The sequence below is a fragment of the Actinacidiphila sp. bgisy167 genome, assembly GCF_057707665.1.
Genome location: NZ_JBYIQP010000051.1, coordinates 1 through 47634 on the forward strand (window position 1 = coordinate 1; position 47634 = coordinate 47634).

Consider the following 47634-nt stretch of genomic DNA (forward strand, 5'->3'; position numbering starts at 1 on the left):
GACTGAGACCGGGGCCCCGGCCCGGGAGTGCCGGACGCCGGGAGGGGGGACCCGGCGCCCGGGGCACTCACCCGCCGTGCGGCTGCCCCGCCGCACGATCCGGCTGCCCCCGAACCGCCGGCTCACACACCCGGCGGCGGCGTTTTCGCGGTGACCGACCGGGCAGCCGCCCCGTATGACGCGATTCGGCTACACGATGCTGACCGAGCAGGCCGGCCCGAAGGACCTGGTGGCCCATGTGGTCCGGGCGGAGGAGGCCGGTTTTGACTTCTCGGTGATGTCCGACCACTACTTCCCCTGGCTGGACGAGCAGGGCCACGCGCCGTATGCCTGGAGCGTTCTCGGCGCGGCAGCCCAGGCCACCACGCGGATCCCGCTGATGACGTACGTGACCTGCCCGACCATGCGTTACCACCCCGCCGTCGTCGCGCAGAAGGCAGCGACGCTGCAACTGCTGTCCGACGGCCGGTTCCGCCTCGGGCTCGGCTCGGGCGAGAACCTCAACGAGCACGTGGTGGGCGGCGGATGGCCCTCCGTCGATGTACGCCACGAGATGCTCGCCGAGGCTGTCGAGATCATCCGGGCCCTCTTCGAGGGCGGCTACGTCAACCGCCGCGGCGGGCACTTCGGCGTGGAGTCGGCCAAGCTGTGGGATCTGCCCGACCGGCCGCCGCCGATCGGGATCGCGGCGTCCGGTGCGCGGTCCTGCGAACTGGCGGGCCGCCTCGCCGACCTGCTGATCGCCACGGACCCGGACGCCGGCCTGCTGGGCGCCTTCGACGAGCACGGCGGCGCGGGGAAACCCCGGGTCGGGCAGCTGCCCGTCTGCTACGACACCGACCGGGACGCCGCGGTGCGCCGGGCACACGAGCAGTTCCGCTGGTTCGGTGGCGGCTGGAAGGTCAACTCCGAACTGCCCGGGACCGCGGCCTTCGCCGCGGCGAGCGCCCCGGTACGACCCGAGGACGTCGCGCGGGCCATCCCCTGCGGGGACGACCCGGATGCCTTCGTGGCGGCGGTCCGCCCGTACGCGGAAGCGGGTTTCACCGAGATCGCCCTGGTACAGGTCGGCGGCGATACCCAGGCGGCCTTCCTGGACTGGGCCGAGAAGACGCTGCTGCCCGCTCTGCGCGAACTCTGACGCACGGCCCGCACCCGAGGCCAGGCAGGTCCTGGCCCGCTCGGGCGGCGTCCCGCCCGAGCGGCCCGGCGCTACCCACCGTGGTCGACCGCGTCAGGACTTCCCGCGGCCGGTGACGAAGTCGCGGGCCCGGTCCACCAGCCCGGTCCCAGGTGCCAGCAGCTTGTTGAGGGGCGGGGTGTCGGGGGCACCGGGGTGGGGCCGGGTGGGGGCGACCTTCTTCGCCGCGCGCACCTTCTCGCCCAGCTCCAGGAGCCGCTCGGGCGAGCAGGCCTGCGCCAGGGCCGGGAAGAGCTGCTGCTCCTCGTCCCGGACGTGCGCGGTGACGTCCGTGATCAGCTTGCCCACCAGCTGGTCGAAACGGGCGTCGTCGATGGGGACGTCCTCCAGGTCCTTGAGGGCCTGCTCGACCTCGGCGTGCTCCTGGATCTCCTTGTCCGCCAGGGCGTCCCCTCCGGGCAGGTGCTCGCGGACCGCCGGGTAGAGGTACATCTCCTCGGCCACCGCGTGCCGGACCAGTTCGATGGTGACCTCGTCCAGCACGGTCCTGCGTTCCTTGTCGGTCGCGGGCAGTGCCCGCAGGCGTGCGAAGTGCTCCTCCACCTCCCGGTGGTCGGCCGTGAGCTCCGCGATGACATTTCCACCGTGTCCCATAACAGGCCTCCTTCTGTCGCGGTATGTGGTGGACGTCTCCCTTCGAGGCGGCTTCCCCTCACCGCGCGGGACACGCCCCCGGGCCTTCCCGTCGTCCCCCGGCTGCCCCTCGCCTACCCGCCGTCGCGATGGGCATCGCGCTACGCATGAGCCGGTGACACCGGGGCACGCGCCCTCAAGGATGGAAAAAGCATGAAAGATCCGCATCAAAGGGGAAGCACGATGACGAAGAAGCAGCACCCGTCGCACGGCGAGGGTCCCAGCCGGCACAAGGGCGAGGACCAGCACGGCTGGGCCACGGACGTGGACGCCGAGACGCAGCAGGACAACCCCAGCGGCCACCGCTCCTTCCACCCGGACGCCTACGCACCCGGCGGGAAGAACCGCGAGCCGTCCGCCGAGGACATCGAGGCGTCGAAGGCCGGCACACCGGTGCAGGACGTGTCGCGCAGCGGCGAGGAGCGGGCCGGCGCCTCCGGCAAGAGGCAGATCGAGGACACCGGCGAGCGCGGTCCCTCCGGCCGGCCCAGCGGCGCCAAGGACACGTCCGAGTTCAGCGGAGTCGACCCGCAGGAACCGCCGACCGAGCATCGCGGCCGCTGACCCCCGTGGCCGCCCCCGGCGTTTCCCCGAGGAAGGCGCGGGCAGCCGCAGTTCATGGACCATTCGCACGCGCCGGTCCTGGAGGCACTCGCCGCCTACCACGCCACCGGGCAGACACCGTTCACCCCGCCGGGCCACAAACAGGGCCGCGGCGCCGACCCCCGCGTCCTGGAGGCGCTCGGGGAGTCGGTGTTCCGCTCCGACATCCTGGCCACCAGCGGACTGGACGACCGCACGTCCTCGCACGAAGTGCTGGAGAAGGCCCAGGAGCTCATGGCGGACGCCGTGGGAGCGGAGCGCACGTTCTTCTCCACCTGCGGCAGTTCGCTGTCGGTCAAGTCGGCCATGCTCTCGGTCGCGGGGCCGCACGAACAGCTCGTCGTCGGCCGGGACGCCCACAAGTCCGTCATCTCCGGGCTGATCCTTGCGGGGCAGGAGCCGATCTGGGTGCGCCCCCAGTGGGACCCGGACCTCCACCTCGCCCACCCGCCCTCGCCCCGGGCGGTCGCCGCGGCCCTGCGCGCCCACCCCGAAGCCAAGGGCGCCCTGGTCACCAGCCCCACCCCGTACGGCACCTGCGCGGATTTGCACGCGATCACCCAGGAGTGCCACCGGCAGGGCCGACCCCTCGTCGTGGACGAGGCATGGGGAGCGCACCTGCCCTTCCACCCCGCGCTGCCGACCTGGGCCATGGACGCCGGGGCGGACGTGTGCGTCACCTCCGTGCACAAGATGGGCTCCGCGCTCGAACAGACCTCGGTCTTCCACCTCCAGGGCGACCTGGTCGACCCCGCGGTGCTCAAGGCCCGCGAGGACCTGCTGGGCACCACCAGCCCGTCGGTGCTGCTGTACGCGGCGCTGGACGGCTGGCGCCGGCAGATGGTGGAGCAGGGGCATGCGCTGTACGACCGGGCCCTCGCCCTGGCCGCGGATCTGCGCCGCGAGATCGGGCAGCTCGACGGCTACCACGTGCACGGCCGCGACGACTTCTGCGGCCCGAACCGCGCCGCGGACCTGGACCCCCTCCAGGTGATCGTCGACATCACGGCCCTGGGGATCACGGGATACCGCGCCGCGGACTGGCTGCGGGCCCACCACGGTGTGAACCTGCACGTCAGCGACCATCGCCGGATCAGCGCCCAGCTCACCCACGCCGACAACGACGACACCGCCAAGGTGCTCGTCGCCGCCCTGGCCGACCTCGCCGACCACGCCGACGACCTGCGGCCGGCGCCGGCCGTGGACATCCCGAGCCCGCGGGAACTCGTCCTGGAGCAGGTCGTCCTGCCCCGTGACGCCTTCTTCGGCCCGACCGAGCAGGTGCCCTTCGCCGAGGCCGAAGGGAGGGTCGCCGCGGAGATGCTGACGCCGTACCCGCCGGGGATCCCCGCCGCGCTGCCCGGTGAACGCCTCGACCAGGAGGTACTGGACTATCTGCGCACCGGGGTCGAGGCCGGAATGGTCGTTCCCGACGCCACCGACCAGCAGGTGCGCTCCCTACGCGTCGCCATCGAGAAGTGACGGAGGAACAGCTGCCATGACCCCCCGCGACGAGAACCCGGCCACCCGGCACCCGCAGCCGGACTTCCCCGCCCAGGAGCAGCCCCACCCGGGATGGACCGGCCCGATGGACCCGCCGCCCGACCACGGCGAGACCTCGTACGAGGGCACGGGCCAGCTGGCGGGCAGGGCCGCGGTGATCACCGGCGGCGACTCCGGGATCGGCCGCGCCGTCGCGCTCGCCTTCGCCCGCGAGGGCGCGGACGTGCTCATCACCCATCTCCCGGAGGAGCGGGAGGACGCGGACACCACCGTGGGGCTCGTGGTGGACGCCGGACGCAAGGGAGTCGCCCTCTCCTGCGACCTCCGTGAGGAGGACCAGTGCCGCGAGGTGATCGATCTGGCGCTGGCCCAGTTCGGGCGGCTCGACATCCTCGTCAACAACGCCGCGTACCAGATGTCCCAGCCGGACGGGATCGCCGCCGTCACCACGGAGCAGTTCGACCGGGTGCTCAAGACGAACCTGTACGCGATGTTCTGGCTGTCGAAGCTGGCGCTGGAGCACCTGCCGGCCGGCGGCTCCATCATCAACACCAGCTCCGTCCAGGCCTACAAGCCCAGTCCGCACCTGCTGGACTACGCGATGACCAAGGCGGCCATCGTGAACTTCACCCAGTCGCTGGCGCAGATGGTCGCCGCCAAGGGTATCCGCGTCAACGCGGTGGCGCCGGGCCCGGTGTGGACGCCGCTCATCCCCGCGACCATGCCCGACACCACGGAGTTCGGCAAGCAGTCCCCGCTCGGGCGCCCCGCCCAGCCGGCCGAGATGGCCCCGGCCTACGTGTTCCTCGCCTCCCAGCGTGCCAGTTACATCACGGCGGAGGTCGTCAACGCCACGGGCGGCACGCCCCTGCCGTGAGAGGCACTGGGCCCGGCCACAGGGCCGTCGCCAACGGCATATGAGGCGGCGGGCCCGCGGCGCCGGCGTCCGGCGCCAGGCGTCCGGGCCGCTGAGGCCCGCGATGTGAGGCCGGGTACGCGGCCGTCCCCGCTGCCGCGCGGCCCGGGTCCGGGGCGGGCCGGGACGGCACACTGTCCAGCGCCGCCTGGAGCCAGGGCGCGCAGCGAGCGGGGCCGCCGCCGCGCGATTGCCACGGCGGCAGCGCCCGTGGGCACGCAAGAGCGTCGTCAACCCATAGGTTAGGTGTCGTTGTGGTCGACGTAGCGGTCGCTGCCGATCCGGAAGAAACCGAGGTCGAGCAGGCGCACGGCCGTCGCCAGCACACGGTCCCTGGCCGCAGGCAGTCCGGGTGCGTCGATGCCGGCTGTGCCGCGAGGGCGCCACAGGACGGACGCGCCGCCGATGACAGCGCACTCCTCCGGCGGACCGGACCGGGCGGAGGAGTGCCCCGTCGTCGGCGGCGCGTGCCGCCGTCAGTCCTCCGGCGGCGGTAGGAGGCGCAGCCGGCAGCGCACCTTTCCGCCCGGCAACTCCATCAGCATGCTGCTGCCGCTCGCCGCACGGCTCTCGATCCAGGCCCGGACGCGTGAGACCTGCTCCAAAGGCCCGTCCAGGGTCACGTCCACCACGCCGGCGGGCGCCGGCGTGCGGAAGTCCCTGCGCACCCGTCCCGAGGCGGGCTTCGCCGGGCCGCCGTGACCGCAGCGCCATACCGTCGGCCCGGCGCCGCGCCACTCGACGAGGTCGGGATCGGTCACGCTGACCTTGTGAGGGTCGATACCGGCCCGCCGCAGGAACTTGATGAAGTCCCGCATGCCGTAGGCGACGCCGAGGATCTCCCCGTCCACGCGCAGGCGGCGGCCGCCGGTCTGCGTCGGCGGGTAGACGATCACCCGGCAGCCGGCCGGCACGGGACGTTCACTCCCCTGCGGCGCGCTGGGCCCGCGAGCGGGCGAAGTGCAGCAGGTCGGAGACAGTGAGCGCGGTGAGGGTGCCGGCCGCTAGCCGGGTCGCGGCGGGGGCGAAGACCAGCCCCGCCGCGAATCCGGTGGCGAACCACAGGCTCGTGCAGAACGGGCAGGTGAGGAGTTCACCCACCGCCTTGCGGGCACCGCTTCCGCGCACCTCCTCCTCCAGCTCGGCAGGACCCGTCGTGCCTTTGAAGCGGCTGAAGGGCGCGCGCAGCGGGCTGGTGACCGCGTCCTTGGTGACCAGACGCGACAGGCGGTGCGTCGCGCCCGCGCAGAGAGCCACATCCCACGGCGTGGGTTCGGCCACCTTCCTGCCGGTGAGCCGGGCCGCGCCCGCGATGGCGCACACCGCGCCGCCGTAGCCCGCCATCAGCCCGCCGAAGGCGCCGAGCGGCCGGTCGGCGCCACCCGCGTACTCCTGCGCGGTCTCGGTCGCGGCCGTCGTGACCTCCTCGCGAACGGGCATGGTGGCACCTGCCTTCCTCGCGGTGTTCAGCCGCGGTCGAGAGCGCGTTGCAGCTCGGCCTTGTTCATGTGGGAGCGGCCGTCGACGTTGCGGCGCTTGGCCTCGGCGTAGAGCTGGTCGTAGGTGGGGCCTCGGGAGCCCTTTCCGGAGCGCTGGCCGCCCCTCCTGCCCGAGGACATGTCCTCGAGGGAGCTGCGGCTGGCGGTCTTGGACTCGCCCGCGCGGGCGCGTTCCTTGTTGACCGTACGGGCGGCGATCTCCTTGGCCCGCCTCTCGCTCTCGCCCCGGTCCTCGGCGCTCTCCTTGATGTGCTCGTACTGCCGCTCACGCTTGCGGTTCGACCCAGCGGGCACGGTGATCACTCCCTTGAAGTCCTTCGCGTCTGCGCCATCACTCCCCGGGACTGCCGCCACCGACCGCCGTCGCCGCGGAAACTTTCCGGCCGACGACGGCCGGCGGAACTCCCCAGTGGCACCCCACGCCTTGCCCCTCCGGCGGCGGCAAAACATTTCCCCGCCGATCGCGGCCGTTCCAGCGCTCGAACGACATGCGGTCAGTTCTTATCATTTCTTCCAAGTGCCGATGAAGCTCCCAGGAGGCACGACATGGGACAGCCTCAGGAACGCAAGCCCTTCGAAGCGTGTCACCCGGCTTCACATCCCGCGCCGCGGCGGGCGGCGCCGAGAGGGCTGCTCCCGTATGGGGCCGGTGCCATACCGGGGGAAGCGCTCTTCGCGCCGCTGCCGGTCGGCCGTACCTCTCCGTTCGTCCCGCATGTGGTGAGGGATGCGCACCGGCGGTGAGATGGTGCTGAGCGTTTCGCCGTACCTGCCCCGGGCAGGCGCGCCCTGTCCGATCGAGCCACGGCAGCGAGGAGTGGAGCCATGGCCAGGAAGCGGGAGAAGGAAACCGGGGAATCCGCAGCCAAGGCACCGGGCGCGGGAAGCGGCAAGGAGGACCGCGCGCACGAGCGGGTGGTCCGCGGCACCGCCGCGGGAGCCGAAGGCTATTCCGCCGAACACGGCACGCTGGCGGGCAATCCCATCGAGGGACTGGAGACCCACCGACCCGAGCGGCACGAGGACGAGCCCTGACGCGCAGCGGGATGCGGCACCGGCCGCGAACGGTGACGGAGCAGCAGCCGCCCGCGCCCGTGTGCGGGTCGCGTCCCTGGCGCGGCCCCGCCGGGGTCAGGGCGGGAGATGTCGCCCCCTGCCGCCTGACACGGTGAAGGCGCACGGGACTGGAGTCCATGCATCGGGGTAACCGACGCTCAGGAGCCGCCCGGCACCCGTCACCGCACTGATCGGCACGGGCGGGACGCGACACAACGGCACTTCGGGAACGCACGTGCGCCTTCACCACAGCAGGCCCACCGACCCGGGCTACGCCCGCCAACCCCACTGGGATTCCGGTATCTCGACACCCAGGGGACGCCTTTGCGTGACCGTGCGGAACTCGACCGGATCAAGGCACTGGTGATACCGCCCGCCTGGAGCGACGTATGGATCTGCACGCGGGCCAACGGACACCTCCAAGCGGTCGGGACCGACGCCGCGGGCCGCCGTCAGTACCTCTACCCCCCGCAGTTCCGCGCCGAGCAGGAGCAGGCGAAGCACGACCACGTCCTCGACGTCGCGGAGCGCCTCCCCCTGGTCCGGGAAGCCGTGGAAGCCCATCTGTGCGACCGGGGACTCACCAGGGACCGTGTGCTGGCGACGGCCGTGCGCCTGCTCGACCTCGGCTTCTTCCGGATCGGCAGCGACCGCTACGTCGACCTCAACGACACCTATGGGTTGACGACCCTCTTGCGTGCCCACGGGCGCTGCCGCCGTGGCGAAGTGGTGTTCACCTACCCCGCGAAGCATGGCAAGGAGCGGGTCCAGGGGGTGGTGGACTCGCCGACGTACCGCAGCCTGGCCGCGCTCTTGCGACGGCGCGGAGGCGGCGACCGGCTGCTCGCCTACTGGGAGCGTCCCGCGTGGCGGGAGGTGAGCGGCGCGGACGTCAACGCGTACCTGAAGGAGCTGGCGGGGACGGAGGCGACCGCCAAGGACTTCCGCACCTGGCACGCGACCGTCATGGCGGCGGTCGCCCTCGCGGTGTCCCATGGTGTGGTGCGCAGCGAGTCGGGCCGCCGCCGCGCGATAGCCAGGGCGGCCAGAGAGGTGTCCGGATACCTCGGCAACACCCCTGCCGTGTGCCGCGCCTCGTACATCAACCCCCGGGTCGTCGAGCTCTACGAGGAGGGGGTGACCATCGTTTCGGCCCTGCCCGAGCTGGGCGACCAGGGCGTGTACGGGATCCCCGCCACGCACGGACCCGCGGAGCGGGCCGTCCTGCGCATGCTGCGTACCGGACGCCCACCGAACGAATGACCCGGCGCCCGCATGCGCTCGAGTGGGATCCGCCGACTCCCGTCGTCCGCCACCACCCGGCGAAAGGGAGGGGCCGGCGGCGGCCGGTGAACGGACGGTCCGGGGCTGAGGCTGATCGAGGCAGCGAGGTCGCCTTGCCGTCGCTCACCGGCCCTCGGCACCCCCCGCGACAGGAGGGGGCGGGGAGGACATCGCGCCCCCCACCACGACTCGCCCGCACACGGCAGCGCCGCACGCCGCCCGGGGCGGGCCCGGACGGCGTGCGGCGCGGTCAGGGAACCGCCTCGGTCTCAGGAGTGCTTCCCGATCTCCCGGCTGACCTCGGCGGGGGAGTCGAACTCCTGGTCCGGAAGGGTCTCCAGGGCGTCGATGATGTCGCGGTCCGCCTTGTTGCTGCTCGCGCGGTCGATGATGTCCTGCTTCGAGGCGGGGTAGTCCACGCCACCCAGGGCCTTCTGCATCTCGATGGGGTTCACGTTCATGGAACCATGGGTATCCGGGGGCTCCCGGCGGGGCCGTCGCTCGTCGCGGAGTTCATCCCATTGGGCCAACGTAGCGCTTGCCCCGCCCTCCGCGGGCGTGCCGGGGACGCGGGCGGGTACGCGCCCGGACGAGTGAGTCCCGCTCCGCCGCCCCGGTGCGGCGCCGCGGGGGATGCCAGGACGGAGGGCCGTTCATGAACGACGCCGACGTCGCGCCCGAGGCCGCCGCTGACACTGCCGGTCCCGCCGCCGAAGCCGCCGCCATGGAGACGGGGACGACCGGGAGCCGTGCGTCCGCAGGGACGGGGGGCTCGTCGCGCCTGCCCACCGACCACACACAGGCCATCCTGCAGACCACCAAGCGCGTGGCGGCCGTGCTGAAGGCGGCCGGGCTGCCGTTCGCGCTGACCGGAAGCGTCGCCGCCTACGCGCACGGCGTTCCCGGCAGCCTGCAGCACGACACGGACTTCTGCGTCCGCCGTCAAGACGCCGGGGCGGTGCTGCGGGCCCTGGCCGACGACGGCGTCCAGGCCGTTCCGGCACCGGAGGACTGGCTGGTCAAGGCCCGAGCCGACGGTGAGGACATCGACCTGATCTTCGAACTCGGGCGCCGCCCGGTGACCACCGAACTTCTGGCGAACGCACCGGTGCTGGCCGTGGACTCCGTGCGGATGCCCGTGCTCCCGCCGACCGATCTGCTGAGCAGCCTCCTCGGCGCCCTCACCGAGCAGCACTGCGACTTCGCCGCGCTGCTGCCCCTGGCCAGGACGCTGCGCGAGCGCATCGACTGGGACGGCGTCCGCTGCCGGTACCAGACGGAGCCGATGCCTGACGCCTTCCTCTACCTGCTCGAGCGACTCGGCGTCATCGCGCCGCGCGGAGCGCCGTCATGACCGCCGCCGACGACTACCTCGTCGAGCGGCTGCGCCGCCGCCTCGCCGGCGACGAGGTGGCCGAACTCGGTATTCGCGTCGAGGAGCGGGGCGGGGGCGTGGTGCTGTCCGGCGCGGTGCCCGACGCGCCGGCGCGTGACGCCGTCGTGCGGATCGCCGAGGAGGAATCCGGCGGCTCCTTTGTCGTCTGCGACCTGCGGATCACCAGTGCCGCCGCCCCGGACCACGCCGAGGAACTGCCGTGATCCGCGTGGCGGCGGTCGGTGACATCCACCTGGGCCGGGAGAGCGGCGGCACGCTCCGGCCGGCCTTCGACACGCTGCCCGGCTGTGCCGACGTCCTGCTGCTCGCCGGTGACCTCACCCGCCACGGCACCGTGGAGGAGGCCGAGGTCGTCGCGTGCGAGGTCGCAGGGCTGCCCGTGCCCGTGGTGGCCGTGCTGGGCAACCACGACTACCACAGCGGACAGCAGGGCGAGATCGCGGCCGCGTTGGCCGGGGCGGGGGTCACCGTCCTGGAGGGCGAGGGGACCCTCGTCGACTGCGGTGGCGCGCGACTGGCGGTCGCGGGCACCAAGGGCTTCGGCGGTGGCTTCGCCGGGCGGAGCGCCGGTGAGTTCGGGGAACCCGAGATGAAGGCGTTCGTGGCCCTGACGCGCCGCAGCGCGACGGGGCTGCGGGCCGCGCTGGAGCGACTGCCGCGGGACGAGCGCACCGTACGGGTGGCGCTCACGCACTTCTCGCCCGTGGCCGACACCCTCGCCGGGGAACCCCCGGAGATCCATCCGTTCCTCGGCAGCTACCTCCTGGCCGAGGCGATCGACGGCGGCGGAGCCGACCTGGCCGTGCACGGCCACGCGCACCGGGGCGTCGAGCGTGGCATGACGGCGGGCGGCGTACGGGTCCGCAACGTCGCCCAGCCCGTGATCGACCGTGCCTTCGCCGTGTACCGGTTGCACGCCGGGTAGCAGACCCGAGGAGGGACCCCGCGCATCGCGAGAAGGTGACGTGAGATGACCGGAACGACCCGGGAGCGGGACACCGCCAAGGACAAGGCCACGGTCGAGGCCCTGCTCGACCACGAGGGCCGCACCTACGCCGAGGACGCCGGCATCAGGTTGCGGAACACCCCTCAGCCCCTTTACCAGGTGCTGGTCGCGGCGTGCCTGCTCGGCGCCCGCATCAAGGCGTCCGTGGCCACGGCGGCGGCACACGAGTTGTTCGCCGCCGGGATGCGCGACCCCCGCAGGATGCGCGACGCCACCTGGCAGCAGCGGGTCGACGCCCTCGGCAGGGGTCACTACCGGCGCTATGACGAGCGCACGGCGACGCAGCTCGGGGACGGCGCGCAGCTGATCCTGGACCGCTACGGAGGCGACCTGCGCCGCCTGCGCGACCAGGCGGACGGCGACCCGGACGCGATACGCCGCGCCCTGCGCGAGGTGCCCGGACTCGGGCCCGTCGGAGTGGAGATCTTCCTGCGGGAGGTGCAGGCGGTCTGGCCGGAGACGCGTCCGGTCTTCGACGGGAAGGCACTCAAGGGCGCGGAACGGCTCGGGCTGCCGACGCGGCCCGAGGAACTGGCCGACCTGGTGCCGGAGGCCGCCTACGCGGTCCTCGCGGACGCTCTGGTGCGTGCCGCGCTGGACCGCCACGTGGCCGACGAGGTCGCCGGAGCGCGCGCCTGAGGGCATGTGTGCGGGGGGACGGCGGAGCGTGAACCGCGGGGTTCGGCACGTCTGAAGCCCGTGCCTCGTCCAGCGGCCGGATTGTTCAGCTCCATATTTCTGGGAAGCACCTATATGAGGTGAAAAAAATGGCTGAAACTGGTCGTCATTCATCCTCGGCCGTGATGGAAGCCGTGGCGCACCCCCTGGACACGATGAAGTCCACGGCGCAGCGGCTGCCCGGGGCCGGGGTGGTCAAAGAGACGTTCGACAGTGTGCTGGACACGGTGGGCGTGGTCTCGCCGCGCAAGCGGCGGGTGGCAGCCTACGCGGGCGCCGGACTCCTGGGTGCCGCCGGAGTCGTCGAGTGGCCGGTGGCGGCGGCGGGAGCCGCCGCGGTCTGGTTGACGCAGCAGCGGTCCGGTGCGCGGCGCGAGCAGGCGTCGGCCCGGGAAGCGACCGGGGAGAAGCCGGTCCTTGAGGCGCCGGAGGGCGCGGAGAGCGAGGACACGGCGGTCCCGCCGGAGACCCGGATCCCGGCCGCGCCGCACGCGCAGGGGCACATGGCGGCGGCCCCGACCCGGGAGGCGCCCATGGCCGAGAAGGGGCCGGACGCGATGACGAGGCCCGACGAACTGCCGGTTCCCGAGGGCGGACCGAGCAAGGCCAAGATCAAGGCCAAGGAACACAAGAAGGCGAAGGCCTCCGCCACATGAGGCCGGCGCACGGACTGGGGCTGCTGATCGGACTGCCCGCGGCAGGGCTGCGGCTCGCCGCCTCCGCGCCCACCGGCGTGGCGCGGCAGGCGGCGTCCTTGGCGGACGCCGGTGTGCGCGCCGCGGACGCCGGTGCGCGCTCGGCGTGGCGCGGCGCCGCCGCCGCCTCACGAGGGGCGTTGCGGCTGGGTCGGGTCACGCAGCACGCGGTCGGGTCCGGGGCCTGCTGGGTGGGCGGACGCCGCATGCACCTCCCGCTGCGGCCGCGCTCCGGCGCCGCCCTCGACCGGCGCCAGGTGGAGGCAGCCGCCCGCAAGGTGGCCGCGGCACTGACGGAGCACCCCGATGTGCTGGGGGCCTACTGGGACGGCGGCCTGGAGTCATTGGTCGTACAGCTCGCCGAGGACGCGGTGGCCGCCAAGGTGGCGGCGCGGGCGGCCGAGCTTGCCGACCGCCACCGACTCGAGCAGCCGCAGGCCGCGGCGCTGGACCACGACCACCCGGGGCAGGCACCAGGAGCCCGCGTGCACGCCGCGGCCCTGTGCTGCGACGTCGCGGGCATCGCCACCGCGGCGACCGCGCGGATACTGCGGCTGAGAAGCTCCCCGCGCGTGATCACTGCGGCCGTCACCGCGCTGCGGGAGGACTCGCGACCGCGGTCGTGGCTCCGGCGGAGGCTCGGGGAGCCGAACGCCGACGTCGTCCTCTCGGCCGCCTACGCGGCAGCGCACGGATTCGGGCAGTCCCCGACCGCCCTGGTGCTGGACGCGGCACTGCGGACCGCCCAGCTCGTCGAGTCGATCGCCCGCTCCGCACTGTTCGACGAGGTCCACGACCGCCTGTGCGCACCGGACCGGCACAGTCTGCCGACACCCCGGGTGCGCCGCCCCCGCCTGAACGTCAGGCCCGCGGACCAGTACGCCGACCAGGCCGTCACGGGGGGTCTGCTGGGGGCGGTGGCGACCCTGGCCTTCACGCGCGACAGCGCCGAGGCGGCCGAGGCGGTTCTGGCCGCCTCACCGCGTGCCGCCCGCTACGGGCCCACCGCGTTCACCGCCGCCTTGGGCACCGGTCTGGCCCGACGCAGGGTGCTCGTGCGCGACGTGGAACGGATCCGGCAGCTGGAACTCGTCGACAGCGTCGTGCTGCACCACTCGGTGCTCAGCGGACGCAGGCGCACTCTGCTGGAAGCGGTGCCCGGCGCCGACACCTCCTGGGACCACGAGCGGCTCTGGCACGCCGCCGCGGCCACTCTGCGGGCCCAGGACGAGCAGCCGGACCGGCGCGATGGGCCGCCGGACGGCGACGGGGTGCGCCTGCGGCCCGTCGCCGGCAGCGCGCCCGGCACCCGCACCGGGCGGATGACCGTCCTCGACGCGGACAACCACGAGGTGGGCAGCGTCTTCGTGGGCCGGGAGGTCGATCCGCTGGCGGAGGCGGTGCTCGACGCCGCCCGGCGCGCGGGCCTGCACGTGGTCGTCGCCGACGACGGCACCCTGGGCGAGTTCGGGGCGCTCGCCGACCAACTGATCTCCGCCGACGAGTCGTTGACGGATCTCGTGCGCCGACTGCGCGGCTCCGGGCGGACGGTGCTCACCGTCGCACGGCCGGCCGCCGGGACACGACCCGAGGACGACCTGCCGACGGGCCTGATGAGCAGCGACGTGGCCGTGACAGTCGTCGACCCGGGCAGCGCCGTCCTGTGGGCCGCCGACGCCCTGGTCCTGGACGACCTCTCCGGTGTCTGGCGGCTGCTGGCGGCCGTACCCGGCTTCCGAGCCGCCGCCCGGCGCGCCAAGATCCTGGCCGAGGCCGGGGCGGCCCTGTCGGAGCTGATGGTGCTCACCCGCGGCTCGCGGGGGCGGCGCGCCGCCTGGAAGGCGGGGCTGCGACTGAGCCCGGTCAACGCGGCGGCCGCGGCGGCCCTCGTCGACGGCCTCGGCGGCGCCCGGCGCGTACTGCGACGCGACGTGCCCCGGTCGCGCCCGCGGGTGCCCTGGCACGCCCTGGAACCCCATGAGGTCCTCGACCGGCTGCGGAGGGCGGAACGCGACCTCCACGACGAGTCGACCCGCGCGTGGTCGGCGGCCGAGCGCGTGGGCCGGACGATGGCCGCGTCGCCCGCCGCCGCCCCCCTGCGGCTGACGGGGCGGCTTCTGGTCGCCGTCCGGGCCGAACTGGACGACCCCCTCACGCCCGTGCTCGCCGTGGGAGCCACCGCCTCCGCGCTGCTGGGTTCGGCGGTGGACGCCTTCCTGGTCACCGGCGCCATGGGCATCAACGCACTCGTGGGCGGCATCCAGCGCCTGCGTGCCGAACAGGCCCTCGCCTCCCTCGCCGTGAGCCAGCGGCAGCAGGCGCGCCGGGTCGTCGACCCCGACACCGGAGACACCCGCACCGTCGAGGCCGGACGGCTCAGCCCAGGGGAGGTGATCGAGCTGCACACCGGCGACGTCGTCCCGGCCGACGCGCGCCTGCTCGAAGCCGAGGACCTGGAGGTCGACGAGTCCTCCCTGACGGGGGAGTCCCTGCCCACCCTCAAGCAGGTGGAGCCCACGCCCAGGGTGCCGGTCCCCGACCGGCACTGCATGGTCTTCCAGGGCGCCACCGTGGTGGCGGGGCAGGGGCGCGCCGTCGTGGTCGACACGGGTGACGACACCGAGGCGGGCCGTGCGGCCCACCTGGCCGGCCGGATGCCGCCGGCGCCGGGCGTGCAGGCCCGGCTCCGTGAACTGACCTCGTCCGTGCTGCCCCTCACCCTGGCGGGCGGCGCCGCGGTCACCGGTCTGTCGCTGCTGCGCGGCACCCCCGTACGGCAGGCCGTGTCCGGAGGGCTCGCCGTCGCCGTGGCGGCCGTCCCCGAAGGGCTGCCGCTCACCGCGACCGTCGCCCAGCTCGCCGCCGCGCGCAGGCTGACCGACCACGGCGTGCTCGTGCGCACCCCGCGCACCCTGGAGGCACTCGGGCGGATGGACACCGTGTGCTTCGACAAGACCGGCACCCTCACCGCGAACCGGCTGCGTGTGGTCCGCACCGCAGCTCCCGACGGCGGCGTCCACGGGGCCGACTCCCCGCAGGGCCAGGCGATCCTGCGGCAGGCGGCGCGGACCTGCCCCCCGATGGGCGACAACCACGGCGTCCACGCCCACGCCACCGACGGGGCCGTGCTCGACGCGGCGGGCGACGACCCGCACTGGACGCCCGGCGACACCCAGCCCTTCCAGGCCTCCCGCGGCTACGCCGCGGCCACCGGGCACGACGCTGAGGGCAACCCGCTGCTGGTGGTCAAGGGAGCCCCTGAGGTGGTGCTGCCGCTCTGCCACGACGGCGACGGCACCACCAACGAGACGACCCAGGCACTGGCGGCCGAGGGGCTGCGCGTCCTGGCCGTGGCGGAACACCACCTCGACCCGGGGGAGTTCGACGGGGCGCTCGAACAGCCCCTGGATCACTACCGGTTGGAGCTCACCGGCTTCATCGCCCTGGCCGACACGCCCCGTTCCGACGCGGCGCCGCTGATCTCCGGACTGCGGCAGGCGGGTGTGCGGCCGGTGATGCTCACCGGCGACCACCCCGAGACCGCCAGGGCGGTCGCCGTCGCACTCGGCTGGCCCGAGGACGTCTCCGTCGTCACCGGCGACGAGCTCGCCACCCGCGACCGCGCCGGCCGGGCGTCGCTCGTACGCGACTGCGACGTCGTCGCCCGTGTGGCGCCCGAACAGAAACTCCAGGTGATCGAGGCCCTCAGGGAGTCCGGGCGGGTCGTCGGCATGGTGGGTGACGGCTCCAACGACGCGGCCGCCATCAGGGCGGCGGACGTCGGCGTCGGCATCGCCGTCCGGGGCTCGGCCGCCGCGCGCAACGCCGCGGACCTCGTCATCGTCAACGACGAGCTCTCGGCGCTGACGGAAGCGGTCGCCGAGGGACGCGCCCTGTGGCGCAGCGTCGCCGACGCCCTGACCGTCATGATCGGCGGCAATGCCGGCGAGATCGGTTTCTCCCTGCTGGGGACGCTGGTATCCGGTGCGTCACCGCTGTCGACCCGGCAGCTCCTGCTGGTCAACCTGCTCACCGACATGTTCCCCGCGATGGCGGTCGCCGTGACCCCGCAGGGCGGCGACGCCGCGGACGCGGCCGCCGCACAGGGCGAGGGCGGAGCAGAGCGGCAGGGGACGGCCAGGACCGGCACCGCCCCGCTGGGGCTGGGGACCTTGGGCGCGCCGCTGGCCCGGCAGATCCGCCACCGCGGCATCCTCACCGCCTTGGGCGCCACGACCGCCTGGCTGGTCGGCACAGCCACCCCGGGAAGTGCCCGGCGCACCAGCACCATGGCGCTGTGCGGGGTGGTGGGCGCTCAGCTCACCCAGACCGTGACCGGCCGCCGGCACAGCCCTCTGGTCTGGTTCACCGTGCTCGGCTCGGCGGCGGCGCTCATCGCGGTGATCCAGACCCCCGGGGTGAGCCAGTTCTTCGGCTGCACCCCGCTCGGCCCCGTCGCCTGGACCGGAGTGACCGCCGCCGTGGCCGTCGCGGCTCTCGCCCCCCGGGCGGAGTGACACCGACGACGGAGACGACGGACGGGGTGCCGACCGCGACGTGCGGCCGGCACCCCGGCATGGTGCTCCGATACGACCGGCCTCAGGTCACCACCGGTACCAGCGGCGGCGCCCGCCGCCCTCCGCTGCCCGGAACACGAAGCCGAGCAGCCACGCCACCAGCACGATCAGCGCGATCCACCACAGGGCCTTGAGGGCGAAGCCCGCCCCGAAAAGGATCAGGGCCAGCAGCAGGACAAGCAGCAAGGGAACCATTTCTTACCTCCTGACCCCGCGTGTGCCCTGCTGACGCTCCACCATGCCCGGCGGATCGAGGCGGCGGCCCGCCGGTGCGGCGCCCCATGGACGCCCGCGCACGCCGAAGGGCGCCGCCTGCCCGGCGGCGCCCGACCATGCGGTGCCCGTGTGGCCTACGTCGACAGCAGGCGGTTGAAGAAGGACCGGTAGCGCCGGAGAGCCGTGCGCAGGTCCTCGGTGTTCACCTGCTCGCCGCGGGTCCACTGGCCTTCGAGGTCCTGCTTGTGCTGGGCGAAGGTCGACGCCAGTTTCTGCATGACGTCGGCGACCAACTCGTCGGCGGCGTGCACGGCGTCGCGCGGGTCGTCGACGAAATCGCTCTGGATCCGCTGCCAACGGGCCCGGAAGCCCTCCTGGTCCTCGGAACGCAGCAGCTGCGGGGCCTCGTCCGCGGTGGTGTCCCCCGCGGGCTCGGTGGTGTCCCGTGCGGGGGCTTCGGCCGCCGCTTCGTCCGGGGGCGGTTCGCCGCGTGTGCCGGTGCTCTCCCCGGGGAATTCCGGCGGCCTGGAGCCCGTGTCGGGGCGGGCCGTGTCGGTGCGCTCCTGCGGTGCTCCGGTGGGGGCGTGGGTCTCTGCGAGGTCTTCGGTGGCCAGCCCGCTTCCGCGGGAGACACGCTCGCGTTCCATGGTTTCCGCCTTTCCAGGCTGGGTCGATGGGGTGGGCCCGTTGTCAGGCCCGGGCGTGGCGCCGCCCGCCGCCGTCGGTGAGCAGCTCGTCGAACAGGGCGCGGTAATGGACCATCGCGCCGCGCAGTTGCTCGGTCGTGGCCTCGTGCCGGGTGCTGAGGTCGTTGACCTCGTGGGCCGCCCGGTAGTGCTCCAGGGTCTGGCCGTGCTCCACCGACAGGTCCTTGACCTGCTGGTCGAAGTCCTCGGTCGGGTAGCCGCGCTCGCGCATCAGGGAGGCCACCAGGCTGTCGGCGTCGTGAACGGCGTCCTCGGGCCTGTCGACGAACTCCTCCTGGACGCTGTTCCACTCCCGCGCGTAGCGGTCGCGGACGCCGCTCGGCAGCGGCTTGATGTCCAGTGCGTCGTGGCGCTTGGCGCGGGCGGCCAGGTCCTGCTCGGCGTCCTTGCGACTGCCGGCGTCCTCGACGGCACGGTCGTACTCCGGGCCGAACCGCTGCTTCAGGCGCTGGTGGCGTACGAAGAGGGTGGCCGCCACCGCGATCAGGGCGAGGACCACGACTACGGGGATGATGATCGCCAGAAGTGTCCCTGTTGACATGGGGTCGACTCCCTAGCACTCGCGGGAAACCCCCCTCGGCAGGACGCCTGCCCGGGCCCATGGGTCCGAAACGCCGCGATCGCCGGCGTGCGGCGAAGGGCTCGGCGGCCGCGTCAGTTCGGGCCGCGTACCGCGCGCAGGTGCTCGGCGACCGGAGTGAGTGCCCTGCGGATGGCCTTCTGGGCCTCCTCGGGGAGCAGGTCGATGAAGTGCTCGCGGACGGCGGCGACGTGGTGCGGGGCGACCTTGCGCATGGTCTCCCAGCCGTCCTCGGTGAGGACGGCGAACAGCCCGCGCCGGTCGGACTCGCAGTTCTCGCGGCGGACCAGGCCCGCCCTCTCCATGCGGCTGATCTGGTGGGACAGCCGGCTCTTGGACTGCAGGGTGGCGCGGGCCAGGTCGCTCATCCGCATGCGGCGCTCGGGCGACTCCGAGAGGTTCACCAGGATCTCGTAGTCGTTGATGGTCAGGCCGAACGGCTCCAGGTCCCGGCCGAGCCGGCTGAGCACCAGCGTGCCGACGTCCAGGTAGGTGCGCCACGCCCGCTGCTCGTCGGCGGTCAGCCAGTCGTCGCTCTTGCCCTTCTCCATTTCCCCAGCATATCCAGCGCCACGACGCTGCTCGGAAGCTTCACCGGAGCGCCGGTGACCGGCGGGCACGCCGATGACCGAGGCGCGGGACCGCCGGTGCATCGATGAGCGCGGGCGGGGAAGCAGGAGGGTGCCTGGCGTATTGGTGCTGTCACGGTGATCCGGGGTTCCGGCGCGGCGTGTCCCACGCTCCCCGCCGCCCGTGGACTCCACGCGGCCCGTGGAAGGGGAGTGGCGCGATGCGGACGGTGGGTGTGGAGGAGGAGCTCCTGCTGCTGGACGCGGAGTCCGGCAAGCCGCGGGCGCTGTCCGCGGCGGTGCTGGCCGCGGCGCGCTGCGAGGCGGCCGCGAGCGTGGAGGTGTTCGAGGCGGAGCTGCAGAGGGAGCAGCTGGAGTTCGCCACCCGGCCGCAGTCGCGGATGGAGGACCTGGCCGCCGAGGTCGTGCGGTGGCGGGCGGAGGCCGCCCGGCACGCGGAGCGGTCCGGCTGCGCGGTCGCGGCGCTCGCGACCTCGCCGCTGCCGGTGCACCCGTCGCTCAGCACCGGGGAGCGCTACCGGTGGATGCGCGAGCGGTACGGTCTGACCGCGGACGAGCAACTGACCTGCGGCTGCCACGTCCACGTGTCGGTGGAGTCCGACGAGGAGGGCGTGGCGGTCCTCGACCGGATCCGCGGCTGGCTGCCGGTGCTGCTCGCGCTCAGCGGCAACTCCCCCTTCTGGCAGGGCCGGGACAGCGGCTATGCGAGCTACCGCAGCCGGGTGTGGGGCAGATGGCCGTCGGCCGGGCCGGTCGAGCCGTTCGGTTCCGCGGCCCGCTACCACGAACTGGTGCGGTCCATGATCGCCACCGGGGCGCTGCGCGACCCGGGCATGATCTACTTCGACGCCCGCCTCTCGTACACCTATCCCACCGTCGAGATCCGCGTAGCGGACGTGTGCCTGGACGCGTCCAGCACCGCGCTGCTGGCGACGCTGGTACGGGCGCTGGTGGAGACCGCGGCCCGTGCCTGGCGGGACGGCGAGCCGCCGTCCGCTCACAGCGTGGCCCTGCTGCGGCTGGCGACCTGGCGTGCCGCCCGTGAGGGCGTCGACGGCCGCCTGGTGCACCCCTTCACCATGGAACCCGCTCCTGCCGAGGCCGTGGTGCGGGCCCTGTTCGACCACGTACGCGACGCCCTGGAGGACAACGGCGACCTGCTCCCCGCTCAGGACGCGCTCGCAGGACTCCTGAAGACCGGCAACGGCGCCCAGATCCAGCGGGATCTGCTGCGCCGCAGCGGTGACCTGAGCGAGGTCGTCGCGGCGTGTGTGCGCCGCACCCAGAACTGAGCGCGGCGGACGTGGGCTCCGCGGTGGGGGCCCCGCCGCCCGTGGACCCGGCCGCTCAGCCGCGCCTGCCGAGGCGGTTGCGGCGGGCGAGGGCACGTTGTGCGCCGCTCAGCAGCCGGCTGGGGGAGCGGGAGCGCAGCGCGGCGTGGGCGGCGTTGGCGCCCGGTGCCCCGTGGACCCCGCCGCCGGGATGAGCTCCGGCCGACGCCAGGAACAGGCCGGCGATCGGCGTCTCGGGGCGTCCGGTGCCCGGCAGTGGACGGAACACCAACTGCTGGTGCATGGCCGTCGTTCCGCCGTTGATGGCGCCGCCGTGGAGATTGGCGTTGTGCTCCTCCAACCGGGACGGGGCGAGGACGCGGCGGGCGGCGATGAGCGAACGGAACCCGGGGGCGTACCGCTCGACCTGTGCTTCCACCCGGTCGGCCATCAGCTGCTGGTCTGTGCGATCCCAGGTGCCGACGATCCCCGAACCGCCCGCGTCGCCGCGGATCCGTTGGGGAAGGTGGGTGTACGCCCAGGCCGACTGCGTCCCGTCGGGCGAACGGGAGGCGTCGGCCGTCGTCATCTGCCCGAACACGAGGAAGGGCCGTTCGGGCACCTGCTCCATGGCGATCTGCGCGGCGAACCGGGTCAGGTCGTCGACCCCTTCGGCCACATGCACCGTGCCGGCCCGCGCGGCCGCGGGCGCCGACCACGGCACCGGGCCGTCAAGGGCCCAGTCGACCTTGAAGGTCGCGAAGTCCCACTGGAAGCGGCGCAGGTCCTCCAGGACCCGCGCCGGGAGGTCGTCGCGGCTCAGGAGCTCGCCGTACAGGGCGGGCACCGACACGTCGGCCAGCACGGCGCGGCGGGCCGGCACCGCGTCGCCGTCGGCCGTGCGGACCCCCGCCGCCCGCCCGGAGCGCACGACGACCGAGGTCACCCGTGCCCCGCAGCGGAGCGTGCCGCCGCGCCGGCGCAGCCGGGCGACGAGGGCGGCGGTGAGCGACCCGGCGCCGCCGACCGGCACGGGGAAGCCGTGGGTCTGCCCCAGCATGGCCATCAGCCAGCCGAACCCGCCGCTGCCCGCGGCCTCCGGCGCCAGGTCGGCGTGGAGCGCGTTGCCGGCCAGCAGCAGGGCGCCCAGCTCGCCCCCGAACTCCTCCTCGCCGAGCCGCCGCACCGGCAGCACGAGCGTGCGGGCCATCCGCAGTCCGCCGCCCGCGCGCAGCCGCGCCGCGAGCCGCAGCCCCGGGCGCACCGGGGGGAAGGGGGTGAACAGCGCGTCGACGAGGTCGTCCCCGAGGCGGTCCCAGACCGTGCAGAGCCGCAACCAGGCCGCGCCGTCGCCGCGGGTGTCCGCGTCGAGGACCGCGGCGGTGTCGACGGCCCGCCGGTGCAGCACCGCGCAGCGCCCGTCCAGCAGCGGATGCGCCACCACGGCCGGGGCGTGGCTCCACCGCAGCCCCTCGCGGTGCAGCCCGAGTCCCCGGATGACGGGTGAGGCGGCCGCCAGGGGATAGAAGGAGCTGAACAAGTCGTGCACGTACTCCGGATGGACGTCCCGTGCTGAGCGGACACCGCCACCGGGCTCGTCCTGCGCCTCGAGGACCTCGACGCTCCATCCCGCGTCGGCGAGCAGGTTCGCGGCGACCAGGCCGTTGGGGCCGGCGCCGATCACCACCGCGTCCGCCATGGCGTGCCTCCCGTCGTCGGCTCCCCGTTCAGCCGTCCTCGCCTCCGTGTGCGGCCTGCGTCTCCACGGCTTCGGCCAGCCGGCCGAGCATGCGGCGGTGCCGCAGTTGGAGCAGGGCGTCCAGTCCGGCGTTGTGCAGCAGGCCGCCGGGGCCGCGCAGCGGGTGCTCGTCCACGACGACCAGCGTGTCGCGGCCCCAGGAGCGCAGTTCGAAGGCGATCCGCGCGGAGCCCAGCCATCCGCTGAGGGCCTCCAGCTCCAACTTCTCCGGGGGCCGGCAGATCCGGACGACCGTCTTGCCGGTGAGTTTCGCCGGGCCCAGCGGCACGGTGTACTCGATGCTGGACCCTTCGGCGGGCCACTTCCCGTCGTCGTGCCGTGACGAGGACGGTCCCACGACCCATTTCCCGTACTGGGTGGGATCCGCGAGTACGGCCCACACGTCCTTCGGCTCTCCGCGCACAAGTCGGTGTCGTACTGCCATGAGACCCTCCGGCGGAACCTCGTGCTTCCCGGCCGCTGGGTCTTCTGCCCTCGGTTACGGTCGTTATAGGCACCTTCGCGAAGTTTCTTCACCGACGGCGGTCGCGGACCGCGGGAATCGGAGGCCGCAGGTGGCACGCTCCTCGGCGCTGGCGGGACGCACGGCCGTGGTCACCGGCGCCGCCCGGGGCATCGGGCGGGAGACGGCACACCTCCTCGCGGCGCGCGGGGCCCGGGTCGCCCTCCTCGGTCTGGAACCCGAGGAGCTGGAGGCGGCCGCGGCCGCCGCGCCCGGCATCGCGCGGGCCTGGTGCGTCGACGTCACGGACGAGGCCGCGCTGCGCCGCGCCGCCGACGGGGTGGCGGAACGGCTGGGCCAGGCCTCCGTGGTCGTGGCCAACGCCGGGATCGCGGCCGGCGGCCCCCTCGTGGACTCCTCCATGGCGACCTGGCGCAGGATCGTCGAGGTCAACCTCGTCGGAAGCGCGCTGACCGCCCGTGCCTTCCTGCCGCACCTGCTGGGCGCCCGCGGCTACTACCTGCAGGTGTCGTCGCTCGCCGCCATGGGCGCGGCCCCGCTGATGTCCGCCTACTGCGCCTCCAAGTCGGGGGTCGAGGCGTTCGCGCACTCCCTGCGCGCGGAGGTGGCCCACCGCGGGGTCGGCGTCGGCGTCGCGTACCTGAGCTGGACGGACACCGAGATGATCCGCGACGCCGAACGCCACACGACGATGCGCGAACTGCGCGCCCTGATGCCGTGGCCGGCGAGCCGCACCTACTCCGCCGAGGCCACGGCGGAGCGGCTCGTGCGGGGTGTCGAGCGCCGGGCGCCCGCCGTCTACGTACAGTCCTGGCTGCGCGGCGTCCAGGCGGCGCGCGTGCTCCTGCCGGGCCTGGTCACCTGGCGGGCCCGGCGCACCCTGGGCGACCTGGAGGAGCGCGCCGACATCACCGACACGGGCCTGCTCGGGGAGGGCGGCCGCGCCGACGAGAGCGCGGAACGCGACCCGGCGCCGCGCTGAGCCCGCCGGCATCCCGTCGCCCGCGGGGCGGTCAGCGCAGGCTGGCCAAGTCCGCCTCCCGGCGACAGCCGAGCGCTCATCGGCTACCCGGGGCTCCTGGGGCTCATCGATCCGGCGGTGCGAGGCGCAGCCCGGCCCCGCACCGGCTGTCCGGCTCGCACCTGGTGCGGCTGCGGCGTGCGCTGCCGACGATGTGCGCTTGAGCTCGGCCTTGGACGCCGCCGGGAGATTGACATCCGCACCGGCCACCCACCATGCTTGAATTAATGCATTAACACAAGCATGGTGGAGCCGAGGAAGGCGACGTGATCGACTACCGGATCGACCGCGGCAGTGGCGTACCGGCCTATGTGCAGATCGTCGAGCAGACCGAACGGGCGCTCCGGATGGGCACGCTGCAGGTCGGGGACAAGCTGCCCACGGCGAGGGAGGTGGTGGCGGCGACCGCCATCAACCCCAACACCGTGCTGCGGGCCTACCGCGACATGGAGCAGGCCGGTCTGGTCGAACTGCGCCGTGGCCTCGGCACCTTCGTGACGCGGTCGCTCGCCCGGCCGGGCGCGGAGGACGACTCCCCGGTGCGCCAGGAGCTCACCGGCTGGCTGGCCCGCGCCCGGGCCGCGGGGCTGGAGCGGGCCGATGTCCTGGCCATGGTCACAGCCGCCCTGGACGCCCACGACAACGAGCACGACGGCACGACCCCGGGCCACCGGGACGAACGGAGGAGGAACGCATGACCTGGGCTGACGCGTCGGCCGCACTGTGCGCCACAGGACTGGGGTTCCGGTACCGGCGGCGGGGCGGCTGGGTCCTGCGGGACTGCGAGTTCACCGTGCCCGGCGGTCGCATCGTCGCACTCGTCGGACGCAACGGCGTCGGCAAGAGCACGCTGCTGCAACTGGCCAGCGGCCTGCTGCGGCCCGGGTCCGGGCACATGCGGGTGGCCGGCGCCGTCCCCGGCACGGCCGAGGCCCGCACCCGTGTCGCGCTGCTCACCCAGGACAAGCCGCTCTACCCGCGGGCCACCGTGGCGGACACCCTGCTGATGGGAGAGAAGCTGAACGGCTCGTGGGACCGGACCACCGCCGAGCGGGTCGTGCGCGAGGGCGGCATTCCCCCGCACGCGCGTGTCGGCGAGCTGTCCCCCGGGCGGCGCACTCGCGTGGCGCTCGCCCTGGCACTCGGCAAGCGGCCCGACCTCCTGCTGCTCGACGAGCCGTTGGCCGACCTCGACCCCGTGGCGCGACGCCAGATCATGACGGAGCTCATGGCCGAGGCCGCGGAGCGCGGCATGAGCATCGTGCTGGCCTCCCATGTCCTGCCCGAACTCGAGGAGACCTGCGACTGGGTACTGGCCCTGCGGGACGGCCGCGTCGAGCTGAGCGAGGACGCCGAGGCACTGCGTGAGAGCCACGCCGTACTGATCGGGCCCGCCGGGCAGGCCGACACCCTGGCCGGAGCGCACACCGTCGTGCAGCGCCGCACCGCCGGCAGGCAGCTGACCGCCCTCATACGGCAGCGGGGACCGCTGCCCGGCGACTGGCACGTGGAACGGCCCCGACTGGAGGACGTCCTCATCGGCTACCTCGGGGCCGACGAGCCCGGGCACCCCGCCACCGATCCCGCCGGGCGGACGGAGGCCGCGGCGTGAAGGGCTCCCTCTGGCTCGCATGGCGCCAGCAGCGCGTGTCGGTCGGCATCGCCACGGCCGTCGTGCTCGTCGCCGCGGCGATCGCCGCATACCACCGCTCGGGCATGCTGGACGCCCTGCACAGCGGGCTGTTCGACCACTGCGGCCGAGGGCCGCTGAAGTGCACACGATCCGCCACCGGCCAGCCCCTGCTCCTCGACGTCGAGCCGCTGAAGTACCTCGGCGCGCTGAACATCGCCCTGCCCGTCGTGATCGGCGTCTTCTGGGGCGCCCCTCTGCTGGGCCGCGACCGCGAACTGGGCACCCACCGCATGGTCCTCTCCCAGGGCGTGAGCCGAGGCCAGTGGTTCGCCTCCCGGTTCGCCCTGGCCGCGGTGGCCACGGTCGCCCTCTCCGGACTGCTCGCCGGAGTGTTCTCCTGGTGGTGGCGACCTGCCGCCGACCGGAGCTACGGCCTGTTCTGGTACGACGTCACGGCCCTGAGCGGCTCGGGCCCCCGTGTCGTCGCGGCCGCCCTGTTCGGCCTGGCGGCCGGCACCCTGCTGGGCCTGCTGGCCCGCCAGGTCCTGGCGGCGATGGGCCTGACCTTGCTGGTGACGGGGTCGACGACGCTCCTGATGGAGTGGACGCACCATGCCCGGCTGCTGGTCCCGCCGCACACCTACGTCAGCGCCGGCATCGTCCCCAAACCGCTCATGGGGGATAGGTGGTCGACCGGTGTCTACGGCCTGATCACCGCCTCCGGCCGCCACGACGACATCACGAACTGCCCCTTCCCGTCAGGCGCCGAGCTCAAGGACTGCATGGCGGCGCACGGGTACGCGGCCCGCTTCTACGAGGCCAACCCGGCCGGTGACTACTGGACCTTCCAGTGGATCGACACCGCCGTCCTCGGTGGCCTCGCGGTGCTGCTCACGGTCGTCGCCGTGCTGCTCCTGCGACGCCGCGTCTGACCGCGGCGGCCGAATCGGCGCCGTCCGCTCCACCGCGTCATCTCCCTCTTCCCCCTCACCCGCACCCCTGTTGTACGGAGGCCGCTTCGCCATGCCCGCCGACGCCACGTCACCGAAGAAGCTGAGGAACAACCGCTCCGCCCTCACCCACAAGGCCGGCTACGCCCTGCGCCACCCCGGGCGCATCGTCCCGTACCTGCGCCGAGCCGGCCGGGACGCGTGGCTGCACCTCAAGAACCCCGACCACGTCGGCTACTACCGCGCGGTCATGGCCTCGGACACCCGCCGCAACCCGGAGGCCGCCGTCGGCAGCCAGACCCACGACCGCTGGCTGGCGCTCGGGCGGATGCAGTTCGACTACCTCGTCGAACACGGGCTGCGCCCCGGCCACCGCATGCTCGACATCGGCTGCGGCAACCTGCGCGGCGGGTGGCGCTTCATCAGCCACCTCGACCCCGGCGACTACTACGGCATCGACATCTCGCCCGACATCCTGATAGCCGCCAAGAAGACCCTCGTCGAGCGCCGGATCCAGGACAAGCTGCCGCATCTGACCATCACCGGCGACCTCACCCTGGACTTCCTGCCCGACGACCACTTCGACGTCGTCCACGCGCACAGCGTCTTCTCCCACTCGCCTCTGGAGGTCATCGACCAGTGCCTGGCGCACGTCGGCCGTGTGCTGACCGACACCGGGTTCTTCGACTTCACCTTCGACCGCACCGAGGGCACCGAACACCAGGTGCTGCGCGAGGACTTCTACTACCGCACCGAGACCCTCTTGGAACTGGCGCGGGAGCACGGTCTGCACGCGCGGTTCATGGAGGACTGGGAGGCGCGCCCGCACGGCCAGTCGAAGATACGCGTCAGCCGCTCCCCCCTGCCCACCGCCTGAGATGGCCTCCGACACGCCTCCCGGTCCCCGGAGCGGACCGGCGCGCCTGGCCGCGATCGACGGGCTGCGCCTGGTGGCCGCGCTGATGGTGGCCGCGTACCACTTCGTCGGGACACCCACCCCGCACTTCTGGGGGAAGACCGAACTCCGGGATCTCGCGCCCTTCCTGCACGAGATCAGCCGCTACGGCTGGCTCGGCGTCGAGTTCTTCTTCGTCATCAGCGGATTCGTCATCTGCATGAGCTGCTGGGGGCGGACTCCCGCACAGTTCACCGTCTCCCGCGTCACCCGGCTCTTCCCTGCCTACTGGTGCGCCGTACTCCTCGTCGTCGCGCTCGTCCTCGTCTCGCGGATGGGCCACTGGGCCGCCGCCACCCGCGTCGACCCGCGGACCGTCCTGGGCAACCTCACGATGGCTCCGGGGCCGCTCGGACTCGACCTGGTCGACGGAGTCGCCTGGACGCTCTGGGTGGAGGCCCGCTTCTACCTGCTGATGGCCGTGCTGCTCGTCTTCGGGCTGTCGTACCGGCGGGTCGTGGTCTTCTGCGGAGGCTGGCTCCTGGCCGGCGTCATCGCCCTCGAACTCCACTCGCCCCTGATCGACGAATTCGTCCAGCCCCGCTACACCGGCCTCTTCGTCGCCGGAATCGTGCTGTACCTCATGCACAGGTTCGGGCAGAGCCTCCTGCTGTGGCTGCTGCTGGGCTTCGCCTGGTCCTACGAACTCACCGTGCTCGAACTCCGGGTGGCCGACCACGCCACCGTTCCCCCCGGCGAGAGCCGGCCCTCCTGGGCCGTCTGCGCGGCCGTGGTCACACTGTGCCTCGCGCTGGTGGCGCTGGCCGGTGTCGGACCGCTGACCAGGCTGCGATGGCGTTGGCTGGTCAGCGCCGGAGTACTCACCTACCCCTTCTACCTCGTCCACCAGAGCATCGGGATTCCCGTGGCCAAGGGGCTGCTCCGGGCCTTTCCCGGGCTGGGGCCGCTGCCGTCGATGGCGGTGTCCGTCCTCTGCATGCTGGGGCTGTCGATGCTCATCCACACGACGGTGGAGCGTCGGCTCGGGCGCCTGCTGAGGCGGCACCTGGCACTCGACATCCAGCGTCAGGCCCGCGCCGCGAAGCCGACTCCCACCCGTGCGGAAGTCACGGGCTGAACTCGAGCCCTGGCGGCGGGGCTCCCCCGAAGGCCGGCGCACGGCGCGGCAGGCCACCGCCCGATCGGGATCAGACGAGTTCCAGCCCGCCGTCGACCGTGACGACCTGGCCGGTCATGTGCGTCCGTACGGGCTCGGCGACCCGCAGGATCCACTCGGCGACATCCCTGGGTTCGGCGAGGCGGCCCATCGGGATACGGTCGCGTTCCTGGCCGATCATCGACTCGATCTCCTCGGGGGAGAGCCCCGCGGCCACCATGACGTCCGTGTCGGTCGGGCCGGGGGCTACCGCGTTCACCCGGACGCCTTCCGGCGCCAGCTCGAGGGCCCAGGTGCGGGTCAGCTGCTCCAGCGCGCTCTTGGTCGCGGCGTAGTGGCCGCCGCCGGGCAGCGGACGGTGGCCGTAGGTGCTGGACACGTTGACGATGGAGCCCGAGGTCTTCCGCAGGTGGGGAAGGGCCGTGTGGGCGAGCAGGCTCGGCGCGGTCACATTGAGCGCGAAAAGCCGGTCGATCACCGCGCGGTCGGTGTCCGCCAGGGGCATGACGGCCGTGGCGCCGGCGTTGTTCACCAGGACGTCGAGGCGCCCCCACCGCTCCACGGCGGCGTCGACGGCCGTGGCGGGGGCGCCGTCCGCGCAGATGTCGAGCGGCAGCACCTCGATGCCGCCGTGCTGCCGGGCGGTCTCCTCCAGAGCGTCCCTGCGCCGGCCCACGCCGAGGACCTTCGCCCCCGCCTCCGCGAGGGCGAGGGCGGTGGCCCGGCCGATTCCCGAGCCGGCGCCGGTGACGATCGCGGTGCGCCCCGAGAAGCGCTGGTCGGCAGAACTGGTCATGTCGGTTCCCTGATCCTTTGACGTTCGATGTTCGTCGTACATCGAACAATCTAACCCAGGAACGGTGCGTCCGGAGATCGGACGCGAGGGATGAACATCACATATCTACAGATATCGACTCCCGTTTCGTGTCACACGGTATGCCGGGAACGCTGTGTCGGTGTGCGCCCCGGTGGCGCCGAGGCCTCCGGCGGCAGGCCAGGCGCGCTGTCTGCCGCAAAGGTACGTTAAGCACGTAGATGCATTCACCGGTCATAGGCATCTGAAGATGGGCAAAGCCATGAAAATCGCAGTCATCGGCGGGACCGGGCTCATCGGCTCGCAGGTCGTCAAGGACCTTCAGAAGGCCGGGCACGAGGCCGTGCCGCACTCCCTGTCCACCGGAGTGGACCTCCTGAGCGGAGAGGGCGTCGTGGAGGCCGTCGCGGGCGCCGACGTCGTGGTCAACCTCACGAACTCGCCGACCTTCGACGAGGCCTCGCCCGCCTTCTTCCAGACGTCCATGGACAACCTGGTCGCCGCGAGCGAGAAGGGCGGCGTCGGGCACCTGGTCGTCCTCTCGATCGTGGGCGTCGACCAGGTGCCGGAGCTGGACTACTACCGGGCCAAGGTGCTCCAGGAGGACATCCTCAAGGCGAGTGCGATCCCCTACTCCATCGTCCGCGCCACGCAGTTCATGGAGTTCATGGAAGCGACGATGTCCTGGACCACCGACGGCGACACCGTACGGCTGCCGCGGACGCCGCTCCGGCCGATCGCCGCCGCCGACGTCGCGCGGATGGTCGCCGAGGTCGCCTCGGGCCCTCCGCTCAACGGGACCGTGAACATCGCCGGGCCGGAGATCTTCCCCCTCGACGAGATCGGCCGGATCACCATCGCGGCCAAGGGCGACGGACGCACCGTCGTCGTCGACGACTCCGCCGGCATGTTCGCCGTGCCCCGGGGCGACGTCCTCACCGGCGGCAGCGACGTCCGCGTCGCCCCGACCCACTACCGGGACTGGCTGTCCTGAGCGACCGGTGCGCCCCGGACGCCGGCCGCGCCGACCGAGGACGAAGCAGTGGATGACGTCGAGGACCTCCAGGAGGCGCAGGAGGAGTTCCAGGCCGCCCGCGGCAGCCTGTTCGGCATCGCCTACCGGATGCTCGGCAGCGTGAGCGAGGCCGAGGACGTCCTGCAGGACGCCTGGATCCGCTGGCAGACCTACGACCGGGCCAAGGTGGAGAATCCCCGGGCGTTCCTCGCGACGACGGTCACCAGGCTCGCGATCAACGTCCTGCAGTCGGCCAGGTCCCGCCGTGAGACCTACGTCGGGCCCTGGCTGCCGGAGCCGGTGGACACCGAGAGCGATCCCGCGCTGGGCGCCGTCAACGGGGAGGCCCTCGAGGTCGCCGTGCTGATGCTGCTGGAGAAGCTCACACCCGCCGAACGCGCGGCCTACGTCCTTCGGGAGGCGTTCGACTACCCGTACGCGCAGATCGCCGAGGTCCTCGGCCAGTCCCATGCCAATGCCCGCCAACTGGTGAGCCGGGCCCGCAAGCACCTGGCCGCGGAGAAGCGGTCGAGCATCGTGGCCGCAGACCACCAGCGGTTCCTGACGGCGTTCGTGGCGGCGGCCAGGGCGGGGGACGTGGGTGTGCTGGAGGAGATGTTCGCGGAGGACGTCGTGTCGTACTCCGACGGGGGCGGCGAGGTGCGGGCGTCGAAGTTCCCCGTGGTCGGCCGTCAGCGCGTGGCCAGGTACATCCACGCCTTCGCCGACCGCTTCTGGGCCGGCGTCGTCCTCGAGCCGCTGCAGGTGAACGGCCGGCCGGCCATGAGGCTGTCCCGCGACGGCGCCGTCGTCGCCGTCGTCACGGTGAGCGTGACACCGGAGGGCATCGACCGGGTGATGTGGATGATGAATCCGAGGAAACTCGCCGTTCTGCAGGCGTGAGCTTCGGCCCCGGCGCCCCGTCCGCGAGCGGGACCGGGGCGCCGCAGGCCGTTGCCGTCAGTCGACGAAGTACGAGTCGTGCTTGTCCAGGAAGGCGGCGCGTTCCTCCGGCGAGGCGTCCGCCAACTGGGACAGCTTCTCGAAGTACTCCTCGCGCGGCGCGCCGGGTGTGAAGAGCAGCAGCATCTCGGCCGGGGCGTCGGAGTCGTTGCGGAAGGCGTGCAGCCCGCCCTGCGGCACGTGCAGGAAGTCGCCCTCCTGCGCGTCGACCCACTCCTCGCCGTCGTAGAGGCGCACGGTGCCGTCGAGGATGAAGAAGGACTCCGAGATGGTGCGGTGGAAGTGCGTCCTCGGCCCACCCGCGTTCGGCCTCATCATGACGCGGTAGAGCCCGAACTCGCCCCGCGTCATGTCCGACGTCGCCAGGTAGTGGATGCCGTCTCCGGCCTTGCCGACGTCCGGCGCGGTGCCCGCCGGGCGGAAGTTCGCGTTGATCTCGCCGGTGTCCCCGAAGTACACCTGCTGTGGGTACGACATGCCTACCATCCCTTGCTCGCGCCGGGTGCGCCGCGGCGCACCCGCAGGGGCGGGTGCCGGCCACTGCGGCCGTCGGCGGCCACGCCCCTGCGTAAGGAGACCGGAGCCCCCGCGCCGGTGTGACAGCGGGTGCGGCGGCCCGGATGCCGGGCCCTGCCTTGGGCGCGGCGCGGCGGACGTGCAGGCCCGGAAGGTGCGGGGGACCGTGCGGTGCCGGGCGCCCGGCCCGAAGCCGCTGACGGCGACGAGCCCGACGACGTCGGGTCGCCGAGCCCGCATCGACGTCTCGCCGCGGCCGCACCGACGTCTCGCCGCTGCTCTCCAGCCTAACGGCGCGGGATGTCGGGCGCGTCCCGCTGAGCTCGTCGGACCGGTGGAAGCGCACGCCGGCGACGACGGTCCCCCGTCGGCCGTCACACCGAAGGGGGCTGACCGGTCTTCTCTGTGACGCAGAGAAACAGAGGGAACCATGCGCGAGATCCTGATCGTCGGCGGCGGCTACGCGGGCTTCTACACGGCCTGGGGTCTGGAGAAGAAGCTCCGGCCCGGGGAAGCACGGGTCACCGTCGTCGACCCGCGTCCCTACATGACCTACCAGCCCTTCCTGCCCGAAGTGACCGCCGGTTCAGTGGAGGCACGCCACGCCGCCGTATCGCTGCGGCGCCACCTGCGCACGTCGCGCCTGATCGCGGGGAGCGTGACCGGCATTCGGCACGCCGACCGGAAGGTGACCGTGCGGCCGGTGAAGGGCGAGGAGTACGAACTCCGCTACGACACACTGGTCGTCACCGCCGGCGCCGTGACCCGCACCTTCCCCGTCCCGGGCCTGGCCGAGAACGCCATCGGCCTCAAGCACGTCGAGGAGGCGGTCGCCATCCGCGACCGGCTGCTGACGGCGTTCGACCAGGCGGCCTCGCTGCCGCCCGGTCCCGAGCGGCGCAAGCTGCTCACCGTCACCTTCGTGGGCGGCGGCTTCTCCGGCGTCGAGGGCTTCGGCGAGCTGCTGTCGCTGGCGACCGCGATGCTCCGGTCGTACCCCGAACTGAGCCTGGGGGAGCTGTCGTTCCACCTGGTCGAGGCCCGGGGCAGGATCCTGCCCGAGGTGAGCGACGAGCCCGGCGCCTGGGTCGTGCGCCACCTGGAGCGCCGCGGCGCCCATGTGCACCTGAACACCCGGCTGCTCTCCGCCGAGGACGGACATGTCGTGCTCTCCAGCGGGGAGGAGTACGACTCGGAGCTCATCGTCTGGACCGCGGGCAACGCATCGAACCCCGTGGTGCACAACCACACCGACCTCCCGGTCGACGAGCGCGGGCTGCTCGTCGTGCGACCCGACCTGCGGGTGGGCACGGACGCCGAGGCGGTGCCGGACGTGTGGGCGGCCGGGGACGACGCGGCGGTGCCCGACCTCGCGTCGCCCGTGCCGGGAGCGCACACGGTGCCCAACGCCCAGCACGCCGTGCGGCAGGGCAGGCGGCTGGCCGGGAACATCGTCGCGAGCCTGCGCGGCGGCGCCGTCCGCGACTACCGCCACAGCAGCCTGGGCGTGGTCGCCACGCTGGGCCTGGGGCGCGGCATCTTCCAGTACAAGGGCATCGTCATCAAGGGCTTTGCGGCCTGGCTGATGCACCGCGGCTACCACGTACTCGCCGTGCCGACATGGGAGCGGAAGGTCAGGGTGCTCACCGTGTGGCTCACCGCCGCCATGTTCGGCCGGGACCTCGTCTCGCTCGCCTCGGTGCAGCACCCGCGGGACGCCTTCGTCACCAGCGCCGCCCCCGAGAGGCCCCTGCGGCGGACGGACGACCGCGCGACCGCCTGACGGCGCGTCCGTCGCCTCCAGGGGCTTGGCGAGCTCCTGGAGGCGACGCGTGTCCGGACGCGCACCCTCCGACCGTCGCCGTGTCACCCTCCGTGATCCCGGCGTTCGCGCACACGGACAGGGGGCGGGAGTGAACACCGTGTCACGCGTCGCGATAGAGCATGGGGAATTAAGCGTGCGCTGCCCCGTCAGGTGCCGAAAGTCGTTGGTGGTATGCGGCTTACACCCGGTATGCGATATGTAGAGGCGGTGGGTTCCGGGCTCCTGAGTGCCTGTGTGAAGCCGACCGGTTTCGTTGTTTCCGTTGTCGTTGACGCTCTTCTCCTTCCTTTCTGTCACATGACCGGGCTCCAGGCGGTCTATTCAGTGGATGTGATGGGAGAAATAGTGACGTTCAGTGACCGGAGCCCGGTGCAGTGGCCAACCCTGTGAAACAACGTGTGACATCTTCTCGTCGCACGGCCGGGGGCTGCCCGACCATGGCCTCTGATCGGATGGGTGACGTGTGCGCGTGCCCACCGCCCGGCAGCGGAGAGGCCCTGCCGGGGGACGGCAGCCCCGACACGGCGGACGGCGAGCCACCCGCGTCACCCCAGGGTCTCGACGAGGCCGCAGGCGTCTTCATGGGACTCCAGCCCCGTCTGTTCGGCATCGCGTACCGCGTGCTCGGCAGTGCGGTCGAGGCCGAGGACGTGGTGCAGGAGGTCTGGCTGCGCTGGCAGAGGACCGACCGCTCCGCCGTGCTCAACCCGGCCGCCTTCCTCTCCACCACGACGACCCGCCTCGCCATCAACGTCGCCCAGTCGGCCCGGGTGCGGCGGGAGACCTACGTAGGGCCCTGGCTACCCGAGCCCGTCGACACGAGTGCGGACCCCGAGGTGGGCGCTCAGCGGGCCGAGGCAGTGGAACTCGCCCTGCTGCTGGTGCTGGAACGGCTGACCCCCGCCGAACGCGCCGCCTATGTGCTGCGGGAGGCCTTCGACTACGAATATCCGGAGATCGCCGACATACTGCAGGTCAGTCTCGTCAATGTGCGCAAGATCGTCAGCCGGGCCCGCAGGCATGTGACGGGAGAGCCGAGGGCCGATGTGGACGCCGCCGAGCACCGACGTCTGCTGCGGGTCTTCGTCTCCGCGGCCAGGACCGGGGACGTCGCGCCCCTGGAGGCCCTGCTCGCGCCGACCGCCGGGGGCCGGCGACGAGAGTGCGACGGCCTGGCCGGTGCGGGACCGGCCCTGGTGGCCGCAGGCGGGGTCAGGAGCCGGTGACGAGGCCCACCGGGCGAGCCGGGGGGTTCCAAGGCCGGAGCTTGTCGGGGTTCAGCACGACCCAGACCACGGTTCTCCGCCATGACCGCGCAGGCGGCGCACGTCACAACACGGCCGCCCGACCGGTCGTATGCGCGGAAGGCGCACAAAGAGTGCCGTTTTGCGATCCGCCGTAGGTGAATCATGAATGGTGACACGAACATCGGAAGCGGTAGCCGTCCCGCCGGGCCGCATCAGGGGGCAGGGGCACGGGGGCGAAGGCCGCGGCCTGGTTCCGCGGGCGTCTGGGCGCCGAGACCGACCCCCGATCGTCCGTCAGGCAGAAGGTGCTTCCCAGTCACTGGTCCTTCATGCTGGGGGAGATATCCCTCTACAGCTTCTTCGTCCTCGTCCTGACGGGCGTCTACCTCTCTCTGTACTTCCACCCGTCCATGACGCCGGTGGAATACCACGGCAGTTATGCGCCGCTGCGGGGCCGGACGGTGTCCGAGGCCTTCGACTCCACGATGCGCATCTCCTTCGACGTGCGCGGGGGCCTGCTCATACGCCAGGCCCACCACTGGGCGGCGCTGATCTTCGTCGCCAGCATGCTCGCCCACATGCTGCGGGTCTTCTTCACCGGCGCGTTCCGCAAGCCGCGCGAACTCACCTGGGTGCTCGGCTTCTCGCTGCTCGTCCTCGGCATGTTCGAGGGCCTGACCGGCTACGACCTCCCCGACGACCTGCTGTCCGGGACCGGGCTCATGGTCGTGAACGGGACCACCCTCTCCGTCCCCGTCGTCGGCACCTACCTGTCGATGTTCCTCTTCGGCGGCGCGTACCCGGGCACGGAGCTGATCGCGCGCTTCAACACGCTGCACGTCGTGGTGATACCCGCCCTCATGGTCGCGCTCCTCGTCGCCCACCTGGTGCTGGCGCGTCGCCACCGGCACACCCAGTACCCCGGTCCCGGCCGTACGGAGCGGAACGTCGTCGGTCTGCCCTGGCGTGTGTACGCGGTGAAGTCGGGAGCGTACTTCCTGCTCGTCGCCGGCGTCATCCTCATCATCGCCTCGAGCGCCCAGATCAACCCCGTCTGGCTGTACGGCCCGTACCGGCCCGACCAGGTCACCGCGGGCTCGCAACCCGACTGGTACATGGGGGTCCTCGACGGACTGCTGCGCGTGATGCCCGGCTGGGAGCCCGCCTTCTGGGGCCACACCTGGGCCCTGGACAACCTCGTTCCCCTCCTCGCCGGCGCCGGGCTCTTCCTCGCCCTGGGCGCCTACCCGTTCGTCGAGGCCTGGGTCACCGGGGACGGCGGGTGCGACCACCATCTGCTCGACCGGCCGCGCAACCGGCCGGTGCGCACCGCCCTGGGGGCGGCCTGGGTCAGCGTGTACGCGGTGGCCCTGCTCGGAGCCGCCAACGACCTGATCGCCGTCCGGCTGCACCTGTCGGTCAACGCCGTGACCTGGGCCGTCAGGATCGGCCTGTTCGCGGTGCCGTTCGCCGTCTACGTCGTGACGAAGCGCTGGGCGCTCGCCCTCCAACGCGCGGACCGTGACCAGGTGCTGCACGGACGCGAGACCGGGACCATCAAGCGGATGCCGTACGGCGCGTATGTGGAGGTGCACCAGCCGCTCGGCCGGGACAAGCTCCACACCCTCACCCAGCACGAGCAGTACGCTCCCGTCCGCCTCTCCCCGGACGGCGATCACGGTCGGGTCGAGCGGCTGCGGGCGCTGCTCAGCAGGGGGCTCTACGGACCGGGCACGCAGATTCCCAGGCCGACCGTGCGGGAGTACGAGGAGTCCGTCCATCACGGTGGCGGTGACGGCGACGGCGACGGCGGAGTTTCGCGGTGATCTGTGACGTTTTCGCGTGTTCTCCTGTCCTTCAGGGTGAAGAAAAACGCACGAAAGTGTCGACTTTGGGAGTTCGCAGATGAGCAAGCCCGTTCTCGAGCCCGCGGCCCAGGCCGTGGCGGACGCCACGGCGAAGCCGCCTTTCCTCCACGAACTCGGTCCGGAGCGCGCCCGCAGGGTGCTCGACGACCTCCAGGCGGCACCGGTCGAGAAGTACGAGGTCCAGGAGAAGTGGCTCACGGTGCCGGCCCAGGTGGGTGACGTCCGGGTGCGCGTCGTCAAGCCCGTGGGCGCGGACGAGGTCCTGCCGGTCGTGCTGTATGTGCACGGCGGAGGCTGGGTGCTCGGCAACGCCGGGACCCACGACCGTCTCGTGCGGGAGATCGCCGTCCTGGCGCGCGCCGCGGTGGCGTTCGTGGAGTACGACCGCTCCCCAGAGGCCCGCTACCCGGTCGCGATCGAGCAGGCGTACGCGACGGCCCGCTGGGTCATCTCCGAGGGCGCGGACGAGGGCCTGGACGCCTCCCGTATGGCCGTCGCCGGCGACTTTGTCGGCGGCAACATGGCCGCCGCCCTGGCCATCATGGCCAAACAGCGCGGCGACGTGTCCCTCGTCCACCAGTCGCTCTACTACCCGGTGACCGACGCGGCCCAGGCACCGACAGCTACCGGGAGTTCGCGCACGGCCCGCATCTGACCGCCAAGGCCATGGCCTGGTTCTGGGACTGCTACACCACCGACCCGGCGGAGCGGGCACAGATCACCGCCTCGCCGCTGCGGGCGAGCCTGGCGGACCTCGAGGGGCTGCCGCCCGCGCTGGTCATCACCGACGAGAACGACGTCCTGCGCGACGAGGGCGAGGCATACGCCCGCAAACTGACCCTGGCCGGCGTCCCCACGGTCAGCGTCCGCTACAACGGCACGCTGCACGACTTCATGATGCTCAATCCCGTCCGTTCCACGCAGGCGACCGCCGCCGCGGTGGCGCAGGCGACCCGCACGCTGCACGCCGCGCTGCACACGGACTGACCACCACCGGATAGCGGAGCCGGGCCGCGCCGTCCCGGAGGCCGGCGGGGAGTAACCCCCGCTCCGGGCCGCCCCCACCGCGGCCCGGCGGGAGGCGCCGCCCGCCGGTATCTCAAGCGGCCCGGAACCGCACGTCCCCTCCGGCGGCCGCGAGCCACTCCACCCGTAACGGCGGTCACCGCCGTGTCCACCACCGGCCTTTGTCCCCAGGCCGGATGACACCTTTGTCCCCTGCCTCGAAAGGGCCGATCCTGTGAACCGTCATGCCTGTTACCGGACCATCCGGACCCCGTTCACCGTGCTGGCGACGGTGACCGTCGCCGCCGGTCTCCTCAGCGCTGTCGTGGCGCCCGCCGGCGCCGCCAAGGGCCGCGCCCATGCCCCCACGCAGCACCGCAAGCCGACCGTCGTCCTCGTCCACGGCGCGTTCGCCGACTCCTCGAGCTGGAACGGCGTCGTCAAGAGGCTGAAGCACGCCGGCTACCCCGTGGTGGCCGCGGCCAACCCGCTGCGCGGGCTGAGCAGCGACGCCGCCTACGTCAGGGAACTCGTGGACAGCGTCGAGGGCCCCGTGGTGCTCGCCGGCCACTCCTACGGCGGCGCCGTGATCTCCAACGCCGCCTACGGCTCGGACAAGGTCAAGGCCCTCGTCTACCTCGCCGCCTTCCAGCCCGACAAGGGCGAGGACGCCTTCACCCTGTCGCTGAAGTTCGACGGCAGCACGCTGGGCGGCGCGCTCAAGCAGACGCCGGTCACCATGCCGGACGGCTCCAAGGGCGTGGACCTCTCCATCGACCAGGCCGCGTTCCACGAGTAGTTCGCCGCGGACGTCCCTGCGCCCACCGCGCAGATCATGGCCGCCACGCAGCGCCCTGTGTCCGGTACCGCGCTGAACGAGCCCTCCGGTGAGCCCGCGTGGAAGACCATCCCGTCCTGGGCCCTCGTGGCCTCCGCCGACCGGAACATCCCCCGCAACCTCCAGGTCTTCATGGCCGAGCGCGCCGAGTCCCACGTCGAGGAGGTCCGGTCCTCCCATGCGGTGAGCGTGTCACACCCGAAGGAGTCGGCCCGCATCATCGAGGAAGCCGCGCGGTCGGTCCGCTGACGGCGGCCCGGTGGCCGCGCCTGCGGAGCGGCGCATCAGGCACCGACGCAGGCCGCGCCCAGGCCGCGCCCAGGCGGCGCGGCAGCGCGTGGAGCTCACCCGCGCATGGCCGGGACGCCGGCCGCCCGCTCCGCGCGCTCGGTCAGCGCGAGGAGGCCGACCGCGGGCTTCGACGCGAGCGCGTCAGCCGCGAGCGCACCCGCGTCGACCGCCTCGGCGGGCCGGTCCGCCGACCGCGCGAACCCTGTGACCACCCAGCGGCCGCCGGCGGGCGATGCCGAGTCCTCACGCCACGCCCAGCGCGCTCCGTGCGCGCTGACCAGGAACTCTCCGACGCAGGCGGTCAGCAGCCCGTGCAGCCGCGTCCAGTCCTCCCCGTCGAGGAGAGCGGGTATCTCGCGGGCCAGGATCTCGTCGAGTACCCGGACCGCCCCGACGGGATCGGTCCGCAGCATCCCGGGAGCGTGCCCGTGACCGGCCAGGAGGTCGCGGACCCGGCCATGGCATGCGGCGGCCCACTCGGCGACGTCCAGGGCGGCGGTATCGGCACTCATACCCGCAGGGATATCAGAGCCGGTCCGACCGGCCGCGCGCAGCCCCCCACGTCGCCAAGCGATATTGCGTTGTCGGGCCCCGAGGCTCCACGAGAGCATCCGAGGATGGACGCACCCGCCGAGATCCTCAGCTCCGAACGAGTCCACCTGCGCCGCTGGCACGCCGGCGACCTCGACGCCCTGGACCGCGCCATCAGCGAGTCCCTGCACCACCTGATTCCCTGGATGCCCTGGGCCGCCGCCCACGGGAGGGACGACACCGCCGCGTACCTGGCCCGCAGCGACGAGGAGTGGGCGGCCGGCGAGGGCTTCGCCTACGCCATCACGTCGCAGGGCGCCGTGATCGGCAGCTGCGGCCTCCACCGCCGCATCGGCGCAGGCGGTCTGGAGATCGGGTACTGGCTCCACCCCGCGTGGACCGGGCGCGGCCTCGCCACACAGGCCGCCGCTGCCCTCGTCGGCCAGGGCTTCGCGCTGCCCGGCATCGACCGGCTGGAGATCTGCCACGACGCCGCCAACACGGCCAGTGGTGCTGTCGCCCGGCGCCTCGACTTCACCGAGGCCGCGCGCTTCCCCGTGCCGCAGGGGCCCGCCACTCCAGGGGAGTCCGGGGTCGACGTCGTGTGGCGGATGACGGCCGACCAGTGGCGTCCGCCCGTGCCGGACCCCGCTCCATAGCGGCGGCGCGGATCGGTCAGGAATGGAGAAGCCCCCCGGAGCGGGCCGCGGCTAGCGTGATGGCCATGGACATCACCATTCACTGGACGTTCCTCCCGCACACCGACCCCGAGGCCACGCTGGCCTTCTACCGGGACCTCCTCGGCTTCAAGGTCCGCAGTGACGTCGGCTACGGCGACATGCGCTGGATCACCGTCGGCCCCGCCGACCAGCCCGGTACGTCGATCGTCCTCGAGCCGCCCGCCGCCGATCCGGGCATCACCGAGGACGAGCGCCGCACCATCACCGGGATGATGGCCAAGGGCACCTACGCCCGTGTCGTTCTGGCCACACCCGACCTCGACGGGGTCTTCGAGCAGCTGGTCGCCGGCGGCGCCGAGGTCGTCCAGGAGCCGACGGAGCAGCCGTACGGGGTCCGCGACGCGGCGTTCCGCGACCCGGCGGGCAACATGATCCGCTTCAACGAGGTCCGCTGACCGGTCTGTGAGGCCCCGCTCCCGGTGCCGTGCCGGCAGTGCCCGCGGTTCCCTCCCGGGAACCCGCCCGCCGCGCGTTCCGTTCGACGGAGACCCGGGACGGGACCGCGACGGAGATCCGGGACGGGACCGCGACGGGGACGGGCCGGGCCGGCCGGGACCGCGACGCGGACACAACGGGAGCGGAGCGGCCCGGCGGACGGCTACCGTGGCCGCGACCGCCCGACGCGCGACCGCAGGGCGCGCACCGCCCGCGGCGGGCCGGAGACGGCCCGCGACATCCACGGGGACCGCGTGGCGGCGCCCCGCGCACACGAGACAGATGGAGAGACGACCAGCATGGCCGAGAAGGCGGACGCGCAGTCGCCTGCGCCGCACGTTGCCGACAGCCACGATCTGATCCGCGTGTACGGCGCGCGTGAGAACAACCTCAAGGACGTCAGCGTCGAGATCCCCAAGCGCCGGCTGACGGTGTTCACCGGTGTCTCCGGCTCCGGCAAGAGCTCGCTCGTCTTCAACACGATCGCCGCGGAGTCCCAGCGGCTGATCAACGAGACCTACAGCGCCTTCGTGCAGGGCTTCATGCCGACGCTGGCGCGGCCCGAGGTGGACGTCCTCGACGGGCTGACGACCGCGATCACCGTCGACCAGCAGCGGCTGGGCGCCGACCCCCGCTCCACGGTCGGCACCGTCACCGACGCCAACGCCATGCTGCGCATCCTCTTCAGCCGGTTGGGCACCCCGCACATCGGCCCGCCCAGCGCCTACGCCTTCAACGTCCCCTCCGTCCACGCCAGCGGCGCGATCACCGTCGAGCGCGGCGCGAGCAGGGCCGAGAAGGTCGTCTTCACCCGCACCGGCGGCATGTGTCCGCGCTGCGAGGGCCGGGGCACGGTCTCCGACATCGACCTCGGCCAGCTCTACGACGCCGCCAAGTCGCTCAACGAGGGCGCCATCACCGTGCCCGGCTACAAGGGCGGCGGCTGGAACTCCCGGCTCTACGCGGAGTCCGGCTTCTTCGACCCGGACAAGCCGATCAGCGAGTTCACCCAGCGCGAGCTGCACGACTTCCTGCACCGCGAGCCGACCCGGATGAAGATCGCCGGGATCAACATGACCTACGAGGGGCTGATCCCGCGGGTCCAGAAGTCGATGCTCTCCAAGGACAGGGAGGCGATGCAGCCCCACGTCCGCGAGTTCGTGGACCGCGCAGTCGCCTTCACCACCTGCCCCGACTGCGACGGCACGCGGCTCAGCGAGGGCGCCCGGGAGTCGAGGATCGCCGGGACCAGCATCGCCGACGCCTGCGCGATGCAGATCAGCGACCTTGTCGAGTGGGTGCGGGGCCTGGACGAGCCCTCGGTCGCCCCGCTGCTCACCAAGCTGCAGCACACCCTCGAGTCGTTCGTGGAGATCGGCCTCGGCTACCTCTCGCTCGAGCGGCCCTCGGGCACGCTCTCGGGCGGCGAGGCGCAGCGCGTCAAGATGATCCGCCACCTCGGCTCCTCCCTCACCGACACCACCTACGTCTTCGACGAGCCCACCACCGGACTGCACCCGCACGACATCCAGCGGATGAACGGCCTGCTGCTGCGCCTGCGCGACAAGGGCAACACCGTGCTCGTCGTGGAGCACAAGCCGGAGACGATCGCCATCGCCGACCACGTCGTCGACCTCGGCCCCGGCGCCGGAACCGCCGGCGGCACCGTCTGCTTCGAGGGCGACGTCGACGGGCTGCGCGCCAGCGGCACCATCACCGGCCGCCACTTCGACGACCGCGCCTCGCTGAAGGAGACGGTGCGCAAGCCCACCGGGCACCTGGAGGTCAGGGGCGCCGCGGCGCACAATCTGCGCGACGTCGACGTCGACGTCCCGCTCGGGGTGCTCACCGTCATCACGGGTGTGGCCGGCTCCGGCAAGAGCTCGCTGGTGCACGGGTCCATCCCCGCCGGCGCCGGTGTCGTGTCCGTCGACCAGAGCCCCATCCGCGGGTCGCGGCGCAGCAACCCGGCGACCTACACCGGGCTGCTCGACCCGATTCGCAAGGCGTTCGCCAAGGCCAACGACGTCAAGCCCGCGCTGTTCAGCGCCAACTCCGAAGGCGCCTGCCCCACCTGCAACGGCGCCGGCGTGGTCTACACGGACCTGGCGATGATGGCCGGCGTCGCCAGCACCTGCGAGGAGTGCGAGGGCAAGCGCTTCCAGGCGTCCGTGCTGGAGTACCACCTCGGAGGGCGTGACATCAGCGAGGTGCTCGCCATGTCGGTCACCGACGCCGAGCGGTTCTTCGGCGCCGGCGAGGCCCACACCCCCGCGGCGCACCGCATCCTCGGCCGACTGGCCGACGTCGGACTCGGCTACCTCAGCCTGGGCCAGCCCCTCACCACGCTGTCCGGCGGTGAGCGGCAGCGCCTGAAGCTGGCCACGCACATGGCCGACAAGGGCGGCGTCTACGTCCTCGACGAACCCACCGCCGGTCTGCACCTCGCCGATGTGGAGCAGCTGCTCGGCCTGCTGGACCGCCTCGTCGACTCCGGCAAGTCCGTCATCGTCGTCGAGCACCACCAGGCGGTCATGGCGCACGCCGACTGGATCATCGACCTCGGCCCCGGGGCGGGCCACGACGGCGGCCGGATCGTCTTCGAGGGCACCCCGGCGGAGCTCGTCGCCGCCCGCTCCACCCTCACCGGCCGCCATCTCGCGGCCTACGTCGGCGCCTGAGGCGCGAGGCAAGGGCGCGACAGCGCGGGGCCGGGGCGAGCGAGCCCCGGCCCTCAGCGCATGGGCGATCGGCGGCGCCGGGCCGCCCGCCCATCGTCCCGGCAGGATGGTGACCCTGGTCGGGAACGCCGAGGGCGGCGGGGTGGCACGCCAGCGACCAGGTCGCGGCGACGAGGTCAGCGTGTTCCGTGCGGTTCGTCTCCGTAGACCTGGGTCACCTCTACGTCCAGAACGGTCGCGATGCGACCGAACGACCAGTAGTAGCCGGTGACCTGCAGGATTTCGACGATCTCGCGATCGCTGAAGTGCCGACGAGCCAGCTCGAAGACTTCGTCGCTCACGCGAGGCTGCTGGACGACCTCCCTCGTCAGGCGAAGGAGGGCCCGTTCTGCCGGAGAGAAGCCCGGGGTTTCGAAATCCCGCTCGCGAATGCTTCGCTGAAGTTCGGGGCCGACTTCGGCCGACACCGCTATCGGGCGGTGCTGGGCAGCGATGAAATCGCACTCAACATATTCCGCCACGGCGAGGATGACGAGCTCGCGGTGGCGTGCTGAGAGCTGAAGCCTGGTGAATTGCGCGCGTGCCAGTTCCACGAAAGGCTTCACGGTCCCGGTCGACAGCGACATCATCTTGACCATCGGGTCCGGTGGCAGTGAGGTCAGGAAGTCACGGACGTCGTCGGGGAAGGAAGCTGTGTCCGGGTCGGGCAGTCGAGGCATGGTGACCATCCAATCGGTTGAGTGGAGCTTTCGGTCGGTGATGGGAAATCCGGCTTCGTTCAGCGTCGCGAATCGGCCGTCGGGAGCGTAGGTTCCCACGATGTAGATTTCGGCCCGTTCGCGCGACCCGTCGTGCTTGACGACGTCGAGCGTGTGACGCTCCGCGTAGCTGGTTCCGCTGCGCAACTCATCGAGCACGACGACCGTTCCCTCTGCGATCTCCGAACGCGCCATGCGTGCCATCTCGGCGAATTCCTCCCGGACGCGGACGTTGCCGCTGTTGCGATGCACATAGCCGGAAGCGAAGTACTTGTCCAGGACGAGATCGACGTCCTGTGTCTGGTCGAAGACCAGCTCCTGGAGGGCGTCGCTGATGCGGGCGTAATTCATGGTGCGTTCCTTTTGTCGAGTGCGGTCACCTCCAGGCCGTCGGCTCCGCGGCGACCAGAAAGACGGGCGACACGACAACCGGACTGAAGGGTCCACTTATAACCGTACTCGATGGTCCGGTTGACTCTCCCGCCTGCCGGATGTGAGTCGAGTCACGGCCGCCACTCGAGCTCTGCGTCGTGGGTCGGCCAGATGGCGTCGAAGATGTGCAGGCTGGTGATCAGGTAGACGCGCACGATGGTCGGTTTCCCGGTGCTCAAGTCGCGTCGCCGCCGTCCGACGTGGCTGAACACATACAGTGCGCCCGCGGCCAGGATGCCTGCCTGCCTGCCTGCCGCATCCGCCGCCGAGCGCCTTGCGCCAGTGCGGCGACCTGACGGATCGCGTCGCGGTGGTGTGGTCGCAAGTGCGGTGCCCGAGCGGGATGTCCCGCCAGGGCAGCTTCCTGACCTGGGCGTACAGGCCCGTGGGGGAGGCAGCCGCGAGGCGGTGCCCTCAGTGGGGTCGTTTCCGCGCCGCTGCTCCCTGAACCGGCCGTGCGCGTTTCCCCGCATCCGGCTCTGAGCTCCGCGGGCAGCCGGGGCCAGACACCGGCTCCATCCAGTCCCGCAGTCGGCGCCAGGCGGTCACGCCCGAGCAGCCCACCCCACCGGCGGCGCGTCGTGTCAGGCCGCGGCTGCGCGATTGACGGCTCCCATGTCAGAGCCCTTATAGGGGGAGCTTGTCGGGCCTTCGCCGGTCGACCGGGCCCCGCCCCGGCTCCAAGCACCACCTGATCGTCGGCCGCCGTGATAGCCCGCTCGCCGTGTCCCTGGCCGGCGGGAACCGGCATGATGTCACGCAACTGATGCCGCTGCTGGACGCGATCCCCCGAATGCGAGCCCTTCGAGGCCGCCCACGCGGCAAGCCCAAGCGACTGTCTGCCGACCGCGGCTACGACCATGGGCGCCGACGTGGTACGGGCGACACAGGAGACGGCCGGCGTCGGCCGATTCGGCCGGGTCACCGGCCCCGAGGGCGACCGGGTGGAACTGTGGCAGCCGGCCTGACAGCGCCCCTGCCCGGGTCCTGACCGCGCCTCACCGCGCGTACTGGCAGGGCGTCAGCCGAAGTCCTGACGGAAGATCAGCCCGAATCCTGACCTGGGCGCTCCTCGCCCGTGGCCGGGTCGGGGAGGAGGCCGGAGGCGCGCAGTCCGGCCAGGGCCGCGGCGACGGCGGCCATGCGCGCGGTGACCTCCGCGAGTTCGCGGCGGAGCTCGATGACGCGCCGCTCCAGTGCGACGGCCTGGGCGGAGAGGGCCGCGACGGTGGCCGACGGGTCGGGGTGGTTGCGCGGGGAGTGGGACGTCATCGGGCCTCCGGGCCAAGTCGTAGTGCGCACAAGCGGAGTTCGAGCCGTATCTCGTCGCCGGGCGGGATGCCGCGGACCGCCGGGGGCACGCTTCCGGCAAGGCCCCAGTCGCGGCGCCGGATCGTGGCCGATCCCTCGAAACCGATCCGCCGCCGGCCGCCGGCGTCGTGGGCGACGCCGAGGTAGCCGAGGTCGAGGCGCAGCGGCAGCTCCACGTCCTTGATCCTCACGGGCCCCGTCACGCGGAAGCGGTCTGCGCCGGAGGGGGCGACCGCGGTCGAGCGGAAGACCATGAGGGGGAAGGCCGCGGAGTCCAGGAAACGGGGGCCCGCGATGCGCGCGTCCCGCGCCGCGAGGCCCGTGTCGAGGCTGCCGGACTGCACGCTCACATGGGCCTCGGAGCGGCCCGGCCGCCGCGCGTCGATCCGCAGGAACCCTTCGAAGTCCCTGAATCCGCCCCGCACATCGGGCCCCGCGGCGTGCCGGAAGGAGAAGCCGACCGCGCTGTCGACCGGGTCGAAGACATACGCACCGGACAGATCCGCGAGGGGAGGGCGGCTGCCGTGGAGCGCATAGCGCGCGCAGTTTCCGGGCATGGCGCATCGACCTCTTCGTACGGGGGACTCGGGAGGCGGCGGTGGCCCCTGCGGCGGGCGGGGGCCACCGGCAAGGTCACCGCTGCCGCTCGAACCAGTCGGAGAAGCGGGTCGCGGCGAGTTGCGCGCCGGGACCCGGGACGAGGGAGTCGTCTCGCAGCTCGGACCCGTAGTACCGGGCGTGCGGGTCCGCGACGACCGTGCGGGGGTCGTCCTGGGCGGCCAGTACCTCACGGACCAGCTCGTCGAACCGGAACACGTCCGGGCCGGCGATCTCCACCACGCCGCCCAGGGGCGTGCCGACCGCGGTGCGGGTGACGGCCGCGGCCACGTCGTCGGAGGCGATGGGCTGGAACTTCACGGGCGCGATGCGCACCGTGTCGCCCTCGGTCCCCGCGTCCGCGATGCCGTTGACGAACTCGAAGAACTGGGTGGCGTGGACGATGGAATAGGGGATGCCCGACGCCTTGATCAGCTCTTCCTGGGCCAGCTTGGCGCGGAAGTAGCCGTTGTCCGGGAGCCGGTCGGTGCCGACGATGGAGAGCGCGACGTAGTGGGTGACACCGGCCTCGGCGTTCGCCTTCACGAGGTTGCCGGTGCAGGTGCGGAAGAAGTGCATCACGGCCTCGTCGTCCCACGCGGGCGCGTTGGAGACGTCGACCACGACCTGTGCCCCCTGCAGGACCTCGGCCAGGCCCTCACCGGTCAGGGCGTTGACGCCGGTGTTGGGGGAGGCCGCGACGGCCTCGTGCCCCTGCTCCTGGAGCGTGCCGACGACCTTCGAGCCGATCAGCCCGGTTCCGCCGATGACTACGACCTTCATGATGGAGTGTCCTCTCGGATGTTCTCGTGCGCGGGGCTCCGTGCGGGGCGACCGTGCGGTGAGCGGCCCACCGGCACCGGCCGGTACGTGTCCGCAGGTGAGACCGGGTGGCGTAGCGATCTGTGACAGGGGCCCGGCGTCGGCGGGCCCCCGGTGCCTCACAAAGCGGGACCGGCGCCGCTACTCGACGAGCTTGCCCTCGGTGGAGACCTCCTGCATCAGGGCGGCGATCTCCTCGGGGACGGCCGGGATGCTCTCGCGGGTGACGCCCGTGGTGGGCGACCAGACCAGGTTGACCCGCAGCGCGGGGTCCGTCTCCGGGTAGTCGCTGCGGTTGTGGCAGCCGCGGGTCTCGCGCCGCTCCAGCGCCGACTCCAGCGTGGCGCGCGCCGCCAGGGCGGCGGACTCGGTTGTCGTTGAGAGGCCGCGCGGAGAGGCGGGGCGGCGTCGCGGGTCGACGGCTCTCGCCGGGCGGCGTGTCGTCGGTCGCCGCAGCTTTGCCGCGTCTGCCTTCTCCGCCTCGCCGGACGCGGCTCCCGCCCCGCTGTGTGGCTCACCCCACCTGTCCGCACGGCCTCTCAGTGACGACCGGGCGGCCGGGCCGTCTGTGACACCGCGGAGCGGCGGGGGAGGCGCGGAAAGCAGGTGTGGGGGGGGTGGGGGGGTATCACAACC

43 protein-coding genes and 7 pseudogenes are annotated in these 47634 nt (G+C 72.6%); 30 read left to right on the plus strand and 20 right to left on the minus strand.

Annotated features, from left to right (window positions below; translation table 11 throughout):
- The first annotated feature begins 175 nt into the window (after positions 1-175).
- The gene (locus AC3ET4_RS19535) at positions 176-1141 is read left to right on the plus strand and encodes an LLM class F420-dependent oxidoreductase (protein ID WP_431951079.1); all 966 of its coding nucleotides are present in this window, start codon (positions 176-178) and stop codon (positions 1139-1141) included.
- A 93-nt stretch (positions 1142-1234) separates the two neighbouring features.
- Here the strand turns inward: AC3ET4_RS19535 and AC3ET4_RS19540 are convergent, their stop codons facing one another.
- Entirely contained in the window at positions 1235-1795 is a 561-nt protein-coding gene (locus tag AC3ET4_RS19540) for a hemerythrin domain-containing protein (protein WP_431951081.1), read from the minus strand.
- Positions 1796-2017: 222 nt separating this feature from the next.
- Between AC3ET4_RS19540 and AC3ET4_RS19545 the strand changes: the two genes are divergently transcribed.
- Genes AC3ET4_RS19545 through AC3ET4_RS19555 form a run of 3 tightly spaced genes read left to right on the plus strand, consistent with a single transcriptional unit; the run spans position 2018 to position 4817 of the window.
- Positions 2018-2398, plus strand: a complete 381-nt coding sequence (locus AC3ET4_RS19545; RefSeq protein WP_431951083.1) for a hypothetical protein — start codon at positions 2018-2020, stop codon at positions 2396-2398.
- A gap of 54 nt (positions 2399-2452) precedes the next feature.
- The gene (locus AC3ET4_RS19550; protein WP_431951085.1) at positions 2453-3919 is read left to right on the plus strand and encodes an aminotransferase class I/II-fold pyridoxal phosphate-dependent enzyme; all 1467 of its coding nucleotides are present in this window, start codon (positions 2453-2455) and stop codon (positions 3917-3919) included.
- Positions 3920-3935: 16 nt separating this feature from the next.
- The gene (locus AC3ET4_RS19555) at positions 3936-4817 is read left to right on the plus strand and encodes an SDR family oxidoreductase (RefSeq protein ID WP_431951087.1); all 882 of its coding nucleotides are present in this window, start codon (positions 3936-3938) and stop codon (positions 4815-4817) included.
- 515 nt (positions 4818-5332) lie between these two features.
- Here the strand turns inward: AC3ET4_RS19555 and AC3ET4_RS19560 are convergent.
- Genes AC3ET4_RS19560 through AC3ET4_RS19570 form a run of 3 tightly spaced genes read right to left on the minus strand, consistent with a single transcriptional unit; the run spans position 5333 to position 6649 of the window.
- Complete coding sequence (locus AC3ET4_RS19560; RefSeq protein WP_431951089.1) at positions 5333-5770, minus strand: hypothetical protein; 438 nt, start codon at positions 5768-5770, stop codon at positions 5333-5335.
- Between the two features lie 7 nt (positions 5771-5777).
- Entirely contained in the window at positions 5778-6296 is a 519-nt protein-coding gene (locus AC3ET4_RS19565) for a DUF1360 domain-containing protein (protein WP_431951091.1), read from the minus strand.
- Between the two features lie 26 nt (positions 6297-6322).
- Positions 6323-6649, minus strand: coding sequence for a plasmid stabilization protein (locus tag AC3ET4_RS19570; protein WP_431951093.1), 327 nt, complete (start codon positions 6647-6649; stop codon positions 6323-6325).
- Between the two features lie 531 nt (positions 6650-7180).
- On the opposite strand from AC3ET4_RS19570, the gene AC3ET4_RS19575 reads away from it, so the two are divergent.
- The gene (locus tag AC3ET4_RS19575; RefSeq protein WP_431951095.1) at positions 7181-7390 is read left to right on the plus strand and encodes a hypothetical protein; all 210 of its coding nucleotides are present in this window, start codon (positions 7181-7183) and stop codon (positions 7388-7390) included.
- Positions 7391-7646: 256 nt separating this feature from the next.
- Positions 7647-8674 (plus strand): annotated as a pseudogene (locus tag AC3ET4_RS19580) (DNA topoisomerase IB).
- 290 nt (positions 8675-8964) lie between these two features.
- Here the strand turns inward: AC3ET4_RS19580 and AC3ET4_RS19585 are convergent.
- Positions 8965-9156, minus strand: a complete 192-nt coding sequence (locus tag AC3ET4_RS19585) for a DUF2795 domain-containing protein (RefSeq protein ID WP_431951097.1) — start codon at positions 9154-9156, stop codon at positions 8965-8967.
- A gap of 194 nt (positions 9157-9350) precedes the next feature.
- On the opposite strand from AC3ET4_RS19585, the gene AC3ET4_RS19590 reads away from it, so the two are divergent.
- The 6 genes from AC3ET4_RS19590 (at position 9351) to AC3ET4_RS19615 (ending at position 16987) form a co-directional block, all read left to right on the plus strand.
- Positions 9351-10049, plus strand: a complete 699-nt coding sequence (locus AC3ET4_RS19590; protein WP_431951099.1) for a hypothetical protein — start codon at positions 9351-9353, stop codon at positions 10047-10049.
- Positions 10046-10294, plus strand: coding sequence for a BON domain-containing protein (locus AC3ET4_RS19595; RefSeq protein ID WP_431951101.1), 249 nt, complete (start codon positions 10046-10048; stop codon positions 10292-10294). The genes AC3ET4_RS19590 and AC3ET4_RS19595 overlap by 4 nt, the downstream gene beginning before the upstream one ends.
- Complete coding sequence (locus AC3ET4_RS19600) at positions 10291-11016, plus strand: metallophosphoesterase family protein (RefSeq protein WP_431951103.1); 726 nt, start codon at positions 10291-10293, stop codon at positions 11014-11016. The genes AC3ET4_RS19595 and AC3ET4_RS19600 overlap by 4 nt, the downstream gene beginning before the upstream one ends.
- 45 nt (positions 11017-11061) lie before the next feature.
- Positions 11062-11736, plus strand: coding sequence for an endonuclease (locus AC3ET4_RS19605; protein ID WP_431951105.1), 675 nt, complete (start codon positions 11062-11064; stop codon positions 11734-11736).
- Positions 11737-11864: 128 nt separating this feature from the next.
- Entirely contained in the window at positions 11865-12431 is a 567-nt protein-coding gene (locus AC3ET4_RS19610; protein ID WP_431951107.1) for a hypothetical protein, read from the plus strand.
- Positions 12428-16987 (plus strand): HAD-IC family P-type ATPase, encoded by a 4560-nt coding sequence (locus AC3ET4_RS19615; protein ID WP_431951109.1) that lies wholly within the window; start codon positions 12428-12430, stop codon positions 16985-16987. The genes AC3ET4_RS19610 and AC3ET4_RS19615 overlap by 4 nt, the downstream gene beginning before the upstream one ends.
- An 87-nt stretch (positions 16988-17074) precedes the next feature.
- On the opposite strand, the gene AC3ET4_RS19620 is transcribed toward AC3ET4_RS19615, so the two are convergent.
- The 4 genes from AC3ET4_RS19620 to AC3ET4_RS19635 form a co-directional block, all read right to left on the minus strand.
- Entirely contained in the window at positions 17075-17242 is a 168-nt protein-coding gene (locus AC3ET4_RS19620) for a hydrophobic protein (protein WP_431951111.1), read from the minus strand.
- A 155-nt stretch (positions 17243-17397) separates the two neighbouring features.
- A complete protein-coding gene (locus AC3ET4_RS19625; protein ID WP_431951113.1) occupies positions 17398-17910 on the minus strand; it encodes a hypothetical protein in 513 nt (170 codons plus the stop codon).
- A 43-nt stretch (positions 17911-17953) separates the two neighbouring features.
- Positions 17954-18511: a hypothetical protein gene (locus AC3ET4_RS19630; protein ID WP_431951115.1), complete on the minus strand. Its 558-nt coding sequence runs from the start codon at positions 18509-18511 to the stop codon at positions 17954-17956.
- A 113-nt stretch (positions 18512-18624) separates the two neighbouring features.
- Positions 18625-19101: a MarR family winged helix-turn-helix transcriptional regulator gene (locus tag AC3ET4_RS19635; RefSeq protein ID WP_431951117.1), complete on the minus strand. Its 477-nt coding sequence runs from the start codon at positions 19099-19101 to the stop codon at positions 18625-18627.
- Between the two features lie 239 nt (positions 19102-19340).
- Here AC3ET4_RS19635 and AC3ET4_RS19640 point away from each other — a divergent pair, with 239 nt between their 5' ends.
- Positions 19341-20432 carry a glutamate--cysteine ligase gene (locus AC3ET4_RS19640; protein ID WP_431951119.1) on the plus strand — a complete coding sequence of 364 codons (1092 nt, stop codon included), beginning with the start codon at positions 19341-19343 and terminating at the stop codon, positions 20430-20432.
- Between the two features lie 55 nt (positions 20433-20487).
- On the opposite strand, the gene AC3ET4_RS19645 is transcribed toward AC3ET4_RS19640, so the two are convergent.
- Positions 20488-22110, minus strand: a complete 1623-nt coding sequence (locus AC3ET4_RS19645) for a phytoene desaturase family protein (RefSeq protein WP_431951121.1) — start codon at positions 22108-22110, stop codon at positions 20488-20490.
- A gap of 28 nt (positions 22111-22138) precedes the next feature.
- A complete protein-coding gene (locus AC3ET4_RS19650; RefSeq protein ID WP_431951123.1) occupies positions 22139-22594 on the minus strand; it encodes an SRPBCC family protein in 456 nt (151 codons plus the stop codon).
- A gap of 130 nt (positions 22595-22724) precedes the next feature.
- Between AC3ET4_RS19650 and AC3ET4_RS19655 the strand changes: the two genes are divergently transcribed.
- From AC3ET4_RS19655 to AC3ET4_RS19680, 6 genes are all read left to right on the plus strand, one after another.
- Positions 22725-23615, plus strand: coding sequence for an SDR family oxidoreductase (locus AC3ET4_RS19655; RefSeq protein ID WP_431951125.1), 891 nt, complete (start codon positions 22725-22727; stop codon positions 23613-23615).
- A gap of 305 nt (positions 23616-23920) precedes the next feature.
- Positions 23921-24352 carry a GntR family transcriptional regulator gene (locus AC3ET4_RS19660; protein ID WP_431951127.1) on the plus strand — a complete coding sequence of 144 codons (432 nt, stop codon included), beginning with the start codon at positions 23921-23923 and terminating at the stop codon, positions 24350-24352.
- Entirely contained in the window at positions 24349-25266 is a 918-nt protein-coding gene (locus AC3ET4_RS19665; RefSeq protein ID WP_431951129.1) for an ATP-binding cassette domain-containing protein, read from the plus strand. The genes AC3ET4_RS19660 and AC3ET4_RS19665 overlap by 4 nt, the downstream gene beginning before the upstream one ends.
- Complete coding sequence (locus tag AC3ET4_RS19670) at positions 25263-26219, plus strand: transporter (protein ID WP_431951131.1); 957 nt, start codon at positions 25263-25265, stop codon at positions 26217-26219. Before AC3ET4_RS19665 ends, AC3ET4_RS19670 begins: the two co-directional genes overlap by 4 nt.
- 91 nt (positions 26220-26310) lie before the next feature.
- The gene (locus AC3ET4_RS19675) at positions 26311-27114 is read left to right on the plus strand and encodes a class I SAM-dependent methyltransferase (protein ID WP_431951133.1); all 804 of its coding nucleotides are present in this window, start codon (positions 26311-26313) and stop codon (positions 27112-27114) included.
- A 1-nt stretch (position 27115) separates the two neighbouring features.
- Positions 27116-28270: an acyltransferase family protein gene (locus AC3ET4_RS19680; RefSeq protein ID WP_431951135.1), complete on the plus strand. Its 1155-nt coding sequence runs from the start codon at positions 27116-27118 to the stop codon at positions 28268-28270.
- Between the two features lie 70 nt (positions 28271-28340).
- Here the strand turns inward: AC3ET4_RS19680 and AC3ET4_RS19685 are convergent, their stop codons facing one another.
- Complete coding sequence (locus AC3ET4_RS19685; protein WP_431951137.1) at positions 28341-29105, minus strand: SDR family NAD(P)-dependent oxidoreductase; 765 nt, start codon at positions 29103-29105, stop codon at positions 28341-28343.
- 280 nt (positions 29106-29385) lie between these two features.
- Here AC3ET4_RS19685 and AC3ET4_RS19690 point away from each other — a divergent pair, with 280 nt between their 5' ends.
- A complete protein-coding gene (locus AC3ET4_RS19690; RefSeq protein ID WP_431951139.1) occupies positions 29386-30117 on the plus strand; it encodes an SDR family oxidoreductase in 732 nt (243 codons plus the stop codon).
- 48 nt (positions 30118-30165) lie between these two features.
- Positions 30166-31041 carry an RNA polymerase sigma-70 factor gene (locus AC3ET4_RS19695; RefSeq protein ID WP_431951141.1) on the plus strand — a complete coding sequence of 292 codons (876 nt, stop codon included), beginning with the start codon at positions 30166-30168 and terminating at the stop codon, positions 31039-31041.
- A gap of 57 nt (positions 31042-31098) precedes the next feature.
- Here AC3ET4_RS19695 and AC3ET4_RS19700 read toward each other — a convergent pair whose 3' ends face one another.
- Complete coding sequence (locus tag AC3ET4_RS19700) at positions 31099-31578, minus strand: cupin domain-containing protein (RefSeq protein WP_431951143.1); 480 nt, start codon at positions 31576-31578, stop codon at positions 31099-31101.
- Positions 31579-32047: 469 nt separating this feature from the next.
- Here AC3ET4_RS19700 and AC3ET4_RS19705 point away from each other — a divergent pair, with 469 nt between their 5' ends.
- The 5 genes and pseudogenes from AC3ET4_RS19705 (at position 32048) to AC3ET4_RS19725 (ending at position 38649) form a co-directional block, all read left to right on the plus strand.
- Entirely contained in the window at positions 32048-33400 is a 1353-nt protein-coding gene (locus tag AC3ET4_RS19705; RefSeq protein WP_431951145.1) for an NAD(P)/FAD-dependent oxidoreductase, read from the plus strand.
- Positions 33401-34023: 623 nt separating this feature from the next.
- Positions 34024-34587: pseudogene (locus AC3ET4_RS19710) on the plus strand (sigma-70 family RNA polymerase sigma factor); the annotation flags it as partial.
- A 365-nt stretch (positions 34588-34952) separates the two neighbouring features.
- On the plus strand, positions 34953-36515 hold the full coding sequence (gene qcrB, locus AC3ET4_RS19715) for a cytochrome bc1 complex cytochrome b subunit (RefSeq protein WP_431951163.1): 1563 nt from the start codon (positions 34953-34955) through the stop codon (positions 36513-36515).
- Positions 36516-36855: 340 nt separating this feature from the next.
- Positions 36856-37544, plus strand: a pseudogene (locus tag AC3ET4_RS19720) (alpha/beta hydrolase).
- 253 nt (positions 37545-37797) lie between these two features.
- Positions 37798-38649, plus strand: a pseudogene (locus AC3ET4_RS19725) (alpha/beta fold hydrolase).
- A gap of 95 nt (positions 38650-38744) precedes the next feature.
- Here AC3ET4_RS19725 and AC3ET4_RS19730 read toward each other — a convergent pair.
- Complete coding sequence (locus AC3ET4_RS19730) at positions 38745-39203, minus strand: hypothetical protein (RefSeq protein ID WP_431951147.1); 459 nt, start codon at positions 39201-39203, stop codon at positions 38745-38747.
- Positions 39204-39308: 105 nt separating this feature from the next.
- Between AC3ET4_RS19730 and AC3ET4_RS19735 the strand changes: the two genes are divergently transcribed.
- The 3 genes from AC3ET4_RS19735 (at position 39309) to AC3ET4_RS19745 (ending at position 43078) form a co-directional block, all read left to right on the plus strand.
- Positions 39309-39881, plus strand: a complete 573-nt coding sequence (locus tag AC3ET4_RS19735) for a GNAT family N-acetyltransferase (protein WP_431951149.1) — start codon at positions 39309-39311, stop codon at positions 39879-39881.
- Between the two features lie 65 nt (positions 39882-39946).
- Positions 39947-40357 (plus strand): VOC family protein, encoded by a 411-nt coding sequence (locus AC3ET4_RS19740; protein WP_431951151.1) that lies wholly within the window; start codon positions 39947-39949, stop codon positions 40355-40357.
- A 339-nt stretch (positions 40358-40696) separates the two neighbouring features.
- On the plus strand, positions 40697-43078 hold the full coding sequence (locus AC3ET4_RS19745; RefSeq protein ID WP_431951153.1) for an ATP-binding cassette domain-containing protein: 2382 nt from the start codon (positions 40697-40699) through the stop codon (positions 43076-43078).
- Between the two features lie 176 nt (positions 43079-43254).
- On the opposite strand, the gene AC3ET4_RS19750 is transcribed toward AC3ET4_RS19745, so the two are convergent.
- A complete protein-coding gene (locus AC3ET4_RS19750) occupies positions 43255-44187 on the minus strand; it encodes a carboxymuconolactone decarboxylase family protein (RefSeq protein WP_431951155.1) in 933 nt (310 codons plus the stop codon).
- Positions 44188-44748: 561 nt separating this feature from the next.
- Positions 44749-44832 (minus strand): annotated as a pseudogene (locus tag AC3ET4_RS19755) (IS5/IS1182 family transposase); the annotation flags it as partial.
- Between the two features lie 32 nt (positions 44833-44864).
- Between AC3ET4_RS19755 and AC3ET4_RS19760 the strand changes: the two are divergent.
- Positions 44865-45190: pseudogene (locus AC3ET4_RS19760) on the plus strand (transposase); the annotation flags it as partial.
- A 122-nt stretch (positions 45191-45312) separates the two neighbouring features.
- Here AC3ET4_RS19760 and AC3ET4_RS19765 read toward each other — a convergent pair.
- From AC3ET4_RS19765 to AC3ET4_RS19780, 4 genes and pseudogenes are all read right to left on the minus strand, one after another.
- Positions 45313-45540, minus strand: coding sequence for a hypothetical protein (locus tag AC3ET4_RS19765; RefSeq protein WP_431951157.1), 228 nt, complete (start codon positions 45538-45540; stop codon positions 45313-45315).
- Positions 45537-46136, minus strand: coding sequence for a YceI family protein (locus AC3ET4_RS19770; RefSeq protein ID WP_431951159.1), 600 nt, complete (start codon positions 46134-46136; stop codon positions 45537-45539). The genes AC3ET4_RS19765 and AC3ET4_RS19770 overlap by 4 nt, the downstream gene beginning before the upstream one ends.
- Positions 46137-46212: 76 nt before the next feature.
- Positions 46213-46959 carry an SDR family oxidoreductase gene (locus AC3ET4_RS19775; RefSeq protein WP_431951161.1) on the minus strand — a complete coding sequence of 249 codons (747 nt, stop codon included), beginning with the start codon at positions 46957-46959 and terminating at the stop codon, positions 46213-46215.
- 180 nt (positions 46960-47139) lie between these two features.
- Positions 47140-47634, minus strand: a pseudogene (locus AC3ET4_RS19780) (hypothetical protein); the annotation flags it as partial.

Coding starts and splice junctions, on each gene's coding strand:
- AC3ET4_RS19535 (WP_431951079.1), top strand. CDS start 176: ATGACGCGATTCGGCTACACGATGCTGACCGAGCAGGCCGGCCCGAAG.
- AC3ET4_RS19540 (WP_431951081.1), bottom strand. CDS start 1,795: ATGGGACACGGTGGAAATGTCATCGCGGAGCTCACGGCCGACCACCGG.
- AC3ET4_RS19545 (WP_431951083.1), top strand. CDS start 2,018: ATGACGAAGAAGCAGCACCCGTCGCACGGCGAGGGTCCCAGCCGGCAC.
- AC3ET4_RS19550 (WP_431951085.1), top strand. CDS start 2,453: ATGGACCATTCGCACGCGCCGGTCCTGGAGGCACTCGCCGCCTACCAC.
- AC3ET4_RS19555 (WP_431951087.1), top strand. CDS start 3,936: ATGACCCCCCGCGACGAGAACCCGGCCACCCGGCACCCGCAGCCGGAC.
- AC3ET4_RS19565 (WP_431951091.1), bottom strand. CDS start 6,296: ATGCCCGTTCGCGAGGAGGTCACGACGGCCGCGACCGAGACCGCGCAG.
- AC3ET4_RS19575 (WP_431951095.1), top strand. CDS start 7,181: ATGGCCAGGAAGCGGGAGAAGGAAACCGGGGAATCCGCAGCCAAGGCA.
- AC3ET4_RS19585 (WP_431951097.1), bottom strand. CDS start 9,156: ATGAACGTGAACCCCATCGAGATGCAGAAGGCCCTGGGTGGCGTGGAC.
- AC3ET4_RS19590 (WP_431951099.1), top strand. CDS start 9,351: ATGAACGACGCCGACGTCGCGCCCGAGGCCGCCGCTGACACTGCCGGT.
- AC3ET4_RS19595 (WP_431951101.1), top strand. CDS start 10,046: ATGACCGCCGCCGACGACTACCTCGTCGAGCGGCTGCGCCGCCGCCTC.
- AC3ET4_RS19605 (WP_431951105.1), top strand. CDS start 11,062: ATGACCGGAACGACCCGGGAGCGGGACACCGCCAAGGACAAGGCCACG.
- AC3ET4_RS19610 (WP_431951107.1), top strand. CDS start 11,865: ATGGCTGAAACTGGTCGTCATTCATCCTCGGCCGTGATGGAAGCCGTG.
- AC3ET4_RS19615 (WP_431951109.1), top strand. CDS start 12,428: ATGAGGCCGGCGCACGGACTGGGGCTGCTGATCGGACTGCCCGCGGCA.
- AC3ET4_RS19620 (WP_431951111.1), bottom strand. CDS start 17,242: ATGGTTCCCTTGCTGCTTGTCCTGCTGCTGGCCCTGATCCTTTTCGGG.
- AC3ET4_RS19625 (WP_431951113.1), bottom strand. CDS start 17,910: ATGGAACGCGAGCGTGTCTCCCGCGGAAGCGGGCTGGCCACCGAAGAC.
- AC3ET4_RS19630 (WP_431951115.1), bottom strand. CDS start 18,511: ATGTCAACAGGGACACTTCTGGCGATCATCATCCCCGTAGTCGTGGTC.
- AC3ET4_RS19635 (WP_431951117.1), bottom strand. CDS start 19,101: ATGGAGAAGGGCAAGAGCGACGACTGGCTGACCGCCGACGAGCAGCGG.
- AC3ET4_RS19640 (WP_431951119.1), top strand. CDS start 19,341: ATGCGGACGGTGGGTGTGGAGGAGGAGCTCCTGCTGCTGGACGCGGAG.
- AC3ET4_RS19645 (WP_431951121.1), bottom strand. CDS start 22,110: ATGGCGGACGCGGTGGTGATCGGCGCCGGCCCCAACGGCCTGGTCGCC.
- AC3ET4_RS19650 (WP_431951123.1), bottom strand. CDS start 22,594: ATGGCAGTACGACACCGACTTGTGCGCGGAGAGCCGAAGGACGTGTGG.
- AC3ET4_RS19665 (WP_431951129.1), top strand. CDS start 24,349: ATGACCTGGGCTGACGCGTCGGCCGCACTGTGCGCCACAGGACTGGGG.
- AC3ET4_RS19675 (WP_431951133.1), top strand. CDS start 26,311: ATGCCCGCCGACGCCACGTCACCGAAGAAGCTGAGGAACAACCGCTCC.
- AC3ET4_RS19680 (WP_431951135.1), top strand. CDS start 27,116: ATGGCCTCCGACACGCCTCCCGGTCCCCGGAGCGGACCGGCGCGCCTG.
- AC3ET4_RS19685 (WP_431951137.1), bottom strand. CDS start 29,105: ATGACCAGTTCTGCCGACCAGCGCTTCTCGGGGCGCACCGCGATCGTC.
- AC3ET4_RS19690 (WP_431951139.1), top strand. CDS start 29,386: ATGAAAATCGCAGTCATCGGCGGGACCGGGCTCATCGGCTCGCAGGTC.
- AC3ET4_RS19700 (WP_431951143.1), bottom strand. CDS start 31,578: ATGTCGTACCCACAGCAGGTGTACTTCGGGGACACCGGCGAGATCAAC.
- AC3ET4_RS19705 (WP_431951145.1), top strand. CDS start 32,048: ATGCGCGAGATCCTGATCGTCGGCGGCGGCTACGCGGGCTTCTACACG.
- AC3ET4_RS19730 (WP_431951147.1), bottom strand. CDS start 39,203: ATGAGTGCCGATACCGCCGCCCTGGACGTCGCCGAGTGGGCCGCCGCA.
- AC3ET4_RS19735 (WP_431951149.1), top strand. CDS start 39,309: ATGGACGCACCCGCCGAGATCCTCAGCTCCGAACGAGTCCACCTGCGC.
- AC3ET4_RS19740 (WP_431951151.1), top strand. CDS start 39,947: ATGGACATCACCATTCACTGGACGTTCCTCCCGCACACCGACCCCGAG.
- AC3ET4_RS19745 (WP_431951153.1), top strand. CDS start 40,697: ATGGCCGAGAAGGCGGACGCGCAGTCGCCTGCGCCGCACGTTGCCGAC.
- AC3ET4_RS19750 (WP_431951155.1), bottom strand. CDS start 44,187: ATGAATTACGCCCGCATCAGCGACGCCCTCCAGGAGCTGGTCTTCGAC.
- AC3ET4_RS19765 (WP_431951157.1), bottom strand. CDS start 45,540: ATGACGTCCCACTCCCCGCGCAACCACCCCGACCCGTCGGCCACCGTC.
- AC3ET4_RS19770 (WP_431951159.1), bottom strand. CDS start 46,136: ATGCCCGGAAACTGCGCGCGCTATGCGCTCCACGGCAGCCGCCCTCCC.
- AC3ET4_RS19775 (WP_431951161.1), bottom strand. CDS start 46,959: ATGAAGGTCGTAGTCATCGGCGGAACCGGGCTGATCGGCTCGAAGGTC.